Raw genomic sequence first — 57671 nt, forward strand, 5'->3', positions numbered from 1 at the left:
TTTTTCTAGCAGTTAATCTTTCTTGTATGTCGTGTAATGTTAATTGCTGTGCATTGGTATTGCTTTGCACTTGTGACAAGCCTTGCTCTTTGGCTTGTTGTGTTAGCTCGTTTGTATTTTTTATGCTAGAATTAGAGCTATCAATCTTGTTGGCTAAAGATTGCGAGGCTTGTAAAAGCTCTGGCGTGTAGAAAATTGACTCGGAGTTTGGAGATTGATAGATTATTTTTGCTCCCTTTTCTACTTTATTTTTTAATATGTTTTCTTTCTTTGGTGCATTTGAAATACTGATTAAAAAATCATCTGTTTCCAAATTAATGCTTGTAAAATACTGCTTGTCATCGATTTTCTTTGCTAAAATAATCATTTCATCTATATCTTTTAAAATATAATCTGGATTATCCAAAGTCTCCTTTACCTGCGGTATATATCGCTCTCTTTCTTTACTCACAAGCTTTAATAAACTCCCCTTTGTGAGTTTTATTTCTTTACCACCTAGAGCTTGTTGTATCTCTTGTGAGTGTTTTGGGATATAGCTTTGTTCTAGGTTTTCAAGCCCAAAGGTTTTTAGCCATTGTTCTTGTGTCTCTTTGCTTAGAATCTTTTCATTGCCTCTCTTATCTGTGAATGAAATGTCTTGTAGCTCTGTATTTGCATGATTAGCCCTATTTATATCATATACTTTTTGATAGGCTTTTAGTATGTCTTTATTAGTTGATTCTTTATAATGGCGTGTCTGATAGCTTGTTTTCATAACTTCTTCTAAATACTTCTCTTTAAGGTTATTGTTTTGTAGCATATCTGCCATACCCAAACATCTTTGTGCTATTCCACTATCCTTAAAGCCAAATTCCTCTGCAAAAAATTCAAGCACCTTTTTTTCATTAACCATGAATTCATCAAACTTATCTGTTTGTCCTGCGTTTATTTGCTCTATTAGCTCTATTTGCTTTGATTCTTGTTCCACTAGCCTTTTTCTTGTTTTTCCACTCTCGCTTAGTATAAAGTCTGGTATTTTTATGACTTCTTTGTTGTCTATCATTTTATAGCTATGATATTTAGGGTTAAAAACATTATAGCGTTCATCCTCATGCCATGTATTCTTTTTCATGTTTTCAACAAGTATGCTATCAGTCTGAAAAGGCTTTCCCATCACATTACCAAACTGATCTAGTGCTTTATTTTCAGTATGCTTATGATAAGGCAATAACTTTATCTCTTGTGTGCTCTTTTTAAACTCCTGCACTGAATCTAAGAAATCATTAGTCTTAGCATTAATGTCGTTTAAATGTGCTTTTAGATTGGCATTAGCCTTGTAGGGCAGTGCCTTTATCTCATGAGATAAAGGCTTAAAGTCTAGGGCTAATGTAGGCTTATCTAGGGCTTTTATTACACTCATATACTCTTTATAGAGATTATGAAATATAAAGTTTTTTATCGCTTGTGAAGTTAAAGGCAGTGCATTGCCCTTAGAATCTACAATAATACTAAAAGGCAAGGACATGAAATCTTTAAAGCTTTTTTCTAGCTTTTGCAAGGTATTTAGGGTTTGCTTATACTCAAGGAGTTTAGCTTCATTACGTGCTAATAGTTTGGGATCTTGTGCTCTGTTATAAGAGATTAAAGCATTATTTGCCTCTTTATTTGTGTTATAAGGGATTAGGACTTGTGTTGTGTTATTTTGTGGTTTTATGAGATTTGCAATAAAGCTTGGTTTAGATTGAGTAGAGACTATGTTAGTTTTTGTTGTAGCTTGTGTTAAAAGATTATTGCCTAAGCCTTGTATTTTTGGTCCTGCATGTTGTATAACATTATATGGCATTAAAGCCTTATTGCTATTTGCACCTAATTCATTCTCTATATCTTTTATAGCTTCTTTGGTAAAGCTAATATTATCTTGCACTGCATTTAAAGCTCTTTGTGTTTGGCTTATAATAGTGCTATTAGTTTTTAATATGCTTTCCTCATCAAGAACTTTAAGGCTCTTTAAACTCTCTTCTAGTTCTCTTGCTCTCTCTTGCAACATCTCATATTGTTTATATATATTGTCTAAATGTCTTTGTGTTGCTTTTTCTAATTGTATTTCTCCATTTTCTATCCTTCTTTGGAATTCAGCCATACCTTGTCTATCAAACTCTACTTGTGTATTATATGGGATTTCTCTTTCCATATCTTGCTTTGTTTGTTTTATTGTGGTAGCGTTAGGGTTAGGATTTTTGCCACTACTATGGTTAGCGGGGTATGTAATCTGCAAGTCAGAGGGCTTAGTAGTAGTTCCGCCCGATTCTAATATATCAGACGCACCAGCAACTTCTCCGCCTTTAAATCCGTTATTGTAAATCACCTTAGATTTTTGCAATTCATTGTTAATATTATTTAACTCTCTTCGTGTATGGCTTGAGAATATCCATTCATTATTAAAATCTTTTGCAACACTCATGAAATATCGATTTTTATCGCTATCCACAAATTCTTTAATGAATAATATGCCTTTCCCATTGTCTAAAATAAGATTAGGGTGTTCAATTGTTGGCTTAATATAGGGTAAAAATGCTTCTCTTTGCTTATTATCAAGCTTTACAAGACTTCCTAACTTTAAGTGAAAATCTTGCCTAATTCCCGCTTTATCTAGAGCCTGTCTTATTTCATCGTTAAACTGCGGTATAAAATCCTCTGTAATGCTTTTAAGGTTAAATTCTTTTAACCAAGCTTCTTGTAGGTTTTGTGGGATTTCTCTTTCCATATCTTGGTTTGTTTGTTTTTGTGTGGTAGTATCCTCTTTAGAGTTTGATAAGGGAGCCTTATCTGTAAAAGTGTCGTGGTAGGAAGTCTCGGCACTTCCTCGCTTTATTTGTGGATTGTATTCGTATGCAGTTATTACCCATTTATTTTCACCTTTACCATTAAAACCTTTTGACAAACCTACTCTATATTCTTTGTTGTTTTTACTTAAAATGATTGTATTAACTCCATTTTTGCTTAATACTTTTCCTTTTTCTATAATTTCATTAAGCCCATTAATCAGTTTAGTCTCTTTTGTATCTCCTATAAAATCCTTAAATTCATCAATATGTTTTTCTAATATCTTAACAAGTCCAAAGCCTTTGGCGTCTTTACCGCTCCCTTGCACTTCTCCCCATACCAAATCAATATCCCCTAAGCCATCTTTATGGAATGCACCTGCGACTTGTCCTTGTTTGACTTGTAATAAATGCTCTATTGCTAAAGCACCCTTGCCTTGAAACTCTGCGTAATTTTCTCCAAATTGTTGTAAAGGGATTATTTGTTGTTGAGCCACTCCCTTTATAGAATCTACAACCCCCTTATGTAAGCCCTGCATATCCTGTTCTGTTTTCTGCATAGCATGATTAATAACTGCTTTATACTCTATTAATTGTGCTTGGTGTGCATTGATGGCATATTGTGTTTGCTGTGCTTCTTTTATGGTATAAAAACTTGCAATGTGATCTTTTTCAAATTGATCTTTCCAATATGATAGTTCTCTTAATATCCTACCTGTTTCTTTATCTTCTTTTGGCATATTCTTAGAGATAGAATCTATACTAACATGTATAAAATCTTTTGTATCTCTTGCATATCTTAGTGCCAGAGCTAATTGATGTTCTAGACTTTGATGAGCAAGGTTTTCAGATAAAGCCCCTGCAAATCTTGACATACTCTTATGCACAAAATTATAAAAGAGTAACAATGTCCTCCCAAATAATCCACTCGCACTGCTTATAAGCACATTAGCAGGTTTGCTGCCTATACTTCTTTGCACCGCTTGTAAAAACTCATTGTCTGCATGATAAAGCTTTTGGGCTTGTTTGAAGTTAGCAATTAAGCTCTTTAAACCAGAATCTGTAATGCTGTGTTCAATCTTTTCTAAATCCTCTATGAGTTCTTGCCATTTTATTGCTTTTAGCTGTCCGTTTCCATTGGTGATATTCTTTTGTATAAGCTCCTTTATAACTTGGGCTTGCAGGTTTTTATCTGTATTGTTTGCAATTTTGTTAAAGACTTTATTGTTAAAGCCCTCACTTCTTTGTGCTTGTTTTAATATTGCTTTGTTAAAGTTTTCATTACTTAGATCTTTTTCTTTTTTTTTCGTTTTTACAACGTCTTTATAAAATTCGCTTTCTTTGAATCTCGCATAATCTGCATACTCTTTATTGATGTCTTTGTAATTGTTTAAAAGCTTAGTTGTATTTATTCCGCTTTTGTTCTCTAAATCTTTAAGACTAGATTCTATAGCAGAATCTATTTCTTTATTGATAGCTTGCAAATGCTTGTAGCTTGCGTTTTTAAAATCCTTAGAACGCAATATATCATTATAATATTTACGAATATCAAGCAAATCATCTATCTTTAGAGCTATATCCCCTTGTGTATTGCTTCGTGCTTGAAGCTTTTCTAGCATAGCACTGATAGTTTGTCCTGCATTTGTTACATGCGGTATAGATTGTTTTAAATTGATTAAAGTATCTTGTATGTTCTTTGCAGTATCGCTAAAATCTAGATGATCTAGCGAACGCACAATATCAAATTCTACCCTGCCATATCTTTCTTTTAACCCTTTTGCATAGTCGCTATCCATATCTTTAAACATTCTTTGCGTTAGAGCTTCACTCTCTATACTTTTTGCGACATTATTTGCCCTTTTATCTATGAATTTTCCAAAGTTTTGGGCAAGTGTTGGATTTTTAGAGATAACACTACTTAAAGCAGAATGCAAGGCTTCATTTTGAGCTACAAAGCGTAAGAACTTTTCTCTTTCAATGCGTGTAGCCTTACCTTCAAACATATCTTGCAGTATATCCATTATAGGACGATTAGATTCCATACTTGTAGTTTGAAAGCTTTCAAAATCTTTGCTTAAAGCTTCTAGCTTTTCTTTCCCTTTTGCCATACTCTCTTTATTGATATATTTTTCATACTGCCATGCAGCTTTTAATCGCTCTAGCTTTGGGATACTTGTATCGCTCTTATACTCTGCAAGGCTTCTGCCATTTAAGAATTGTTTTTGTGCGGTCTGCATTATAGCTTCTCTTTCGTTGCTATCTAGTGCATTTTTAGCTAAGAAGTTTGTCACTGAATTGACATTGCCATGAAGGAATAATGCAGATTTATTGCCAATGTTTTTTGCTGCTTGTTGTATATCAAACTTGGAAAATACATCTTGTGCTTTAGCTACGCCTTTAGCCATACCCATTATAGCCGCATTTCCAATTAGATCAAGGCTTGCAGCCTCTAGTGCCTTTTTTACACCCAAATCACTATTGGCATAACCAGTCACAATTTTATTGATAGCAGAATCTGTTAATGCTCCAATGCTTGTCCCAATCATAGAACCAAGAATACCACCTGTTAAAGCTCCAGTAGCTTTCCCTGCAGCACCTCCAATTTTTACTTTACTTGCCCCCTGCATTGCCCCATATGCAGCACCAGCAATACCGCCTATTACCTCGCCCTTAGCCGCATAAAGACTATAGAGTATGCTAGACATTAAAGTAGGGTTGATCGCATAAGCTTTTTGCCCCTCTTTTTCATTCATGATAGCAATGAGTGTATTATCTTTAGTGAAGGCAAGAGAATCTAAATCTTTGTATTTTTCATCTTTTTTCAAGATAGTTGCAAAATCACTTAGAAAAGCTTGTTTTACCTCTTTTTGTATGTTTTTATCTCGCAAGAAATTAAATATTCTGCCATAATCGTGCTCATGCTTTATTGTTTCAGCAATTCTATCAAGGTTAGAGTCTGCATAGACTTTAGCAGGGCTGCTCTCATATTTTTCTTTTGCTTCTTTGAGTTTCTTGTATGCTTTTTCTTTTAGTTGTGCTTGTTTTGAAGGTGAATCTTCATTGAGCATATCTGCATAGATATCTCTAAATTCATTGAAAGCCTTAGAAGCTCCCTCGCTCACACTTATTGCCATATCCATATACTTAAAGAACTCTTCTACATGTTGGTATTGCCCTTCTGGTAGCAAGGAGGTTAGCCCAAAAGTAAGGGTATCTAGTGCCCCTTTTGCTATATCTCTCTGACCATTAATATAACTTGCGAAGTGGCTATGAGCATTAAGTGGTCTTCCATCTATTGTTGTTATGCCTTCAAGATTTTTTTTATATTCTCCTAAAACCTTTTCTAATCCACCTGCTTCTAGTATATTAAAGCCTTCAATCGGACTAAATCCATTTTTTATTTGTTCCTCTAAGTTATTTTTATTATCAAATTTATATGTATTGTTAAACCAATCTGAAACTTGTTCTAAGTATCCCTTGTCTTTTTGCTCTCTTTCTTGTTTTTTTGTGCTAAAATCCTTAAGTGCTGTAACAAATTCTTTTATGTCACGTTGTTTGTTTGTTGTATCTGCTTCCTCATTTTTTGCCTCTTCTTTTGTCTCTGTTTTTTGAGGCTTACTCTCTTTAAACTTTATCTTAAATCCTACATTCCCTCCACGTTCATAAAATCTTGCCAAACTTTCATAATCTGTAATATCATTGTCTTTTAATATGCCATATTGCATGTATTGTTCTAAAACATTTTTATATTCCTTTGAATCTTTGCCATAAGTCTTTTTGGCAGTCTCAAGAGCTGCTACTGCCCTATCTATTAATCTAAATCTTTTAAAGACTTCATCATCCACATTTGCATCATCATCGATATTGTGTAATAGATTTGATTTTGCTGCCATAGCAAGTTTATAGTTTTTAAATTCATGCGGTTCGCCTAAGAATGCAGTTGTGTTTCTTGTGTATGCAGATTGATTAAAGTGTGTATCATATTTTGTTGCTTCTCTTTCTCTTTGCAATGTGCTTTTCTTGGATTTAAATGGTGTTTGTGGAATCTGTGCTTGTTGTGTAGTCTGGCTTTGTGGTTTAAAATCTTTGTTACTGCTTAGAGCTATTTCTTTATCAAAGGCATTTGCATGTGTGTTATTTTGCGTAGTGGTGTATGCTTGTGTAGGCGTGGTATTTGTTTGTGGTTTTGTAATGCTTTCTTGTGGTAGCATGTTTTGACTTTGCGTGGATGAGACATTGCTACCTATATTGATATTACCGATATTTTGTTGTGTTTGTTTATCTTGTGGAATTTGTGCGTTATTTGCAGTATGTTGTGAGATTGTGTTTTGAGGTATGTTTGTGTTCTGTGCGTTTAAATTAGCATTATTTACGCTTTCTTGTGCTTGTTTTAATAGATTTGTAGTTTTTAGTTCTTCAAGTGTAGAAGAAATAAAATCTTTATCTTTTTCTTGTTGTTGTGGTGTAAATAAATAACCCATGCAAACCCCTTGAGAATCTTTTTGCATGAGTTTAATATAAGTAAAAGCATAAGTATATATCGGTTATTTGCTACCTATCATCCATTATATTTAGCCCTTATTTATCGCATATACCCTTTGACATGCCTTTGTGAAAAGTTCTATTAATTCTTTATTACTCAATGTGTAGATACTCTCCTTTAACCTCATTTTATACAGATCTTCTTCATAAGTTTCAAATAATTCATCTTTCATATCAGTTTCATAAGCTTTTATAAATATCTCTCCTATTACATTAGGTTTGATATTAATAAAATCTTGCCTTTTTTCTGGTGTATTTGATACATTATTGTCTCCTGCTGTGTTTTTTTGCAATGCCCATGTTTCTTTTACTTGCTGCATTGTATAATTTACTCCTGCTTGTGCATATATGATAAAGAAGTAAAGTTCATGGATATAATCAGTGTCTATTGGATCATTCCAAGTTTGATTAAAGCTTTCTACCTTTAGCTCTTCTTTTGTTTCATTCCTAGTAATATAACTATTTGGCTCTTTAGAAAAGATCACATCAAGAGAATTAAGCTCTACATTGCTTGTATTCTCTTCTTCTGTAATAAGATTTCGGGTAATAAGTTTATCAAGCTCTTTTACCCATATTGTAATATTTGTAACCAAGCTTTCATGGTCCATGTTCTTAACAAAGTCTTTGAGCTCATAGTTATATTCAATCCCTTCTATGACTTGTATTTTCTCTTGTATAAGGTTTTTTAATGATTCCAAATGTGCTTCATCTCTATTTGCAACAAACTGATACAAGTTAATATAACTTCCAATATTAGCAAGCAAGACAAGCCCATATTGCTCTAGTGTTGTTCGCATGGTAGGATCACTCACCCTATACGTATCATATATTGTTTGCAACTCTGCTTTTTTCTCTTGACTAAAAGGTTTAAATATAACATTTGGTAAATTCTCATTTGTTGCAATTGCAATAAACTCTGAAAAAGCAAGAGATAACACATATAAATAGCTTAGCTCCTCTATATTAAACATACTCATATCAAAACGATATGGAGCTACATTGATCATTTCTGTTTGTTCCTCTGGCTCTGGCTGTGTAGGGGGTGTAATGATTTCTTTTTCAATGACTTTTATAGCTACTGCTCTGCGTATAGTTTCATTATCTCTCACTGCTTCAATAATTAGCATGGTATCACCTTTTAGATTTGCAGTGATTTCTTTTGTGGTCTCATCAAAACTTGCAATAGTATCATCTTGCATATTGCTTGTGAAACTTGGAGCATTTGTGATAATCTCTATTGTTTCTTTAGTCCCTCTTTCTAATTCTAGCCTATCAGGTTTTATGGCAAGTGTTAAAGGCAATATAACAGGCGGTGTTTGCGTGTCTTCTTTTGGTGGCGTTGTAGGTATATTTTGTGTTACATCATTTGGATTACTTGGTTTTGATATAGCCTCATTATTGCCATTTCTTAATTCAAAATAGACTATATCTATATGCCCATTTACAAAACCTTTGCCTACAGAAATAGGCACTACTTCATTTGGTGCAAGGCGAAATACTCCAAATCTTACTTGAGCATCACTTCCAAGCAAATCTCCATCAAATGCTCCGCTAGAAAGCTTTATGTTTTGGGTTTCGCTTCTATATCTATACTGCCCATTGCCCCAATCCCAACCACTCTCCCAACCTCTAATCGTCCAAGTCCTATAATTTTGGTACTGCGTGATTGTATTTTCTGCTATGTTTAAACCTGCATTGGCACTCAAATAGCTCCCAAAGCTTGAGGGAGTAGCAAGGCTTTGTGGTGGATTATGCACATAATCTGTTCTTCTTAATACCTTATCATAGATTTGAGTTCTATCATCTGTTTTATCATCAATTTGCCACCCTCCTACAGGATCACTCCAAGTGCTAGGATATTGTGTTCCATATCCCTTAGTCTGTGTGCCATATCCACTTGCCCCAACACATAATACAAATATAACACATCCTTCTCTTCCAGCAATAAAGATGTCATTTTCTCTATAAGTCTTAGAGATGGGAGCATAATAATCACTTGGATTTATTGTTTGATTTTGGAATCTTAAAATATTAAAAATACTTGGCTTTTTAGCAATCCATTCCTTTTTTGTCTGCGTGTTGAGATTAAATTTACTTGTATATTCATCTCTTGGCTTCGCGATAGTTGAGACTTGAATTTTATTCATAATAATCCTCTCTTTAAGTGTTTTTAGACATTATGCAAAATAGTGTATTAACAGATGTGTTTCTCATAAAAGAACATAGCTGCTTGTCAAAAACCTACTCTCATGCATTCTGTAAGTATCTCTTTGTAATTCTTTGATCTCATTTTCATATAATCCCTTATAAAAGCTAACTTCTTGCAGTGCATTTGCACTAGGCTTTTTTTGCAATAACAAATACAAGGCATGAAACAACAACGCATTGTGAGCAATATATGTGATATTGAGTTTATCTTCTTTACCCACAATGATGTAGTAACAATAATATGTCATGATATAATTTCCAGTCTTGTTAAATATAATCTTATCATTATTAATACTCACATATTCATAAGGTTTTTGCCCTGTTTGATATGCTCTTAATATAGGGATTTCTTTATTATCCCTTTGTATATTCTTTATATCTAAAAAGTTTGTGGGTAAATCTTGCACTAAATCTTTTTGTATCTTATATTCTCGTTGTTGCAAAAAAAGTCTTAAGATTCTTGCTAAATTAATATAAGCTAGATTAATGCAATCAAGTATTTCAGTATCATTCCATTTTTCCGACTTTTCATCATGCAATCTTGATCTCACCTCTAATAGTAGTCTAGATACTTCCATAAAGCCCCTTTATACGCTTTGTGTCTCATCCTCTTGTTCTGTGCCATCTTCTGCTTGTTGTGCTTGTGAGATACCTTCTAAAGTATAGCTAATACTTACAAAACCAGATGTCCTACCCTCACCAATAGTTATATTTATACTTACTCCGCCCTCTAAGAGTGCAGTAAAAAAGCTACATTCTCCACTGCTCCCACGTCCTGCACTCGATCCAAGTCCTCCATTAACACTCTTTAAATCCCCAAAGCTAGTAATCCCACCATTCTTGCTAGAATTATCATACCCGCTACCGCCTTGCAAAAATATAAGATAATTTCTCTTAGCTCCTAGTGGTGTGGTCCAAGTTTGAGTTTGTGTGATATGCTCTGTTTTAAAATCATGTCCAAATGCGATCAATTCGCCCTTAATGCCAAGTATTTCAGCATTAAGCCTTGCAATCTCTGCCATAAACGCAGCTCCAGCTCCAGCAAAAGCCTCATTGATACTATTTATAGAATCTGTTTTGGTGTCTTGAAGCTCTACTAAATAGTCTGCTTTATGCTGCGTAAGTTCTTCGATTGCCTCATCTGTTTGCACATTAATTAAATCAAGAATTACTTGTTTTGTCTTTTGCAAACTATCAAGACTTGAGAGCGTAGTAATATTGATTTGATCAAGTGCTTCTAACTTTTTATCATCAATAAGTTCTATAATCTCTCTTGATAAAGAATCCAAAGCATTTGAATACTCCTTAAAATCCCCTAGAAGCAATGCTTTATAATCAAGCAATATTTCTTTTAGTTCTGCTTTATATTGATCTCCTAAAATGCTAATAGCCTCTAGCATTTCTTGCTTCTTTTGTTCTCCCATAGTATTAATCAAAGCTTCTAATTGATTGATTTTTGCTACAAGCTTATCATAGCCCATATTTACTAAGCTTGTATGCCAGAACTCTACCTGATCTCTATAGCTTCTTGTCTCCTCTTTGATTGCTTCTATATCAATTTGGAGTGCTTTCATATCATCACGCAAAGTAATACAATCATTTTTTATATTCACACAAAAACTTGCATAATCATCACATAAAACATATAATGCAAAGCTCTCATCATGGTAATACTTTGTTTCATGTTTTAAAAGCTCATAATACTCCCTCTCCTTTGTGAGTGTTTGCATAATCACCTTAATATCTTTTACTTCTGTCTCTAGGGCTTGTATTATGGTTTCAAACTGCGTTAAAGCCTCATCCCTTTTATCTAATATATCTTGCAAGGCTTGTTTTAACTCTTCTTTCAATTGAGTTACATCTCCTTGAAAATCATTATTTACATAATCAAGTGTGCTTAAAAGTCTTAAAAGCTCTCTTGAAGTGTTAAGCGTCTCTCGCACTTGTGCAAATATATCACTATTTGCATCAACCAAAGGATTGAGATTAAAGGGTGGGAAATTATGTGGATTCTTTAAAATCTCTTGAATGATTTCTTGTGCTTTCTTTGGATCCTTTAAAATATCATTTAAGATAAAATCAGGACTTAAACCATTTTCTATATTATTTAATTGCTCCTTGATTGCTTCTAGCTCTTTTTTAGTCGCCATGTCATCATTTGCATTTGCTTCTAGATCAGCTTTTATCTTGTCTTGCTCTAGTGCTTCAGCTGCTGCTTCTTGCCTTAGGGCTTCTAATTGTTTTTTTAGCTCAACTAAAGTGTTCCCAATATTTGGATCATTAGGATCTACTGGCTGATTAAGCAATAAATCATTGATTTGCTTTTCTAGCTCTGCAATCTTATCGTTTTTCTCTTTTAATTGTTCTGCAAACTCTTTATTAAGTTGCTCTAGGGCTTGTTTTTGTTGCTCAATAACCTCTTTTAATGCTTCATCGCCTAAGGACGCATTAAGCTTTTTTAGAATCTCTTCTAGATTTTTTTCAGTTACATAAATATCGCCTGTTGTTTTATCGATTGGTTGTACTTGATTCTGTGTTTGGTCTTGTGTCTGATTTAATTGTGTAGGCATTATAACTCCCATCCGTAATAAAATGCCATATTGTAGAGAAAAACATACAAAAAGCAAATATCGGTTAAGATTTTAATATTTATCTTTGATTATAGATAATTAAGCGAATAGTGGATATAATTCTATTTGAGGTTGCTAACCGAAAGGGTCGCGACCTTTCGGTTAAATCTAAACAACCTTGTAGAAAGGAAGTTTATATGAACGCCGAATTGCTACTAACAATTCTTGGGTTTATTATATCTTTTTTGAGCTTAATTTTAGCTTTGCTAAAATAGGTTTTAAAGGATAAACTAAGAATGCCTGTGATAAGCAGGGGCAAAGCTTTTTAGCTTTGCTGTAGTCGCAATAAAAAGTTTTTATTTTGATTTCTAAGACTTTAAGATTTTTGCAAACATAATCGCATAAAGCAGATTCTGCGTGCAGCAATATCTTTGATTGATTTTAAGTGCTGTTGAAATTTTTATGAGAGTGTATATATAATACATGACCGAAACAAAATTTATAACTCACTTAAAAGCAACAAAGAGATAACGCACTACTAATCTATTTATCTCCCTTTGGCAGCTTTATATCCCCTGCATTTGCTTGTGCTTCATATTTCATAGCCTTAGCTTCTTTCTCTTTAGCAGTAGCTTGTAAGACTTGAAGTTGGAGTTGTTGCATCTGCATTTGCAATTGTTGCATTTGTTGTGCTAAAGGATTGTTTTTGGCTTCTTCTGCCTTTTGTGCTAAGACTTTTCTCACCTTAGCACTTACACTAGAATCTGAATCATCTAATACCAAAGGAAGTATATCATTCATAGCCTCTTGTGGCACAAATCCGCTTTTAATGAGCTCTACCCATTGGCTAAACCTCTCTTCTCTTGTAGAATTATTCTTAGCCTTAGTCTCTATTACAATATCATAGCTTCCTATCTCTATTTTATTTGTGTCATTGGTATTAATCTCAAAATAGTTTTCAAAAGTGTCTTCTTCTACAATTCTAAAGATCTGTGCTTTATCGAAATATTTGGTAATATATTCCAAACATACAGAAAACACGCTTTTATCAAATAAATCACTAGAGGTTAAAAATCTTTGTATGCCCATAAGCCCCGCATTTGTCCTTTGTTGCACAACTACGCCACTAGCTCTGCTTGTAACCTGTCCTAATGCTTCATCATTAAAACCTGCTTGCATACGTGCTATCTGTCTGTGTTCATTACTTTTTGCACTTAAACTTGCAACATCGTTAGAATGGTTTTGAAATTGTATTTTTGAGTTACTTAATGCCCCATCTCTCACCCCTACAACTGCATTATCTAAGCTTACATGTTTGCTAAAATCCTCTGCATTATCTACCGCACTCATTTCATAGAGGATTTTTTGACTTCCTAGCATATTTGCCATTCTATTTTCAGCAAAATTTACATAATCTTGATGAGGCTTTACATTCCTAAATATTCCATAAAAAGCATTAGAAGAATCTGTATAAAGCTTTCGTATCACAATCGGACAAGATTTTAAATCAAATATACTCTTATCAGTATGCAATATTTGTGTTTTATCCCATATAAATCTATCATATTTGCGTGTTTGCGAGTTTAATACAAAGCTTTCAAAATACCTCACTCTCCTTCTATATGTATTCTGCCCTGCATTATGAATAATATCATAATTATGTTTCCCATAAAGCTTAATCATATCTTCTTCATCACTATAAAGCACTTTATGAAAATATTTACAATCACTCCCATCTTCTTTTTGTGAATACGGATCAATATAGAGTGCATTAATTGGTATATGCTTAATTGTGATCTTTAAATCAGAGTCTATATCGCTTTCTTCTAGCCATACTTCAGCCGCACAGATTCCACACATTAAATCAAGATCGCATTTTTGTTTATTGATTTGATAGTCTTTTGTTTGTGTTATGCTTTTTATAATGTTGGTTAGAATTTGTGCTTTTTCTCTATCATTTTTTTGAAAGCCTATTGCATTCATTTCTGTAGAAGCATTCAGTTTATAGCCTAAAAGCTTTTCACCTATTAAAGCATACATATTTTCAAAGAGTATAGGCTGACCCCTGCTTGCTAATATCGTTTTAATTCCATCTGGAAGTTGATTGCCCTCATAGTATTCTTTTGTTTCTAAAAACTCCTCATAACTATCCCTTAAGAGATTTATACTCTCTCTTAAGCTTTCAAGTAATTTTGTATGTGTCTCATTTTGCATATATTACCTTTTTGTTATGAGTTCTTAGGATATGAAGCCTCATAAGAATTTTTAAAAAAGCTAATCATCCAGAAAAAATAAAGCTCTAAAATAGGATTGAAGCCTTATTTATAGAATTATGGTTATCTTTTATAAGTGTATTGTTCATACATCTCATTTCCATTGTATTACCCTTAATTGCATTTTAAGAAGTTTCATTTTGTTGCGTTGCTTCATTATTATTACTTGTCAAACTCTCGCTATACCCTACAGGCGTGATCGTTCCTGCACTCATTATAGGCGTATTCCCACTACCGCTTAATTCATTGGAGCTTACAGCCTGTGTTGAAGTGCTGCTAGGTCCCATAACCTCTCCAGCTCCAGCTCCGCTATTCACTAAACTAGCTCCACCTTTATCATTATCTACTTTATATTGACTATAATCAATCGTATTTTCGACTTTACCATCTCCACCCCAAGCCCTATCAATACTTGCAGCTAATTGATTATAAGCCAACTCCTGTTTTTGATCTTTTTCTAGCTCAAGATTAAAGTTCTTTTTTGCTAAATCCAATTGTTCTTGTGCTTTCTTTTGAGATTCAATAGTATTGTATATATCAAATCCCAAACCTACTGCACTGCCTGCAGCTTGAATTGGTGCTATAAATTGATTTGCTGCATCTAATCCTTTAGTGAATTTAGACATGGCTCCAGTTGTTTTATTGATAGGATTAGCAACATTACCAGCTTTACTAGCCATACCAGTAAAAGGAGTCGTTCCACCAACAGCCATAGCAGGATTTATTAGTGCATTAATTCCCAAATCATATTTCATAATAATACTCCTTTAAATAAATATAAAATCATATACAATTTTATAGCCTGCAAAAAACTAACTTAAGAACTCTTTTGATACGATGTGTTCAAGCATAAAAGCTAAATTGCTCTCTTGTGCTACAAATAGTTGTGCTGTGCTTTTCATTAAATAGCTTGTTAATTCATAATTTTTCATAAACTCTTTAAATAGCACCTCTAATCTTGGCAGCACTTGCAGTGAAAAATCATAGTTATCAAGTATGCTTTTACTCTCTATTCGAATACGCCTTATCATAGCTTCTCTAATTTCACCAGTGTAATTTTGCATAATATATTCAGTTATGCCTTTTGTATCTAAATTCTTTGTTAGATACTCTTTTACCGCCTTATTGACTTGATTTCTATCTAAGTTTATAAGATTGCCTAAGCCGTATTTATCAATGAGTGCTTTTCCGATATCTTGATAGAATGTGTCGCTTGTGAAATATTCATCTTGAAGAAACTGCTCATGCATAATTTCTAAGATATTAGAATCACTTGTTTGTGTTTCTACATATGCTTTTAAGTGCGTGAATTCTTCTCTTGTGCTTTGTAGTTCTTCTTTTGCTGCCTCATTTGAGGCTATCATATCTTGTATAAGAGTGGTTAGAGACATGATATTCCTTTTTTATATAACTATTTTCATTGTTCAATACAAGCCCATCCAGCAATAGCTCTTAAGACATCGTTTTGGTTATTATTCCACATCTCTTCTAGCTCCTTAGCATTATCACATTCATAATATGCCTCTTCAAATACTTCTTTTGGACTCCAAGATTCATAACCATCTTTATAAATCACTTTATATCCCTCTTTACCATTTTTTTCCATAGGTTCTGCCTGAATAGCTTTAATGCCAATATATGTTTTCATGTGTATCCTTTCTCATTTTATTAATTACGCCAAATTTAACTCTTTTTTTAACTCTGCTACATATGCTTCACCATCTTTATTGTAGCTCCACCTTGCCTTGTAACCCCTTGTATCTAAATGCACAAAACCGCCAAATTCATTATATTGATTAATGCTTAAAGCGATTCCATAAGATTTGTCATTGTAGGTTTGTAATACATGTTTAAAGACTTCTTTTGTAGGCACATCTTTGATTATGAAATCTACTGCATCACCTACTAGATGTCTTGATCTACTTGCACCATTATTCCTTTTGTTGTTTTCAGGACATCTATAAGGGCTATTAATTATCAAAGGCTTACCAAAGTGCTCTCTAATTTCTACCAACACATCTACAAGCTCATCAGGCGGCATACCTTTAGGCAATTTGCCACAACATTTACATCTAAATTCTTTTTCTTGAAAATATGGATTTTCTTTCATGTTGTTCCTTTCATCTCATTAATATCTTTGAAGTATGTGTTAAGTATATAAAAAACCCTTTATAAAATCTATGTCGGCTTAAAATGCGGTGATACTCCTTTGTGCACTTAAAAATGGGCTTATCCCAAAATATGTTGTCCCATCTATAAAATCAGCTCCTAGCATAGTTATCTCATCATTGTTCTTATGATAGATTGTTACTTCTACAAAACCATTAGAAGCTATCTCTGATAGGGCATAATCCAAAATACTTAGCTCTGCAAACTTTGTATTCCTATCAAAATATCTATATACGTGCATATTCATTTCCTCTGTAACAATGTAGGGCTTACATTCTGTTTGCAACTCTTCTCTTCTAAAGTCTTTATTAGCGTAATTTATAGAGCAAGTTCTAGCCTTAAAGCGTATTCTAGCCTTTGCCTCTTCTCTTATAAAGTATTTATAACATTTAAGGGCTTCTATCTCTATTGACGTAATAGGAAGTATGTATTGCTTGTCTCTCTCTTTTATGCTTGTATAATATCTTACTTCCTTGCCCCCATAGTTATACAGCTCATATTCACATTCATAGAAGAGATTCTCATCTACTATTCTATTGCCATGCTCTAAGACGTCTTTTATAGGTTTCATGATGTGATAATACTTAGTGCCACTATTTTGTTTTGGAAAACTTGCTTCACTGCGAATTGGAATCTTATTTGTCGAGTCTATAAACACAAATATGTCTATATCCTTTCCTTGCAAAACCTCTTTTTTTATCCCAAGTGAGATAATGTTTGCGTGTTCTGTAATGTTATGGTTTTTTGTTTGTGTTTTCTCATCTTCTTGTTTATCCCATGAAGTTGATACATCATGGATATAACCTACTATTGCCATAGTGCCAAAATCATCAACATATTTATATTTTGCAATAATATCAGTAAAACCCATAACATCATTTACATGCTCAAACTCTATGGCATGGTATCTATCAATATTCTTTTTGCTGTCTTCTGGATTGTCTTCATAAAGGTAATATGTGCCTAAGTCATTTTGGGTAAGCCACTTAAAACATGTTTCTACAACTTTGTTTCGCATAGAAAGATATATAGGTATTTCCCCATTTAATAGAGTTTTAAAACTGCTTGGATTGCTCCATTTTCCATCTCTATAAAGATTGCTTAAGTATTGTTCCCCTCCTGCCTTTTTCTCTCCACTATTTTTATAATTGAGTGCATCATACATAGAAGAATCGCCAAATGTATCATCTAGGGCATTATATGGTTCATGCACTTTTATAGCATCATATCTTTCTTTACCTGCTCCACCTTGCTCCCATAATCTCCCATTGGCATACATCGCATAGGGATCAGTTATGGTAGTGTCTATGAAGTTAGCAGTATGAGGCATATTCTTTAGCATTAAATCATTTGTTTGCTGTGTGATTTCTTTTAGCTCTGTTGCGTTTATAGAATCTAATATCATATTCACACCCCCTACAATAGAGCTAGACACTCCCGCAACTGCACTCACAATAGCGGGGATAAAAATCCAAAGGCTTTGACCAAAGCTAAATGGAAGTGATACAACAGATACAATAGCACCAACAATAATCATAAAGATTTGCCAAAATTTCTTGTCATCTGCGACTTTTTCAAAATGACTTTTTCTTTCTTGCATTTCAAGTAATGCAAGCAATATTGCCTCATCAATCATAATATCGTTACGCAAGATATGACGCACTCTGCATACATTGAGATTGTTTTCTAGCTCTTGTATTTGAGTTAATCTTTTTAGTGGAAATCCATACTCCTTAAAATACAGCAACACATCATTATAAGTCCATGTGCTCTGATATTTTAAGTGAGTGTCAAATACATTTTTTTCACCGATATAAATCCAATCATTTACAATTTTATTTTTTTTGAGTTTTTTTACGTTATTTTGCTTGATATTGTCTTTATTGTCTTGTATTGCTTGTATTTTTTTAGCTTTTTCTGTGTTTAAAACTCTCAATGCATCAGTAATGCTCCCACTATAAGAATCTTCTCCAACTCCAATCGCAGGATACCATTCATCTTTTGGGCGTCTAGTCTTGCTTTCAGAATCAATTATAAATTGATTGTTATACCAGACTTCAATCTCTATGAGTTGTATTTGTATCTCTTTTTCTGTGAGAAATTGTGCTTCTTCTTCTATGAGTGCTAAATCATTGCTATTTAAAATAAAACTTGAGAGGAATAAATAATACGCCTCTTCATTATAGACTTCATTGAGTTCGCATGCAGCCATAAACATACTTGCGATTATGTCTTTATCTATTGCTTCAAGTTTTGTTCTGTAAGTGCTTTGAGTTTGCATACCCTATAGCTTTTCATTTCCCAGATATTCTCGTATCTGATCATCTGTAAGGCTTGCTATCTGTTCGTTAGAAATGACGCCATTATTTAAAATCGCTTTAATATTGACTTGCGTATTATCTTGGTTAGGATATAAGCATTTTTTCATATCAGTAAAGATACCTACCACATCTTTTGCTGCTTGTATAACTCTAGGATTAGGCGTGCTAGAATTTACACTAAGACTAGCAAGGCGATTAAACTCGCTTTGTGCTATTAGTGCAGTCTTTGTGATTTGGGTATGTATAAAAGTCTCACTCATAGCTTTTAGTAAAAGCTCATCAGCAGTATTATCAAGTATCCTCTCCTCATATATACTATAAAGGCTATTCATGTTTTCTTTCATGTTGTTTTTTATAGCATTTTTTGCTACGCCTATATTATCCAATATATCTTTATCACTTAAGAGCTTTCTTGCGATCGCTTTTAATTCTGTGTGTTTGATAAGTTTGCCTTTTTCCCAATTCTCTGTTTGTATCCAATTATAAAGCGTTCTTTCACTAACTTTAAAAAGCTTTGCGACAGCCTTTGTATCTTCATAATGTGTTTCATAATAGGTTCTAATCTCTTTTTTTAATAACTCTTTTTCGCTTTTAGTCATACAATACCCTATTTTAAAGTTATACTAAATTATGATATAAATTTTTTTCAAAGCAAATATCGGAAAAGGGTTAAAATAGATCGACATAGACTATGATATACTTTTTAATGCTCGTTTGTAGCTTTAAATAATACATAAAAAAGGGGTGTAACTTCCCTTTTAGCTTGTTGTAGGATATAATGATGTTTTTTAGGATATTTTTTCTTTGCGGTATGCAAGTGGGTATGCTTTATAGTGCTTGTGAATGTATGTGTGTGAATGGACATGTTGAGGCAGTTTGTCAGAAGAGTTATGAGGTGCGTCCCGTATGCACACCCAGAGTATGCCCTATTACTCCCCCAAGCATAGCACCTATTGAAAGCCCACAACTTCCCCCTTTAGGCACAACTTCATGTCATCAAGCACAAGTTTATAATGAATATACAAGGCAATATGAATGGCAAAGGATTTGTCAATAGCTCTATAACATATACTCTTTGATTCTATCTAGGAACAATGAAAAATAATTTTATATTTTCTATACTGAATATATAAGTCAAGCAATTTATAGATATGACTACTAGAATAATCCAATTAATATAGAGATACTTTAGATTTCTATAACTTAAAATACAAAATAACTCCAATAACTAGAATATATAAGGTACATAAAAGAGCAAATATTCACCGATATTTTTTTTATTTTATTTTTTTGCTAGACTTTGGTCAAAAAGCTAGAAAGGATATTGAAGTGGATATGCGTGAATTAGACTTTAATGTAACAAAAGCAGTATTAAAAAATGCTTATGGAACGCAAATTAATGTCTATGAAAACACTAACAAGCTTCCTATCAATACTTGTAGAGACCATTATGATAGTAATTTAGGTATTTTATATATACATGAGGGTAAGGGCAAGTTAAGCCTTGATCTAGCTTTAAAACCTTTATTACATCTTAAAGCAGCTTTACTACATGAGAGCTTTATAAATGAGCTTGATAAGGCTTTAGTAGGCGAGAAATATAATACAAAGCTTTTTAAAAATGCAGTAGATGAGTTTAAACTCATTAATAACTTTGAAAAAGAAATAAAGCATGATGATTTCATAGAGACGCTAAACAAACTTATAGCAAATATAGCCTAAGGAGTGCAATATGGCAATGCAGACACAAACACTTTTAGAAGCAGCAACTGAAAACAAAGAGGAAGCAAAGAAAGCCACAAAGAAAGAACAAGCAATAATGCAGACACAAACACTTTTAGAAGCAGCAACTGAAAACAAAGAGGAAGCAAAGAAAGCCACAAAGAAAGAACAAGCAATAATGCAAGATGCAAGCATGTCCCATACACATACAAATCTTGAAAGCTTTAAGAACTCTCTTAGCTCTCAAGAAAAAAAGACATTAAATCAATTCATGCAAAGTAGCGTATTTGATAGCTTTATGACGTATTTAGAAGGTTTCTTTAGAGACAAAGACACCATAATCCATCGCATTAATTGCTTTTGTTTTAAGGCAAAAGAAGATGTAAGTATTCGCATACACGGAAGAATCTATACGATTAAACAAGGTGAGATTGTTTATGTGCAAAAAGATAGCTTTGGGAATGCGATGTTAAGAAATAATAAGCTAGAAAGGATTATATAATGGAAAACAATATGCTACAACAACAAGAACAAGAGCCATTACTTCCCCCACAAGGAGCAGGAGAAGCAGCCCCAGCTTTAAAGCCTAGCAATCCTTTTGACACTAAAGGACAAGAACAGGAGTTAAGCGTATTAGAACAAGAGCTCAATGAGAGCTTAAGTGCTCTAGATAGCGATTTTGCAAATTTTTATGCAGAAAATATGCCAGAAGATGTTGAAGAGCTATTTTTTGAAGATAGGGTATCTTTTCTTATTGAAGTAGAAAAAGCAAAGGTTGAATATGTGCAAGAAAAAATAGGACCTATGCAGCAAAGAAAGCAAGAGCTTACGCAAACAATAGAGCAAAACAAACAAGGTTCAGCTATTTGGGAAGCACAAACTGCATTTTCTGCAGCACACCCAGAAGCTGATTTAGACGAACTATTGAAATTTTATAATGAGAATTTAAGCCCTAAACAAAAGCAAGAGCTAGAAAGAGAGGGAGATTTATTAAAAACTTATGAAAAAGTATATGAGTATATGCAAGGTGGAGCACAAAAAGAGGAAGGGAAGTCAAAAAGAGACCTCCCAAAACAAACAAATGCACAATTTGGAAATGCAAAAGGGCTAGATCTTGATTTAAACGATAGCGATCTCCCAATAAACAGGAGATAAAAAGATATTGGAGTGTCCTTGCGGTCATAAACTAGAAGTTATAAGTTTATCTTCTTCCTTCTTATAACTCTTTTTTATGACTACAAGGGCACTCATTCATTTTCACATCAACATAAAGGAGAAAAAATGCCTATTCAAAGCTATAACCCAAGTGTTTTCATACAACGAATAGAATCTGTTGGAGAAAATGCCACAAAACAAATCGTAGTCAATACGACAGACCCCTTGCAAGTTGCACATAGTATTAATATCTTAGGCATTGATTATTTAATAGTAAATATAGACGCAGAGACAAAGATTGTAACACTAGATAAGGATAGAAATGCAAACATTGACTTAGCACAAACGCCAACCATTGAGGTAAGACAAAATGTTCCCGATCAAAATATAGAAATTAATACACCCATCCCAATTACTGATACAGAGAGAAAAGAAAAGCTTTTTGCTTTACAAGCAGATCTGTATCAAAGAAAGCTAAACAAAGCACAAGAGTTGCTAGGAACAAACTATTATGGTATGAGACATGCACTAGATTCTGAAATTAGGAGTTATCTTGGCACATTTAATGATATTCATACACCTATATTAAAAGTGCTATCAAGATCTAGTGGCGAGAGTGTAGAAGTTGTATCAACAAAGCTGAAAAAAAGTATTGTGGAGTTTGAAAAGGCTAAGCAAATCTTAGAGACAAACTTTATTAATCTAGCTATTAAGGTAACACAAGCTCAAAGCAAGCAAGAATTAGACGCAATTAGCTTGGCTTAAAGTAACTGCAAATGCAAGCAAAATTTAAAGAAAGGAAATACAAATGGCAACAACATATATAGAGCAATTTGTAAGATGTAATGCTTTTTTAGAAGAAAAAGAAATCAACCTAGCAGATTTAAAGCAAGGCATAAATACCATTAGTGCATTGCCTGAAAATCATATTTGTATGGGTATTGATATTGAAGTAGTAGAGGCAGGGACTGGCACCCTTGATATTGGTGTAAAAGATGATCCTAATTACTTTATTAGCAACATAGATTTAAGTGTGGTAAAAAACAATGCTTCATCTGTTCGTTTAAGCACTAAGGGCAGATTATATCCTATTGTTATCGACCTTAAGGCAGCACAAACAGGTGGCAAAATCATCTTTAGATTACACATGTTTGGCAATGAAGTCAGAATGAAAGATTACACATTAAGCGTCTAAATTAAAATCTAGGAAAAGGAAATACAATGGCTAATGAGCATATAAAATATGATAGTTTAGGACAACATCCCTATGTCAATGAAGAGATAGCAAGTGATATAGAAAAAGGATATTGGTCTGATAGTCTTTTTGACTTTTACACAGGAAGTGGTGCTGATAGAATAATAAGACAATATAAAATCACAGATTTAAGCCCTTTTACTGCAAGATTAAAAGGCAAGAGTTATGGTGATGGTGTTATAGGGAATGCAAATATTGCTGATAACCTTGATGAAATGGATTGGTATGCAAGGACACTAAGTCCAGAAGTCATTGCAAATGGATTCCAAAGTGAGATTGATATTTATTCAAACACAAAGAATATAGACTTTATAAAAGAGTGTAAAGAAAATCTTATTCAATGGTTTAGTGAAAGAAGTGATAGATTTATCATCGCAAATCTCACAAACAATCTTACCAATGTTGTATGTGCTTCAGCCGCTGCTGCAAATGGTATTCATGCTTATAATAATGGTGATAGTGTTAGAAGTATGTGTGCAAAAGTATCAGCTGGTGATGTATGCAGTGTGCAATCTATCCGTAGGCTTATATTCTGTGCTAAAAATGGCATTGGATTAGATGGTAAAGAAAGCTTTGTGATAAAACCCACAAGAGTGCAAGTAAAAACTATGGGTGAAGCACAATTTATCAGTAAAGTATATCTCCTCTTTATTGATAGTTATCAAGCAGAACAGCTAAAAAGTGATCCAGAATGGCGAGAAATGCAAGCAGTCAATCATAATCAGGGTTTAGAGCATTCATTCTTTACAGGTTTTTTAGGTAAGATTGATAATTGTTGGATTATAGAACTTCCCACTTGGAGCAAAGAACAAGCAGGATTACTTCATAGCGAGGTAGACAATAATCAGTTTGCAAAATATGTAAATAAAGACGCTGAACTCATGAGCGTAAATGATTATCATGGAAATAATCAAGCCACTTCAATTGGCTTTTTACTTGGTGCTAGTGCATGTATATATGCAAATAATGGCAATATTCGTCTTTTAACACAAAAAGCAGACATGAACAGGAAAACGCTTGTTGCAGCTGATAAGATCATAGGGGTAAGAAAAGCAGTATTTGATGCTATTAAAAGTGGTGGTAATCATAACTCGATTTATCATGGGAAAGACTTTGGCGTAATTGGTTATATCACTTCTAAGGAATAAGAATGAAAGCAGTTGCAGGGATTTTTTATGCCAATATTATTGCTAATAAAGTTTCATGGATTTTTACTCAAGAAGACATGCCAGAATGGAATGAAAATGATCTTTTGGTTGTTCCCATTCCACATGAGCTTGTTGGCAAAGTAAAAGTTGGCACAGAATATAGAGAGAATAACTTTATATTCAATGAGGATATTTTTACGGAGCAAGATGTAGTCTATGGTGTGCTTGGGATACAAAATGAGCTTTTATATGTTTTTACAAAAGAAGAGAGAGAAAGCTATGGAAAAAATGAGAAAGTTGTCATCATTCCAGAGAATCAAAGACAAGAGGTTATATTTGGTAACATCTATGACGAATCTACACAAAGCTTTATACTTGATGTAGAGCATGTTAGAGGGCTTTATATACAAAAAGCAAATAATGAATATAATAATATTATCAATGCTGTTATGGGCGAAGTTACTCCAATATCTGAAATGATTTCTTGGGAAACTCAAGAAAGAGAAGCAAAAATCTATCTTGAAACAAAAGATGCCTCACAAGCAACAAGCATTGCATTAATGGCAAATGCACAAGAAAGAGGTTTAGACGAGTTTGCAAATAAAGTATTAGAAAAAGCACAAAAATACAGAATTGCAAGTAGCTTTTTGATTGGATATAGGCAAAAGGTTATACGTGCTTTAGAAAACGCTCTTGATATTGCAGGTCTTTCTAATGCAAGGTTTGATTCAAACTTTGCATTAGAGCAATTGCAAGTCATGATGAATAGTTTGCAAACTGCAGAATCTGGCAATACAACAGAGCAGCAAACTAGCCAAGATGCTTCTAACAACACACAACAAGCCACTACGCAAAATACACAGCCTAAAACTGCAGCAACAGCAAAAAAAAACTACTAGTAAAAGTAAGGTATAGATATGTCTAAGTTCAGAGATCCATTGCATGTTAAGGTTTTAGATGATGGTAAGAGTTATCAGGTTATAGAATCTTTTACGTATTATTTAGAAGATGATAATGAATGTTTGCTTGTAGTAGAAAATGGCTTTATTACAGACTTTGCAAGTGTGCCTAGAATATTTTGGAGTATCTTTCCTCCTTTTGGTAGATACACAAAACCAGCAGTATTGCATGACAGATTATGCGTAGCTTTTTTGAATAAGGAATTATGGAATAACGTGGCAATAAATGAGGCTAAATTGCCTGTTAAGCTACATAATCGTTTTGTACGAAGAAGTGAAGCTGATAAAATGTTTTTAGAGTCTATGAAATCTATTAAGGTGAATGTCTTTACACGTTATATATTGTATTTTAGCGTCCGTTTGTATGCTATATTACAATATGGTAGGAAAGCCTAAGCCCCTTAGGCTTAGGTTTCTAAGATCCTTTTGATTGACACAAAAGAAGCAAAGGGGATTATTACTCCAAATATTTATAACATATAACTAATCCTTAAAAAGCTAAAAAATAGTGCATGATGCTGCATGTGTTCTTTTGTATAAAAATAAAACATATCTTTACTTTTCCCCTACCTTTTCTAAGGTCTCTTTGCTATTTTGTGTCATTCAAAAGGATTAAAGGAGTGATTGTGAAACCAATCTATGATTTTATAGCAAACTATTTTTATGTATTCATCGTGCCTTTTCTTAGTATTGCAGTGTATCTTTCTTTGCAGTATCTAACACGTGGCATGTCTTTTTTTATAGATGAAAGAGGTAATATTAAATGGAAGTTTTTAGTGTTTAGTGCTACCTTGCAATTCTTTGTAAGCATAATAATCACTTGGAGCGTTTTAAGTGCTTTTTCAAGTGATTTTTTAAGTGAATATGAAACAATCAAAATCACATCTGTTATTATTATAGGAGCAGCCCCTTTTAATATCACTATTCTTGTGTGGGTAGCCCTAAAGCTTGAAACCTACAAGATGATGAGAAGCAGATATGGTGATGAGTTTATCCAAGATGACTTCTTTATAAAAGCTAGTGAAGTGCAAAAGATAGAAGATACAAGGACACATACAACAAAGCCTGATATAAAAGATAGCTCCTATTCTATAAACACTCAAACAAAGGAGACAAAATGAAAAAATCTGATTATTTTATACTCATTTTCATATTTTGTCTAGCTTTTGCCTATCTAGCTTATGAGCTATATATGATATATAGCATACAAACAGCATTGCAAAACCTTACTCTCATTCTACATAAAAAAGGACTTATCCTATGACTAAAATCTTAATGATTATTATTTCTCTAATTTTTATCCTATTTTACATGCAAATAAAAGATTTAAGGAGTGATTCTACAGCTATGAAAAAGGATATAAATCATATTGTAAGTATGATCTCCTTATTAAAAGATAGATTAGACATAAAAGATAGGGAAATAGAGGAAAGGAATATGCAAATAGCCAAATACAATGCAAACTATGATGCCTTTAATGGCACAGCTTGTATGCAATGTCATTTAGATAGTAATCATTTGCTACCTTATTCAGGTAAAGAGCTAATGGGTTTGGATGACTATATACGAGTTGTTAGAAATGGTATAGGAAATGTCATGCCAAGCTATATTAATAGTCCTAACAAAACGAGTAAAGATATTACAGATAGTGAGCTAAGAAGACAATATAAGATATTAAAAAACTTTACTGATAAAGTTAAAATACAATAAAAACGACTAGATGAGCTTTATGTATGCTTTACTAGGTTTAATTTAATTATAAGGAGATCAATATGTTTAGAGACGGAAATAATAAGGCGATGGGATTTGTTATACAAGGCTATAGTGATACCATAAACACACAGCAAAATAATGGAATTGGCAATGCTCTTAGGAATTTTAATCAAAGCTTAGATAATAGCATTGCAAACTATCATAATGCAGAACAAGCAAAGCTTAATCGTGCTTCAACAAAAGAGCAAATACAAACCCAAAAGCATAATAATGCTTTCTTACAAGCTACTCATAATGATAGAGTAAAACAAGTTGGACAGCAAACAGCTCTCAATGATCTTGATATTGCATATCAAGGCAGAACGCTTGATGATAGAGTAGGACAACAAAAAGAGCAAAGAAGAGCAATGCAACTAGGCAATAACTATCAAGAAAGACTAAATTTAGAACAACAACAAACTTCTAATTCCAGAGTGAGATCCCAAAATGCAGCTAATAATGCAAATGCCCAACATCATGAAAACGATTACGCTCAATATCAAACGCAACCAGTATACGGAGAGGAAAACGCATATTATATATTAGAAGGCGAGAAACGAATACCAATAACAAACCAACAAGCACAACAAAGAATGCGACATAACCAACAAGTCGCTCACAACAAACATGTAGATGGATTTCAACATGTTGTGCAAAATGAAGTAAATATAGCAGTTAATACAAATGAGAGGGATAGACAACACAAAATAAACTCAATAAATGATGAGAACGCAGATTATCTTACATCACAAGGTGAAACATCAGCAAGTATGCAACGCAAAATACTGGAAGCTCAACACAATAAAGAAGATACAGTTACAACCAAAAACGGCGAAATAATTCCGATTGGATACGCAAATATATTGGCTAATGGTTATTACCCTATGAGTCCTGTTGGGTATAGTGCTGGTATTTCTATAAACAATGAAGATAGAAAAACAGATACACAATACTCACAAGAGATGATGGGAATATTACGGGATGAAAATGCAACCCCAGAAAAAAAAGAAGCCGCACGAGCCTATTTTCTTTCAAAACATAAAGAAGAAGCTAAAAATATGAGTAAAGATTTTGGCAGTGCTGCACATATAAGTAACACACTACAGAAACTTGCAGGAGAAAATGCCCCCGATAGAACAGATAAAGCCTTAGGTTTTCTTACACAATATTTTGACACAGATTTTTCGCGGATATATGGAAATCTTTCATCAGCACAAAAAGACGCCCTAGTAACTTTAGCAACACAATCAATGAGCGGTGCTCTAAGCAATAAGGATATGGTTATTGCAAAGGGTTTAATCCCTTCAATGTGGAAAAGCAACGCCTATAATATGGGAATTGCACTACAAGCAGTAGAGAAGACAATATCCAAACTAAATCGATACCCAGATACTTATGGTAGTAATGTATTAACCCCTGAACATACAAAAATATTGAAAGGGTTATATGATTTTAGAGACATATTAATGGGGAAACAAATAGGACTTAACCTATAGTTTAGTTTCTCAAATCTTAAAAATTAACTTAAGGACTATTATTACCATTAGGTGCATATTTATCGTATATCTATGCAGATTCTAAGCAAGATTTTTAAAAATGTATAGAATTCTTTGATCTACAATAAAATATCCTAAAAGCATGTTATAATTACTCCATTCTAAATAAGGGGTATGTATGAAAAAATTTGTCTATCTGTGTCTAAGCTCTTTTATGATTATGCAGGCAAATCCACTCAAAGAATGTCAAAATGATCAAGATAAAATAAGTGGGTGCATTGAAAAAACTTATCATGAAAATGGTAATTTACAACAAGAAACTCCATATCAAAATGGTAAGAGACAAGGTATTGGAAAAGCTTATTATAAAAATGGTAATTTAAACTTTGAAACTCCATATCAAAATGACAAGATACAAGGTATTGGAAAAGCTTATTATGCAAATGGTAATTTGATGGGAGAAACTCCATTTCAAAATGACAAGATACAAGGTATTTCAAAAGCTTATGATGAAAATGGTAATTTACAACAAGAAACTCCATATCAAAATGATAAGAGACAAGGTATTTCAAAAGTTTATTATGAAAATGGTAATTTACAACAAGAAACTCCATATCAAAATGACAAGATACATGGTATTGTAAAATATTATTATGAAAATGGTAATTTAGGTCTAGAAATTGTATATAAAGATGGCGTAGCAATCTCTGGGAAGTGTGCAAATGGTAAAAAGCTCACAAATGCACACCTGCATAATTTTACCAATGGAGATGGAGTAAATTGTAATTAGTCAAAAAAGCTTGTATCATCTTTATAAAGAAGTCCTGATATAGGCTATCTTATCCTGCACACTCGCAGGACTTCTTAAAAATCTCTTTTTCTCCCTCTCTTTTGCATGTTTTATAATATCATTTAAATCTGATATAAACTCATTTAAATTATGATAGGGCATAACACACTCATCATGAAATACAATATGTGCTAATGTGTGATTTAACTTATCTTGCATACAAGCTTCATAGCACTCCTCTAAAGGGTGAAAATAGCTAGGATTTGCATTTTGCCTTAGTATCTCTTTGTATTCTTTATTGTTGTAGGCTTCTTTTAGCACTCTTGCGATTGTGAGGTTGTAGTATGGAATGTTTGTGTGTGGATTTTGTGCGTGCTTATGCGTATGTATTGAAGAGATTTCAAAGCCAAAGAGATTAGAGGCAAATTTGGCATATTCTCTTGCTAAAAATTTGTCCTTAATGCTATTTAAGAGTGTGGATACCTCCTTTATTACCCTAGCTTTCATCTCTATGCTATCACCTTGTTGCACTCTATTATAGATCTCTTGCACACTATAGGCTATTATAGGCACTTTTTTTACTCTTTTACCCCCTTGTTTTAGATCAGAGAATATAGCCTTATCGTATAAGAGCATATCATTAAAATCTTTTTGTTTTGTATCTATACATACAACAAAACTATTATAAAGCTCATATTGTATTAAAAGAGAAATTGCTTTAAGTGTTGCAGCTTTCCCTGCATTATCATTATCTAGGGCTAGATTGATACTTACATCATCATATTTTGTAAGTAATGCAATATGCTCTTTGCTCAAAGCTGTCCCACAGATTCCAACAGAGTTTTTTACATCCATAGTATGCAAAGCCATGACATCAAAGTAACCCTCTACAATATAGACGCTTTTTTCTTTTGCTATATGTTTCTTAGCCTTATCATAGCCAAATAGAATCTTACTTTTATTATAGAGTTTTGTTTGTTTAGAGTTTATATATTTTGGATTATGTTTGGAATCTAGATTCTATGCTGCCTTTTGTTGAGTGTTACTTGGTATGGAAAGAAAAATTTCATGGATAATACGGGCGAAAGGATTTACAAAATTGTCTATGACCACATATTTTATGATATACACTTATCAAAAATACGCTAATTTCATACTGATTTTAATACAACACTAGAATACAAAATCTATATTGATACTGGTTTGCCATGGAGTGCTAGTGGTTATAGATCCATTATACATAATATTGCCAAATGAGAAATTACCATTCAAATCATGGTATTTAGAGAATAGGTATCTACTTGCTAGCTCTATGCGAATTCTTTCTTGAATTGTCCATGAAAGCCCAAAATTAATATATGCTGCACCAGGCTGCGGATTTTTACCAGATTCAATAAATTCTCCAAAAGCATAATTATATCCAGCTCCAACAAAAAGCCCAAACACATTCCCAAAATTATATAAAAAGTCAAGTCCTCCACCCGCTGTCATATGATGGAAATCATCATTATCAACCGAAAAAACACCTGAATTAAAATCAGCATATACTCTAAATGCGTTTTGTGGATTTAATGCGGCTATATACCCAAGCCTAACACCATACATATAATTACCACGAGATGATACAGACATAGATGTTGCAGTGAGACCAGCATTGGCTATGGTTAAATCTTTTTTGACCGTATTAAAATTAAGGCCACCTGTAAGCCCAGCAAAAATACCACCCTTTTGTCCAGCATGAGCAAAATTAAATCCCAAAGCTGATATCAAAACAACAGACATAGTATATTTTTTCATTATACATCCTTTATAAAATAAAATTAGTACTTGCCAAAACTAGTGCGTTAATAATAACTAAATAAGAAAGCAATGTCCAAAAAGGACTTAATAAAAATAAAGATATAAAGAATAAATTACATAATGTTACGAATTCTTAGAACAATAGGGAACAATATTGTTTAAAATGTAGAATTTTAAAATGGATATTTCTTTGCAGTAAGGTTAAGTTATTGTATTTGATGATATATTTAGTTATTTTATTATGTAACTATGAGTCATGGTGTATATTTGTGGTATAACTTCATGATTATAAAATACACAAGAAATAAAAAGGAGATTCTATGCAAGATATGCAACAATTAAGACTTCTAGCTGTTATTGGCAATCCGATAAAACACTCACTCTCACCACTTATACATAATTATGCCTTGCAAAAGCTAGGATTTAACTCATTTTATACGCGTTTTTGTCTTCCACAAGATATAACTCCTAGCGATTTAGCCTCTTTTATCCTATCAAGTGATTTATCAGGCATAAATGTTACCCTACCCTTCAAAGAAACATGCTTTAAAATGCTTGATAATATTCAGGGTATTGCAAATGATATTGGAGCAATTAATACAATTGTGCATAAAAACGGCAAACTTATAGGATACAACACAGATGCTGAAGGTTTTTATTGTGCGATAAAAAATCACAATCCAAAACATGTTTTGCTACTTGGTGCAGGAGGAAGTGCAAGAAGTATTGCAACCATCTTAAATAAAAACAATATTAATCTTACAATTGCCAATCGCAGTACAGAAAAATTAGCATATTTTAGTCAATTTGGTGAGACTTTAGGTTTTATGGATTTAAAGGATAGAGTGCAAAATTATGATATTATAGTCAATGCAACAAGTGCTAGCGTCAATGGTATGCTACCTATGCAAAAAGAGCTTTTAATCCCATTATTACAGCAAAGTAAACTTGCTTATGATCTAATGTATCAAGATGGCAATACACCATTTTGTGCCCTTGCAAGACACTACACACAAGCCCTAGATGGCAAAGCAATGCTTATCTATCAAGGCGCTCTTGCTTTAATGTATTTTCATGATATGGAAATACAGGATACACAATTTACACATATCGCAAAACTCATGGCAGAAGCTTTGAATATAAATTTATAATAATTAATTTGATGAGAATTTTGAAAGCTAGATTCTTTAAGACTAAATATAATAAAACAATAGTATAAAGGCGCAACATTACCTAACAAGATGATAATGTTGCAGAAATTTTAGATTCTATATAGATAATTATAGAATTACAATAATTACCTGCTAAAACATGTAATGTTTATATTAAGACGCTACAATGCAGTACCGCTTTGTAATTAACCCATTAATAATTAATAACAAAGTGGTTACAATATTTATAGTATTTGAGGAGCATATTATGGGACAATATATTGAGTTAAATCAAAGTAATTTTGCGGAAGTAACACAAAATGGCATTTCTCTTGTGGATTTTTGGGCACCTTGGTGTGGACCATGTCGTATGTTAGCACCAGTTATTGATGAGCTTGCAAATGAGTTTGCAGGTCGTGCGAACATTTGTAAAGTAAATACTGATGAGGAGGAAGCATTGAGTGCACAATTTGGAATCCGCAGTATCCCAACTATTCTGTTTATGAAGAATGGTGAGGTAGTAGATCAGATTATTGGTGCTACTACAAAAGCAGTCCTTGCAGAAAAAATTAACGCATTGTTGTAACATATATTTAGGAGTAAGCCATGATAGATTTAGCAATCATTGGTGGTGGTCCCGCAGGTTTATCTGCAGGATTATATGCTACACGAGGCGGCATAAAAGATGTAATTTTGTATGAAAAAGGTATGCCAGGTGGGCAAATTACAGGTAGTAGTGAAATTGAAAACTATCCTGGAATTAAAGAGATAAAATCTGGTATTGACTTTATGGAGCCATGGCAGGAGCAATGTTTTCGTTTTGGCTTGAAACATACAATGTCAGAAGTTATACGTGTTGAAAAACATGGTGACATTTTTCATATCATACACAATCCTGGAAAAGGTGAAGAGATTCAGGAAGCAAGAAGTGTCATTATCACAACGGGTGGTCGCCCTAAAAAGTCAAATATTAAGGGTGAACAAGAATTTTGGGGTAAAGGTGTTAGCACATGTGCAACTTGTGATGCATTCTTTTATAAAAAACGCGAAGTCGCTGTGCTTGGTGGTGGAGATACTGCATTAGAAGAAGCAATCTATCTTACAAAGTTTGCTTCAAAAGTGCATCTTATCCACAGAAGAGATGGTTTTAGAGCAGCACCAGTAACTGTCCAGCACGCAAAAAGTAATGAGCAAATCAATTTCCTCACCCCTTATGTTGTTACAGAAATTTGTGGTGATGAAAATGGTGTAAATGCGTTAATGATTAAAAACCTCAGCACAAATAAAGAAGAAAAATTGGAAGTACCAGTTATTTTCGAATTTGTTGGATATGAAGTTAATAATCAAATTCTACAGCAAAAAGATGGTTCATTTCTTTGCGATGTAGATTCTTATGGTTCAGTAATTGTGGATCTAAAAATGCATACAAATGTGCCTGGGTTATTTGCCGCAGGAGATATACGCATAGATGCACCAAAACAGGTTGTATGTGCTGCTGGAGATGGCGCACAAGCAGCGCTTGAGGCTATTGCATATTTAGAACAAAAACATTAAGGGTGGATAATGGTAGAAGTTGGTATTTTTGGAGCAACTGGCAGAGTAGGTAAATTATTAATTGATGAAATACTAGAATGTAAACAAGCTAGTCTAGCAAGCGTGTACGTGCGTAATGAACTGCATTACAACATTCCCGCCAATACACTTGTTACAAGCAACATGACTGATTTCTTAGAATCAAGTCAGGTAATCATTGATTTTTCAAGTGCAGAAGCAACTAAGAATTTACTAGAACATGCAAGGATGCATCCCACGCCACTTGTAATTGGCACAACAGGGCTACAGACATCACATATGCAGCTTTTAGAGCAATGTGCAAAGTCTATGCCAATTTTATATGCGACAAATATGAGTGAGGGTGTGGCTATGTTAAACAAGCTTGTTGCACTACTTAGTACGCAACTTCGCAACTATGACATTGAGATTACAGAGATTCATCATCGGCATAAAAAAGATGCACCATCTGGCACAGCCCTCACTCTTGCAAAAACTGCCGCAACTGCACGAAATTTAGATGAAAACGTCTTAAAATTTGGCAGAGAAGGACTAGCATTGCGTAATAAAGATGAAATAGGTGTGTTAAGTCTTCGTGGTGGTGATGTTGTTGGACGACACACTGTTGGTTTCTATGCAGATGGCGAGTATATCGAGCTAACACATAATGCAACCTCAAGGGCTACTTTTGCTAAAGGTGCTTTACATGCAGCACTTTGGCTTATAAATCAGCCAAGTGGGCTTTATAGTATGCAAGATATATTTGAATTTTAATATGAGGTTACTATGCAAATAAAAAAATCTCATATCATCAATGGCATTACATACTTCACCCCCCCCCCCCCATATTAGACACCTTTGCTAAAAAATCTCATGATACTTCTTTATCTAACCCATCTTCCAAGCACCCTGCATCACAAGCATTAGAAACTAATGCTGATTTTCATTTCCCTAGTGAAGGCATGGATATGCTATATCTAGCTGAAAATAAACATTTTTGGCATATTGCAAGACGAGAGTTTATTTATCAAGAAATAAGTCGCATTCTCACATGTCTGTATCCACAAGATAGTGGCAAAAATGTAAAAATTCTAGATGTAGGTGCTGGCACAGGAAGTATTACAAGACATTTTTTATCACAGGGATTTAGCAATATCGCTTTAGGTGAAATCCATCCACAAGGTTTAGAATATGCTAAAACCTATGGTATAAAGGATCTGTATTGTATGGATTTGCTTGACGTACCTTTTCAAGATGAGTTTGACTGCATCTTTGCTTTTGATGTATTAGAGCATATTGATAATGACGCTGAAGCATTAAAAAATATGAAAAGTATGCTAAAAAATAACACAAAAAGTCTTTTGGCACTTAGTGTTCCTGCTCACAAATGGTTATGGAATATGCATGATGTTCATGTACATCATAAACGAAGATACACTAAGATTGAACTTGTAAATCTCATGAAACAGAATGGATTTGAAATTGTATGTGCAAAATATTTTTTTATCTCTATCACTCCATTGTTGTGGATTAGAGCATTACTGCATTCTGCACCATATCCAAATAAACAATTAGATTCTATAAACAATCTTAATATAACATCAATATCTAGTAATACTGCAAAATCAAACCCAAATCAGCAGATAAACACACATATGATGCAAAACAAGAAAACAAGTTGCTATGTAGAATCTTGTGAAAAAACTAGCAAAGAAGAACTACGTGATACGCCACCGCCTTCACTTATTAACAGCTCGTTACTTGGACTTTGTCGACTAGAAAATAAAATTCAGTATTATCTTCCACAAAACCTTAGTGCACCATTTGGTGGTTCACTGCTTATAATTGGACGAAGTGTATCCTAATATGTTGTATAAATTATCATTCACATATATTAACCATCCACAAAACCACATAAATCACGTGGATACATTAAAAAAGATCTAAAAATAATTTATATATAGTTTTTGCAAGGTATCAAAGAAACTTCAACGTATTTACAAACCAAACATAAAAACATTTGATGAAGCATGATTTAGGTTTTCTTGACTTTTTGGAATCTTCTAAGTGTTTTTTACGCAATGAGTATATAAGACTTATTTACTAAGTTATTTCATATTTGTATCAAACGCTTAAGCCTAGATGTTTCATGTAGTTATCTTTGCTACTATTATGTATATAAAGATTTTTGATTTGTAATCATCTAGCAATAGCTGCCAAATGATTTTTAAGATTCTATAATGTGAGGTAATGAAAAACACTTTTAAAAAGTTACTCTTTGGAGGATAACACGATTAAAGCCAACAAAAAGAGAAAAAGAGCAATAAGAGCTTATAAAAGGAAACTTTGCCTAGTGCATTCTCAAAATCTTGCAACGCCTAAAGAGGGTCGCAAGTCTTTCAATCAAGCCTTTAGCCTTTTCTTTTATTGAGCCATTCACCAAATCTTGCTACATAACTCCAAAAAAGCGGGATAAAAAATATTGCAATAAAAGTTGCCGCCATCATACCGCCAATCACACCCGTTCCAATAGCATGTCTACTTGCACTTCCTGCACCACTACTTAATGCTAAAGGTAATACACCTATACTAAATGCCAAAGAAGTCATAATAATAGGGCGGAATCTAAGTTTTGCTGCACCTATAGCGGCTTCCACAATGCTTTTTCCCTCTCTCTCATGTAAATGCTGTGCAAACTCTACAATTAAGATTGCATTTTTGGCTGATAAGGCAATAAGCATAACAAGACCAATTTGAAAATATATGTCGTTATCAAGACCACGCAACATTGTCGCAATAACTGCACCAAAAACTGCAAATGGCACAGCGGTAAGTACAGATAAAGGCATAAGCCATCGTTCATATTGAGCACATAAAATAAGAAATACAAACACAATTCCAAAAACAAAGGCTATAACCCCTGCACCATCTGTATTCTTTTCTTGATAGCTAGAACCAGAATAGGCTATAGTATAACCTTGAGGTAACACCTCTTTTGCTATTTCCTCAATCGCCCTTAGTGCATCTCCACTTGAATAATCACCTTGTGGTTGTCCTGTTATTTTTGCACTCATAAAGAGGTTGAACCTATCAACAATGTCTGCACCAGTAACACGTTTGAAATCCACCAAAGAACTTACGGGAACCAAATCGCCCTTATTTGACTTCACAAACACTCTACTTAAATCCTCTGGAGATTTTCTAAATTCACTTTGTGCTTGTATATTCACTTGGTAGGTTTTTCCATATAAATTAAAGTCATTGACATAATATTGTCCAAAAACACTCTGCATCGTAGTGAAAACATCATCTATATTTACACCCATAGATTTTGCTTTTTCTCTATCAAGTGTAATAAAGTACTGCGGAACATTTGGATTAAACATGTTATTTACACGTGTTAATTCTGGTCTCTGTTTTGCCTTTTCAACAATCAAATTTGCATATTTTTCAAGATCTTGTATTGTACCATTACTTCTATCTTGGACATATATCTCAAATCCACCAGCAAGAGATAAACCATTAATAGGGGGTGCGCCAAACACAATAGCATTTGCTTCCAATTGCTTATTTAATAAACCATAGAATTTACCCACAACACTTGCTGAATCTTGTTCTCTTTCATTCCATTTTTTAAGTGTTGTAAAGATTGTGGCACTACTTGTTCTAGCAGATCCAGCAAGCATATCATAACCTGCAATCAAAAAGCTATAATCCACATTTGGATCCTGCTCAAATAAAGCCAATGCTTTTTTACCTTCTGTGATAGTACGTGAAAGTGATGAAGCGGGTGGCAATTGCAATGAAGTTATAACAAGACCTTTATCTTCATTTGGCACAAGCCCTGTTGGTAATTTCATAAAAAGTCCCCATGTGACACCAATGATAGCAACAAAACAGAGTATTAAGAGAATACCATGTCGCAATGCTTTTGCAATTTGTTTGCCAAATTTAAATGTAAGCCAATCAAATACATCATTAAATCGTTTTACAAGATAAAAAGGTTTGTGTGCTTTTGCTTTTAGGATGGACACACAAAGTGCGGGTGTAAGTGTCAATGCAACAAAACCAGAAATAACTACAGAAATAACAATAGTGATTGCAAATTGTTTATAAATCGCACCAGTAAAACCTCCAATAAATGCCACTGGAATAAATACCGAACAAAGCACAAGCACAATTGCTACAACTGGTCCTTGAATCTCACTCATAGCTTTTAATGTGGCTTCTTTTACAGAATATTTCTCACCATTTTCTTTTGTCTCTGTATGCAATATCCTCTCCACATTCTCGATAACAATAATAGCATCATCCACAACAATACCAATTGCTAAAATAAGTCCAAAAAGCGTCAATAGGTTGATTGAAAATCCAAGCATATACATCCCTGCAAATGCACCCACAATGGATACAGGGATAGCAATCACAGGAATGATGGTAGCACGGAAGTTTTGCAAGAAAAAATACATAATGATAATAACAAGCACAATAGCTTCAATAAATGTTTTTACAACTTCCTTGATAGAGATTCTAACAAATGTAGTGGTATCATATACATTTTCATATTGTATCCCATTTGGAAAATTCTCCGATAATTCCTGCAATTTCTTTGCAACACCATTAGCCACATCAAGTGCATTTGCCCCAGGTTGTGCTGCAATACCAAAGCCAACAGAATCTTTTCCTTTGAAAAGTGGGCTTACGCTATAATCTTTTGCACCAAGCTCTATTCTTGCTACATCTTTCAATCTTAGTGAACTTCCATCTGCATTAGAACGAATAATAATATTACCAAATTCTTCAGGATCAATAAATCTTCCTTGCGTTGTCACAGAATATGTAAAAGCAACTTGTCCTTTCAATGGTTCTGCACCAAATGAACCAGCTGCAAACTGCGCATTTTGCTCTGAAATAACCTGTGCAACTTCACTTGGTGAAAGATGATTTTGTGATAATTTATTAATATCAAGCCAAATTCTCATTGAATAATCACGACTGCTAAAAACAACTACATCCCCTACCCCTCGCACTCTTTTAAGCTCATCAACAACATTAATCAAAGCATAGTTTGCCACATAAGTTGAATCATAAATAGTGTTATCAGAATACATCGCATAAATGGCAAGTAAAGTCGAAGACTTTTTAAACACATTAACACCCACTCTTTGGACATCTGCAGGTAATCTCGACAAAGCAGCTTGCACCCTATTGTTAACATTTACCATTGCCATATCTGCATTTGTGTCATTACTAAAATATACGCTGATATTTACCATTCCACTTGATGATGATGAGGACTTCATGTATAGCATACCTTCAACACCATTAATGCTATCTTCTAGTATGCTTGCAACAGTATTGGCAACGACTTCAGCACTCGCTCCAGTGTATGTCGCCCTTACAACAATTTCATTTGGAACAACTTGGGGATACTCTTCTACGGGTAAAATTAATATAGAAATCGCACCAACAAGAGTTATTACTATGGATAAGACCATAGCAAAAATAGGACGATTGATACAGAATTTTGACATCAAATCTCCTTTTTATGTGTAGCATCTGCTTGATTAGATTCCATGCTATGTTTCATAAGATCTGCACTCTTTGAGTTTCCAGAGTTTTGCAAGATCGGAGTTACAGGTGTATTTGCATGAATTTTTGGCAATTGATTTGTAATCAAAATATCACCATTACTAAGCCCATCAAGAATTAACACTTCATTATTTGGAAGATTTTGCCCTAGTGTTACCCTTGCAACCTGTGCTTTATTATCCTTGGCTACAAACACATAACTCCCCTCTTTGTCTTGTAAAAGTGAAGTTTGAGGAATTGCGATTGCATTTTGCACCTCAAAACCCTTTAATCTTACGCGTACAAATTCATTCGGTACAAGCTTATATTCATTGTTATCAATAATCGCTCTTGCTTTAACTGTAGCAGTTTGTGAGTCCAATACACTATCGATAAAATCCAATTTACCCATCTTGTTATATGTCTTACCATTTCCCAATACAAATTCAACCTGTATACTACTATCCTCTAAACCTCTCATAAAATAATAATCTCTATTAGGGATAGAAAATTCCGCATATATAGGACTTAACTGCGTAATGGTTGTCAAAACATCTTGACCGCTTTGACCCACTAGATTTCCAACATCATGTTTCCGCATACCTATACGCCCATTGATACCTGCCATAACTTTTGTGTAACCTAAATCAATTTGAGCATCCTCTAATGCAGCCTTTGTGCTTGCAAGATTTGCTTGTGCTTGCAGGTAATTTGCTCTTGAAGTATCGTATTGATCTATGGTATATACACCCTGCTTATACAAACTCTCTACCCTTTTCCAATCGCGATTCGCCCTTACAAAATTTGCCTCTGCAGAATGATATTGTGCCTTTGCCTGATTTACTTTTGCTTGGTAGCGTACAGGATCAATTTTGAAGAGCAATTGTCCTTCTTTTACAATATCCCCCTCATTGAAATTCTGGGTTAAAAGTATACCTTGCACTCTCGCATACACATCAACACTTTGTATACTTTTCAGTCTCGCTGGATACTCAAAATTAAGTGCCACATTTTGCGATACGATACTTTTTGCTTGAACTTCTAAAGTAGCTTCTTCCTGCGTCTGCTGTGTGGAATCTTTGCAACCTATAATCATAAGAGCAAACATAATCATACATATCGCTACAAACAAAAACGAATGATGTATTTTGATTATGTTAGCTTTTATGATTTTATTCCATGTTTGCATATAAAAAGCATAGAATAACCCTATATATAATTGCATACTTTTTTGCATAATCTGCTCCTTTCATAAATGCTTGATTACAGCTCTAATGAAAGGGATAATTCTAGCACGATTTTATAAATATTTGCGTATGCAACTAATATTTTCTTAAATATCATTGAACATTTTATTCACTAAAAAATAATTTTTTTATATAAATATTACAAAATATAGAATATTTTATTAATTAAAAATATATTAAACATATTCCTATGTTGCTTTATAAATAAGAATATCAATAAACATATAACTGTTTTATAAACCCTAAAGCTTATATAGTAGGAAAGCAATAAACTCTTATCAAGATTATGATGTAAATTGATTCTATATACCCTAATAGAATAAGCAGTATAAATAAATTACAGATGAACTTTAGTTATTTATATTATTTTTTTGTATAACTGAATTGCAAAAAAAGTATTTATAATTTTAGATGTAGTGTATTTAACTTTGATTTTTATGTAAGGATAAATAATAAGTCTTATTTGTGGTTTCTTGATGTAGTCAGAAGCTTTGATTCTATCAAAATTATGCTATTAGAATCATAGGTGTAAAACCACACATTAAAGCCTGTTTTAGCTTCTATATCTAAATTCTGCTAAAAGCTAAACCTTAAGCTTTAATATTTCTAAGATAAAAATTCCACGTTTATAAACCCAAAAAATGGTTATAAAACATGCTAAATATACATTCTTCTTACGACTGGTCGCCTAAAATGCACTTCACTTTATAAATCTTAAAAATCAGTGCAAATTATATGCATTTTCACCATGTAATGCCCGATCCAATCCTTCTTGCTCTACCTTTTCATCAACACGTAAGTCTGTGAAAAATCCTAGAATCCTAAAAATCACAAAGCTTGCCGCGGCAGAAAGCGTGATACACACAACAATACCAAATAATTGCTCTACAAATAAATGGTAACTTCCGCTAATAAGCAATCCTTCACCCAAAGTGCCCTCACCCGTAGCCGCAGGATTAACTTTCGCACTTGCAAAAAGCCCAGTCGCAATACCACCCCATACGCCACCAATCCCATGCAATGAAAACGCATCCAATGAATCATCCCATTTGAGCTTTTCTTTAATATAGCTTAATCCCATATAGCACACGATTGCTGAAATACCACCCACGATAATCGCACTAAAGATGCCTACATATCCACTTCCAGGCGTTATACCCACAAGTCCAGCCACAAGACCGCTCAAACTACCTAAAATCGTAGGGCGTTTATGAATGATCCACTCCATGAGTACCCATACAAGATAGCCGCTTGCTGCTGCAACAATACTCACAATAAAAGCATTAACCGCTATTTCATCTAGTGCACCAGCGCTTCCAGCATTAAATCCAAGCCAACCAATGAATAAAGGCACTGCACCCAAAAATGCGTAAGGCACAGAATGTGCACCAGTGCTAATATGCACACGCTCTTTTCTTGGTCCTACCATAAGAGCCCCCACAAGTCCAGCCACACCCGCACTAATATGTACAACGCCACCGCCAGCAAAATCTAAACCTCCACGTGAAAGTAAAAAGCCATTTTCACTCCAAATCATATGTGCAAGCACATCATACACAAGTGTACTCCAAATGAGTAGAAAAATTACCAATACGCCAAGTTTTACACGCCCCACAAGTGAACCAGTTATAATTGCACTTGCAATAAGTGCAAATACCATTTGAAACACTACATAGAGGATATTTGGCACACCATTATCATTATACCCACTGATGCCCTCCAATGCAAAATGCTCCAATGAGCCAATTACACCCATTGAACTATCCGACCCAAATGCAAGCGAATAGCCAACGATAATCCATTGCAAAGTAATGACACCAAAGACAATAAAGCAATTCATAATTGTATTGAGCGTATTTTCTCGTTTCACCATACCAGAGTAGAACATCGCAAGTGATGGTGTCATAAGAAGCACGAGTAATGCGCACATCATTATAAAAAGCGTATTTACTTCATTCATAACTTCTCTCCACAATAAAATTATTAGTCCATAGACTAACATATATCATTATAATATAATGTATTTATAAAATCATATAAAACATATGTTTTGATGTATAAAAGTCCATATATTTGAATTATAGTAACAAAATAATTATTCTATTACTAATAATAATAAAAAACATAATCTTTTTTATAGCTACTTATTTAACTCAAAATTTACTTGCAAAATACATATTTTAAGTTTTCTTTAACATCTAAAGATGCCTCACAAGATGAAGACTATTACACTAAGATGCATTGCAAGGCTTAATTTTTAAATAACCTTATTTTATAGCTAGTCTTTGCAGCATAATACCTCACATTCCAAATATTACACAGGAACCACAAAACACAAGAGAAGTAAAAATAGAAAGGAAAATCTAATATTTGATAAAAAATATTCTAAGTTTTACTTGAGACTTAATAAAAGAAACTACATCATGTCAGAATGGGAGTAAAGATATATTATTGCATAACAAACCACATAAATGTTTCATATGGATAAATTCTTATTTTTTCTAGTATAATTCAAACTTTTTAAATCCCTATTAATCTGGTTATTGTATGTTTAGAATTCAAAGTGCTATTTATGAGTTTTTTACACAAAAAGATTCCGAGTGTGTGCAATGTAATTTGCAGGATTTATCAAATTGTGATGTTTTACATATGCAAATGCAATCACTTAGCAATACAAAAGAAACACAATCAAATAGTAGTTACACACAATTGCTTTTCAATCTTGCAAAAGATTCTAAGATTATAAAATCCACACATTTAATAACAGAAGATGAGGCAAGAAAATATTTAAAACAAGATTTAGAGCCTAGCAACAATATAACAAGCAACCTAAAATCTAGCAAAGCACCAAAAAATCTAGTAGAAATCATCAATCATTCAAAAACCTCACCACTATGCAGCCATCTCAAAAATCATACAAAAAATAGCAATACACCTCAAATTCTTATTTGCTCAAGCGAAGAGATTCTATTAGCAAGTGAGGCTCTATGTGCTATCACTGCCCTAACCCACATGCAAAATGTAAAAAAAGAAATCTCAAAAGATCTCCTTCCTATTGTTCTGCCAGATATTAGACTTAGCCCATTTGATAGCACACAAAGCTTTTATGAAGAATTTCACGAACTTTTTGCAAAACTTTCTTTATGGTATGAAAATGATTGCAAACAGATTCTAATAAGCCCACCTCATACGCTCATGATGATTATGCCAACAAGGGAGTTATTGCATAGTTTTTGTGTGCATAAAGGCGAAAATCTTGTTGTTAAAGACTTTATAGCAACACTTATTCATTATGGTTATGAACATGTAGAAATTGTTGAAATGCAAGGAGAGTTTTCGCATCGTGGAGACATCATTGACATTTTTATCCCAAGCCTTGAATTTCCAGTAAGAATAAGCCTTTTTGATACAGAAATTGAAGAGATTATTTTTTTTAATCATGAAACTCAGTTAAGCCAAAACGAAGTATTAGAAAGTATAAAAATCTATCCTGCCATGTTTAGCCTCAATGAGACACAACACACACTTTTGGAATCTTATATTAAAGAGTTAGATAATACGCTAGAACATAACATAAACTCTCTTGGTTTTTGGTTTTTAAAGGATATTGGTGGGATAAATTTTTTAACAACTTATAGTCATGTTTTCACACCAAAAGCCCTAGGAGAATATCTCTTAAATCTTGAATTTGTAATGCCAGAAGTATTACCACAAACAACAACAGATTTTTTTGTGCTAAAAGATTCTGTAATTTTTAAAGATATAGAACCATTAAAACCTTCACAACTCTATGATACCTTAAAACTAAATCATAATAAAGACATAACAATTCTTAGCCCCACAAACGCTATGCTAAAAAACTACAATTTTGAATCTTTATCAATAAAAACAACACATATCATCACGCCTTTCTATCTTAATATAACCTCTGATACAAAACTATTTATAAGTCTGCAAAAACCCCAAATTACACGTAAAAGAAAAGTCAAGCTCGAACTTGATACATTAAAAGTTGGGACATATGTTGTGCATAGTGAATATGGGATTGGAATTTTTGAAGCTATAAAACAAGTAAGTATTATGGGTGGATTAAAAGATTTTATCAGTATTATATATGCCAATGATGATAGATTGCTTTTACCAGTTGAAAATCTTAACATGATAGAGCAATATAGTGCCTATGATTCTGTTGTGAGGATAGATAAGCTTGGGAAGTCAAGCTTTTTAAAACTCAAAGATTCTATTAAAGAAAAGCTCTTTGCCATTGCCAATGAAATCATTAGACTACAAGCACAAAGAACATTAACTAAAGGCGTTAAAATAGAGCTTGAGACACCAGAGCAAATCACTGCATTTAGTGCTTTTGAGTCCAAACGGGGCTTTATGCTTACACAAGATCAAAATCACGCAATACAAGAGAGTCTGAAGAATTTAAAAAGTGGCATAATCATGGATAGATTGCTAAATGGTGATGTAGGTTTTGGTAAAACAGAGGTTGCCATGACACTTTGTTTTGTAAGTGCATTAAATGACTATAATAGTATTATGCTTGTGCCAACCACACTGCTTTGTAATCAGCATTTTGAAAGCTTTAAAGAACGATTGCATAATACAAAATTACCTAATGGTAAAACTTTATATGTTGCAAAAATAGATAGATTTACAACTGCAGCACAAAAAAAGGCAATACAAGAAAATTTCAAAGACAACATACAAATTATAATTGGCACACATTCACTCTTTAACCTCGAGATAGAGAGGCTTGGGCTAATTGTCATTGACGAAGAACATAAGTTTGGCGTCAAACAAAAAGAGATTTTGAAACAAAAAAGTTTAACAACTCATATCTTATCAATGTCAGCTACACCAATCCCTCGCACATTAAATATGGCATATTCTAAACTAAAATCAATTAGCGAGCTTAAAACCCCACCATTTTTTAAACAAGAAAGTAAAACTTTTGTGAAAGTAAAACAAGACTCTCTTATTAAAGAGGTGATCTTGAGAGAATTAAGAAGAGGTGGACAAGTCTTTTATATCTTTAACAATATAGCAAAAATAGGCACAATAAAAAGTTATTTACTTGATTTATTACCACAGCTTAGAATCTTAATACTACATTCCCAAATTAATCCAAAAGATACAGAAATAGGTATGCTTGCATTCTTAAAAAAGGAATATGATTTATTGCTTTGCACCTCCATTGTAGAATCAGGCATTCATCTTCCAAATGCAAACACAATTATAATTGATGATGCACATAATTTTGGAATCGCAGACCTACATCAATTAAGAGGCAGGGTTGGTAGAGGTAAGCATGTTGGATTTTGCTATCTTCTAACACATGACAATATCACACAAGATGCAGCAAAAAGGTTGTTGTCTTTAGAGAAAAATTCATATCTTGGCAGTGGTGCAGCACTTGCTTATCATGACTTAGAAATTAGGGGTGGTGGTAATCTGCTTGGTGAGGCACAAAGTGGGCATATTAAACAGGTGGGCTTTGGTATGTATGTGCGTATGTTAGAGGATACTTTGCAAAGCCTTTTACAAAATGAACAACATGAACAAAAAGTAGATATCAAACTTTCAGTTTCAGCATTCCTAAATGAAAGTTTGGTGGCAAGTGAGCGTATGCGAATTGATCTATATCGCCGCCTATCACAAGTTAAAAGCGAAGCTGAAGTACGTGAAATCGAGGGCGAAATAGAGCAAAGATTCGGTAAGCTTGATATATATAGTTTGCAATTTTTAGAGATCATTATCATTAAAACTCTTGCTTTAGAGCTTGGCATTAAAGCTATTAGTAATGCGGGTTATAATATCAGTCTTATAGGGTGTGATGATACAAGAATCACATTGCAGTCCCCAACAAAAGATGATGATGATATTTTGAACACTATTAAAACAAAATTAAAAGAACTTTTACAAACACTAAAGAAGTAATAAGAAGTATAGTAACATAATAAATAAATAAGAAATTGCACAGGGTATAAAATAGCAAAAGATAGAAGGAATAAATTACTTAATACTTAAAGATTTCATAATCAATCCCTCTCAAACAAACCTATCTATACAATAAATAATCTTCATTAGGCAGTCATTACAATGCAAACAATCACATGATATATGCTTACTGCAAAGCAAATACAAACATTATTTATATAATATTCAATTGCTTACAAAGAAATCAAGAATAAAACGTAATTAATAAACAGAGCTATTCATCTGCCTAAAATGTAACACATGATAAAAGTTTTCCGCTCTTTCTTATAATGCACACTCACAAAACAAGATCCGCACACAATCCAATAAAAACCACATAAAACTATCGTACTCTATGGTTAATTTTTGCTGGAGCGAGACATGACACTATCAATCAAACCATATTTTTGTGCTTCACTAGCACTCATATAAAAATCTCTTTCGCAATCTTGTGTAATTTTTTTAACACTCTGTCCAGTGTTTGCAGCTAAGATATCATTGATGATAACCTTTAATCTTAGAATCTCTTTTGCTTGTATCTCAATATCTGTTGCCTGTCCTCTAGCTCCTCCTAAAGGCTGATGTATCATAATCCTTGCATGTGGTAAAGCATAGCGTTTGCCTTTTGTACCACAGCTTAAAAGAAATGCACCCATGGACGCTGCCTGTCCAACACATATAGTACAGATATCAGGCTTAATGTAATTCATTGTGTCATAAATGCTAAACCCACTCGTGACACTGCCACCAGGAGAGTTAATATATAAAAACACATCTTTTTGTGGATCTTCGGCTTCCAAAAAAAGTAATTGGGCTACAATTGAACTTGATACAGAATCATCGATTTCGCCGCTTAACATAATAATCCTATCTTTTAGCAATCGAGAATAAATATCATAACTTCTCTCTCCTCTACCTGTCTTTTCAATAACATAAGGGATATAATTCATAACTTACCTTTCACTAGATTCTATACAATAATGGCATTATTATAGCCAAAAACACAATAAAAAAACAAAACTAGCAATGAGCGCAAAATTGCATCTGATATTATGCTTTTAATTCCTTGAAACTCGCTCTTGCTTTTTCAATAACCTCATCAATGATTGTTTCATTAAAAGGCTTACACATAAAACTCGTTTCAAATTGAGATGGTGCAAAATTTACACCTTTTTCAAGCATTTTTGCATGGAATTTTGCATAAAATTCTGTATCAGATTTTGCTGCACTATTCCAATCTATTACCTCTTCTTGTGCAAAAAAGAAGCCCATCATGCTACCTCTCACACAAGTTTGCAATGGAATATTATATGTTTTTGCTGCACTCATTAAACCTTCTGCTAATCTATTTGCCAAAGATTCTAGTCGCTCATAAAGACCTACATCTTGCTTAATGAGTGCAAGTGTCGCAAGCCCTGCACTTACAGCAACTGGATTTCCACTTAATGTACCCGCCTGATAAACGCCGCCAATAGGGGATAACATATCCATAATATCTGCTCTACCGCCAAATGCAGCAAGCGGCATACCACCACCTATAACTTTACCATAGGTACTTAAATCACCTTTTACACCATAAAATGCGTAAGAACCCTGTAGACTTGCCCTAAACCCACTCATCACTTCATCAATAATAAGCACAATATTTTCCTTATCGCAAAGTTCTCGCAAACCTTGTAAAAAGTCTTTTTTCGATGGTACAAGCCCCATATTTCCAGCAATAGGTTCTATAATAATACATCCCACGTTACCGCTTAACCTTATACACTCTTTCACAGAATCTAAGTCATTATATCGTGCCACAAGTGTATGTTTTGCAATATCTTGTATAACACCTTTAGAGCTTGTCTCACCAAAGGTTGCAAGCCCACTACCACTTTTTACCAAAAGACTATCGCTGTGTCCATGATAACAGCCCTCAAACTTAATAATATCATCTTTTCCACTAAATGCACGAGCAAGTCGTATGGCACTCATAGTCGCCTCTGTCCCACTATTTACAAAGCGAATTTTTTCCACACCCTCACACACACTAATAATTTCTTTAGCAAGATTTGTCTCTAACTCTGTTGGTGCACCATAACTTAAGCCTTTTGCCACAGAATCTTGCACAGCCTGCACTACAAGACTATCACTATGTCCTAGTATAAGCGGTCCATAACTCTGCACAAAGTCAATATAGGAGTTATTATCTTCATCAACAATATATGCTCCTCTACCTTCTTTGATAAACCGAGGTGTGCCACCAACACTACCAAATGCACGCACAGGAGAATTCACTCCGCCAGGTATGACTTGCTTTGCTTCATTGAAAGCATTAATGCTATGTAAAATCGTTTGCATATTGTTCCTTTTTTGTTATTCTATAAAGATGATTTGCTAGGCTATCTATATAATATAACATGTATAAAACTTTAAATAATTGAGCAATAAACCCCTATTGACATGTTTATAATCATATAAGAGATGTGATTATAACAAAAAACTAATATTTTGAAGCCTAATATACTGCAACATAACCCTTAAAAGCAATAAAGATTCACCACAACCATCTAAAAGACTTCCGCAATAAAACACCACGAAGACACGAAATCCATATTAAAGCTAACATAAGTCTTACTTATAAAAATAAGCTTCATTAACTATACAGCTAAAACCAAATAAACCATTAAGTATTTCATATACTTAATACATCAAGCTATATAAGAATCTAAAACTTTATACTGCCTGATATTGGTTTTACAAGATGAATACCATCATATATAAGGACACAAAATATAACTAGATACTTCATTGGTTCAACAAATTAAATCTAGCTAATAAATAAATATGGCGAGTAAATTTCTAAGTTTGATTTTATGTTATTTGAACGTTACAAGAAAATTAAGGCTAGAATCAATATTATAAAACATTTTTTATTTCTTGATAACAAGTATCATAGCGATAAATCCTACTTCATCTAAAAATAAAGTCATCGCATCTTTTATGTTTTTTGTTATAATTTTCTTTCATTTTAAATAAAGTTTGGCATTATGGAATTTGTATGTTTAGCTCTGCTTGGGATTCTTACTGGTAGTATTTCTGCTTTATTTGGTATTGGTGGTGGTATGATTATTGTCCCTTTCATGCTATATCTACATCATCTATTACCAGATTTTAACTTTTCAACACATGAAGCTGTTGGTATTTCTGTTATGCAAATGATTTTTTCCTCCGTATTTGGGACAGCTATAAACATTTTTCAAAAAAAGAATCTTTGTTTAGATTCTGCAATATTTTTAGGTATTGGTGGATTTATTGGAGCTGCATTTAGCGGCATTGTGCTTATGTATATAGCAGAAAAGCATTTGGCATTAACATTTCTTTGTGTTAGCCTCTTTACATTCTATAAATTTATTTTTAGCGTGAAAAAGAAACCAAATAATGTAGTTCTCACAAAATGGCAGCAAAGAGGCATTCTTGTTGTTATTGGCACTTTGACTGGTGTATTTGCAATTTCACTAGGTATTGGTGGTGGAGTTATGCTTGTACCTTTACTTATGCATTATCTAGGGTTTGATACAAAAAAGATTGTACCTCTTTCACTCTTTTTTATTATGTGTGCAGCCTTAAGCGGGACGCTTTCGTTTATAAGGCATGACGTTGTAACAAAGGATGTATTGTATGTAGGATTTTTACTTGGATCTTTTTCTCTTATTGGAGTGGTAATAGGCACAAGGCTAATTGATAACATAAAAGCACATATACACCATGGAATTTTAGTTGTCATTTATCTAGCCTCTATTCTTGCAACCTTAAACAAGGTGCTAGGATATTATGGTATCATATAGAGGGTAGTTGATGATACGATTGATTCTAGCAGGAATGAGCTGTATTTTTTTTATCTCCATGTTTCTTTTACTTCATACTGCAGGTTTTGAGCGAATCCCTCCTAATATAGAGCTTTATGTATCAAAGGAGAGTGATAAAGTATTGCATCATATCTATACTTCCTTTTTCAATCCCGAAAATACCATCTATCTAAGTGCATATGACGCAAGTGGACTTGCATCATATCATGTGAGCATTACAGATAAAAATGGCAAAGTGCTGGTTGAGGACAGTGAAGTATTACTTAAAAAGACCGAAGAACTCAATATTGCATTGCCAAAGATTCCCAATCTAGCTGATGGCGAGGAGGTTTTTTATCATGTAAGCGTGAGGGATTGGAGTAATTCCAATTTTTTTCGTGGAAATGAGACAACAATAACAAAACACTTCATCATCAATAAAAGCACACCGCAAGTCCAAGTCATCGCTGCTTCGGAGCAAATTATGTATGGTGGCAGTGCACTTATAGCCTTTAGTATTCAACAATTAGGGCTTTATGATAAAGTAAAAGATTCTGGAATTGATAAGGTAATAGTAAGTAATGGTCATGATGAGTTTGAAGCTTATCCTTTCATTAATAAGCAAGGAAAAGTGATTTATCTTTCACTCATTGCATGGCCTATTAAAAACACATTTTTTGATGGCACAATACAAGTTGTTGATAGTGCAATGAATGAAAAAAAGATACAAGTACCAATTGCTACAAATGTCAATTATCTACGCAGAAAGTTTAATATGATTATAAGCAATTCTCGCTTACAAACAATTATGAAAAGATTAGAACACAGCGTAGTAATGCCGCAAGATTTGGCAACAGATGTTGAAAAATTTCAATTCTTCAACGAAACGATAAAACACCAACATAATCAAAAAATTGCAAGCTTTTTTCACATATCAACACAAACGTATACTGAATCTAGCATACCAAGATTAAATGTATTTGCTCCTGTAAAGGATGCACAAATGTCTGGTCGTTTCGGTGATGAGTATATCTATAAATATCACAAAGAACATATAGGTGCATCTGTGCGATATGGCATAGAATTTATTGGTGAACACAATAAAGAAATAATAAATAGTAATAATGCTGCAGTAGCTTTCAAGGGTAATATTGGTTCATATGGGAATCTTGTGGTACTAAACCATATATTAGGATTGAGTTCTATTTATGGTTATTTGGATACAATTCCAACGCTACCAAATCATATACAATCTCTCATGCAGATAGGACAAATGGGTGCTAGTGGCTTTGCCACTACAAATAGTCTTTTTTTTGCAGTACTTGTACAAGGGCATTTTGTAAATCCAAATGAATGGCTACAACCAGAATGGATTAATACCAACATTAATCAAGTACTTGATCGAGCAGATAACTTTGGTGTAAAACGATAATAATAGTGGGAGATAAACTAATGAAAATATTCATTATTAATCTGGAGAGATCGCGGGAGCGAAAAACACATATGCAAGAAAAACTTGCATTATTGGAAAAAAATCCACTTTTTCAAGAACTTGGTTTAAGTTATCAGTTTTTCAATGCGGTAGATTCTAAAAGCGAGGGGTTTAAGGAATATGCAACCATGTTTAATCCTCTATATTGCTATCTTTGGCATGGTAGAATCCTAATTGACAACGAAATTGCATGCTATGCTTCTCATTATAATCTATGGGAAGAATGTGTTCGGCTTAATGAACCAATTATCGTGCTTGAAGATGATATATTTTTTGAAGAACATTTCCTTTCTGCCTTGCAAGATATTAAACGCACAACATTCTCTCTTGTTAGATTCTATACCATTACAAGATCTAGGGATAAATATATATATAAGCTAGATCAATCAAATTATCATTATTCACTAAAAAATACTAATGGCACACAAGGTTATTACATCACACCATTGGCAGCTAAGGTTTTTCTAGCACAAAAAATATGGGATAGTCCTGTTGATATTTATATGGAGCATGTTGCATTACATCATATTGATAATATTATTTATAAACCTTTTATAATAGGAGAAGATAATATTGCTGCAAATTCTACAATTACCAATACCGATAGAGGGTATACACCAAATGACAGGATGTGGGGGATGGTACCATTACATTATAAGATATTAAAGCCATTCTATCGTACATATATGCAAATAAGACGTGCTTTATTTAAACTTAGCTACAAGCCACCACATTTAACATATATAGATCAAGTACACAATGATATAAAACAGCAAAGCAGTTAAGCATACAAAACAACACAAAAGTAGTTTTTTTAATAAGTATGCTATACACAATTGAATTTGCTAGAATGGCAGCAATACAATTAATACTTAATTGCAATCAAACCTTTGCTTATGAGACTTCCTTATAAGAATGCAATTCATTATATAAACTATCGCGTTCCACTGGTATAAACCCTGCATCTTTGATTTGAAATATCATTTCTTCTTTACTTACACCATTGCGACTTTTAGCTCCCGCAGCTGATTGTATGCTCTCATATTCTATTGTTCCATCCATATCATCTGCACCAAACTCCTGTGCTACAATGGCAAGATTAAACGAGAGAGAAGCCCAGTATGCTTTTAAATGGGGAATATTTTGCAGTAAGATTCTAGCAATTGCCATAGTTTTTAGAATCTCTTGTGCAGTTGGAGCTTCTTTTGCTTTCAAAAAGTTATTATCTCGTTGATAAAGCAAAGGTATAAAAGCATTAAAACCGCCTGCTTTATTATTGGCTTGTTCTAATGAGGTTTGAATCGATCTTAAACGCAACATATGATCTATTCTGTGATGTCGCTCTTCAATATGCCCAAAAAGCATGGTAGCATTACTCATCTTACCAAGTTTATGCCACAATTTATGTATTGTAAGCCATCTATCTGCATTTGCTTTGCCATGACAAAGCGTTTTTCGCACTTTTTCATCAAAGATTTCTGCACCTCCACCAGGCAAAGAATCAACACCAGATTCTATTAAGTCGTTTACAACTTGCTCTAGAGGCAAACTAAATTTTCTTGTGAGGTAGTCAATCTCTGCTGCACCCATTGCTTTTATATGAATCTGTGGTACTGCATTTTTTACTGCACGAAACATATCAAGATAGTGTTGATACTCATGTGTTGGATGATGCGCTGCTACAATATGCACTTCCTTTGCTCCATTATTATAAGCATTCACGCAAAGCTTCACTACTTCATCAATGCTCATACTATATGGATTTGGATTCTTACGACTTGCTGAAAACGCACAAAACTTGCATACATCAGCACAAATATTTGTAGGATTTATATGACGATTTATATTAAAGAAGACTTTTCTATCAAAGTAAGATTCTCTTATCGAATAAGCTGCACTTCCAAGCTCATATATATCATAATCATAAAGTTTAGCAAGCTCAACTGGGCTAAATTCATCAATATCACCTTGCACTACTCTATCAAGTAACCCCATACTATTCCTTTTTATTTTATAATATGTAATTATACGATATTGTGGCTAAAATGTTGTCAATGACTAAAAATTTTAGCACTTTATGTTTAATTGCAATATTAATTAATGATTAACATGGGTCATACACGTATTTCTTCACATAAACATGATAATATGCAGTTTTTAGATTCTACAAATTAAGAATTATGCAGTAGAAGTACAAAGGAATAAAGTGCAAATTCAAAGTATTAAGGTTTTACTTGCAGGATATTTAGGTGTGATATTGCTTGGAACATCAATTTTAAGTCTACCGCCTATGTATCACACGAATGTAAGTTTTTTAGAAGCACTTTTTACAAGTGTCTCCGCAATGACATGCACAGGACTAATTATAAAAAATACAGGACTTGATTTCACCATTTATGGACAAATTGTCATCTGTGTTTTGATACAGCTTGGTGGTTTCGGTCATATGAGTATGGCTGGTATACTTTTTCTACTCATTGGCAAAAGATTGAGTGCAGCTGAAAAAGATTTAATCAATGTTGTTGATAATCTTAATAATAATTCTGTGCAGGGTATTGATAAGGCAATTTTAAAAGCAATTATATTTGTATTGATTGTTGAATTAATTGGGGCTTCATTGCTTTGTCCTTACTTCGTATGGCAACTTGGTGATATTAAAGAGGGTATGTGGGTTGGAATCTTTCATGCTGTTTCAGCATTTAATAATGCTGGTTTTACTATTCTAAAAGATGGCTTATTGCCATATCAAGCAGATGTTGTCGTAAATCTCGTTATACCTATGCTTATTATTATTGGTGGTTTTGGCTATCTTTCATCATTAGAATTTTCAAACTTTTGTTATGCAAAAATTCGTTATAGTCGCTTATTTGTCCGTAAAGCACCACAAATGCGATTAAGCCTCAACACACGTATTGTGCTGGTTATGAGTATATTATTGCTTATTTGTGGCATGATTAATGTGCTTATTTTTGAATGGTCAAACCCAAAAACTTTAGAGAATGTGCCATTTTGGGGCAAAATTATGAATTCCTTTTTTGTATCTACAAATTATAGAACCTCTGGTTTTAATACATTTGATATTAGTGGATTTGAAGAGCGGACAATGTTTTTTTCTGTCTTTTTTATGTTGATTGGTGGTGGACCTGGGGGAACTGCTGCTGGAATTAAGGTTACAACCTTTGCAGTACTTGTAGCCCTCTCTATCACCATTATTAAAAATCAAAAAAATACAACAATTTTTGGACGTACGATACCGCAGGATATCGTATCAAAGGCATTTTGCGTATTTATTATTGCTCTTGTGTATCTCTCAGTGGCAACCTTTTTTCTAGCCATATTTGAACCAAATCTTCCTTTTTTACCACTTTTATTTGAGGTCGTATCTGCATTTAGCACAGTAGGAATGTCGATGGGTGATGGAGATTCACTTAGTCTATGTGCAGATTTTAATACGATTGGGTTATTTATCATTATGGTTTTAATGATCTCTGGTAAAATTGGCATTCTAGCTTTTACACTCATATTTATGGGTGGGACAAAGACAAAACATGTGCAGTATGTGCAAGAAAAAGTTCTAATTTAAAGGATAAAGTATGGCAAAAAGTTACGCAGTGCTAGGGCTTGGTAAATTTGGATATCATGTAGCACTTGGACTTGTAGAGAATGGTGAGAATGTAATCTTATGTGATAATGCAGAATCTAGCTTTACTGACTTACGCGATAAAGCAGAGCAAATTTATATTATTGATTGCACAGATAAAATTGCCTTGAAAGAAGCTGGGGTTAGTGAGCTTGATATTGTTATTGTAAGCATTGGAGAAAATATTGAAGCAAGCATACTCACTGTTATGGCATTAAAAGAGTTAAATAATAAAAAGATTATCGCAAAAGCCATCTCAAGTACACATGGGGCGATTCTAGAAAAACTGGGTGTAGAAGAAGTAGTATATGCAGAAAGACAAGCAGCAAACAGATTGCTAAGTGAAATTACAGAAGCCAATGTTGAAGAAATCGAGCTAAGTGCAAATATGCGTGCATGCAAGACGATTGTAACAAATTATTTTGTAAAACGTAGCATTGGCACGATACGAGAAGAAGATAATGTAAAGATTGTAGCTGTGCGTAGAGGAGAGACTTGGAATATTGATGTGGATTCTGACTTTGTTCTACAAAGAGGTGATGTTGTGCTATTCTTAGGATATACAGAGCATATTGAGGCAATTATGCAAACCTTAGAAGATTAATTAAATATGTATAATATGTTGTTAATCTCTACTAGGATTCTATTTGTTAGAATATCTACATAGATAAGAATAATACTACAAGCAAAGACTAGACTAAAAAACCGACAATAGAAACTTTATTTTTTATAAAAAGCTATTTTTCTAGCGTTTTATTGTAATATTATACTTTTATTTTATTGCGACATGAAGGATAAATATGCGACATTTTCTAACCATCAATGATTTCACAAAGCATGAGATTCTAGAAATGCTTGCACTTGCGATAAAAATTAAAACAGAACATAAAAATGGGATTGCAACACCATATCTAAAGGGCAAAACCCTTGCAATGATTTTTGAAAAAAGCTCTACTAGAACTCGCGTTAGCTTTCAGGTTGGAATCTATCAATTAGGTGGCTTTGGAATCTCTTTGTCAAATAACGAACTGCAGCTTGGTAGGGGAGAGATTGTCCGTGATAGCTCGGCTGTAATTAGCTCGATGGTTGATATGATCATGGTGCGGACACATATGCATGAGAGATTAGAAGAATTTGCAAGGTTTTCAAGTGTGCCAGTGATCAATGGGCTTAGCGATGTTTTTCATCCTATGCAACTTTTAGCAGATTATCTTACTATGATTGAATGTGGTATATTTGTGCCAGATCCATTACTGCATAACGTGGGAATGAAAGAAAACATTGCAAAACCCATTGTCGCCTATATTGGTGATGGAAACAATATGGCAAATTCTTGGCTTATGCTTGCATCAAAGCTTGGCTTTGAAATACGACTTGCATGCCCTAACAAATACATGCCGCACAAAGATATTATAAAAATTGCAAATGAAAATGCAAAAAAGAGTGGTGCTACAATAGTTATCACTGATGATATTTTTAGCGTTGCAAAAGGTGCACATGTAATCACAACAGATACTTGGGTATCTATGGGACAAGAAGACGAAAAAGAAAAACGCATGTGGGATTTCAAGGATTATAAAGTAGATTCCAATATTATGTCTTTGGCGCACAAAGATGCTATTTTCCTACATTGCTTACCAGCATATCGTGGATTGGAAGTAAGTGAAGAAGTGATTGATGGGGAACAAAGCAAGATTATTGAAGAAGCACATAATCGACTACATGCTCAAAAAGGAGTAATGGTATGGCTAAACGAGCAAAATCAAACAAAGAAAAGTTAGTAGAAAGTCTGCAAAATGTGAGCAATGTAGCTTATATGGCAAAGCTTGATGAAGGTAGATGGTTACTTGAGTTTGTGGAAGGGGAGTTTAATGAAAATGAGGCATGGTTTTTAAAAACTACGGAAGGGAAAGAATTTGTTACCCTGCCACAATTTGCCTTGCAAAACCTTTTAGGACATATTCAGCAACATAATGAAGAGAAGTTCTTGATGCTACTACGCTATGAGATTAGAGAACTCATGCCAATTGATCTTGAAGATACAATGGCAGTAGCCCTACATGAATTTCAATCTTACAAACAATCAAATGGCAACATCCAGGATATTGATGTAAAAGTATTTGCAAAAAATATTAAACTAGCACACCCAAATCTTTTCTTACAATTAGATAATGTTTTCCAATTTTAAATAGCCATCTTTAAAGCACTAAGATTTCACAGAAACATCGCATAATTAAAATCAA

The 57671-nt window shown here is 33.6% G+C and carries 46 protein-coding genes and 1 pseudogene; 27 read left to right on the top strand and 20 right to left on the bottom strand.

The window, feature by feature from the left end; translation table 11 throughout:
- The 11 genes from LS81_RS11190 to LS81_RS01950 form a co-directional block, all read right to left on the bottom strand.
- On the bottom strand, nucleotides 1-7282 hold a 7282-nt coding region (locus tag LS81_RS11190), incomplete at its 3' end, for a putative barnase/colicin E5 family endoribonuclease (RefSeq protein WP_161976738.1).
- Nucleotides 7283-7372: 90 nt separating this feature from the next.
- Nucleotides 7373-9490 (bottom strand): hypothetical protein, encoded by a 2118-nt coding sequence (locus LS81_RS01905; RefSeq protein ID WP_034344170.1) that lies wholly within the window; start codon nucleotides 9488-9490, stop codon nucleotides 7373-7375.
- A gap of 63 nt (nucleotides 9491-9553) precedes the next feature.
- Nucleotides 9554-10129 carry a phage adaptor protein gene (locus tag LS81_RS01910; protein WP_034344168.1) on the bottom strand — a complete coding sequence of 192 codons (576 nt, stop codon included), beginning with the start codon at nucleotides 10127-10129 and terminating at the stop codon, nucleotides 9554-9556.
- 9 nt (nucleotides 10130-10138) lie between these two features.
- Nucleotides 10139-12121: a hypothetical protein gene (locus tag LS81_RS01915; protein WP_034344166.1), complete on the bottom strand. Its 1983-nt coding sequence runs from the start codon at nucleotides 12119-12121 to the stop codon at nucleotides 10139-10141.
- A 543-nt stretch (nucleotides 12122-12664) separates the two neighbouring features.
- The gene (locus tag LS81_RS01920) at nucleotides 12665-14335 is read right to left on the bottom strand and encodes a portal protein (protein WP_104696505.1); all 1671 of its coding nucleotides are present in this window, start codon (nucleotides 14333-14335) and stop codon (nucleotides 12665-12667) included.
- A 184-nt stretch (nucleotides 14336-14519) separates the two neighbouring features.
- Entirely contained in the window at nucleotides 14520-15149 is a 630-nt protein-coding gene (locus LS81_RS01925) for a hypothetical protein (protein WP_034345551.1), read from the bottom strand.
- Nucleotides 15150-15206: 57 nt separating this feature from the next.
- Nucleotides 15207-15785, bottom strand: a complete 579-nt coding sequence (locus LS81_RS01930) for a hypothetical protein (protein WP_233715920.1) — start codon at nucleotides 15783-15785, stop codon at nucleotides 15207-15209.
- Nucleotides 15786-15811: 26 nt separating this feature from the next.
- Nucleotides 15812-16042 carry a hypothetical protein gene (locus tag LS81_RS11490; protein WP_034345555.1) on the bottom strand — a complete coding sequence of 77 codons (231 nt, stop codon included), beginning with the start codon at nucleotides 16040-16042 and terminating at the stop codon, nucleotides 15812-15814.
- A gap of 24 nt (nucleotides 16043-16066) precedes the next feature.
- Nucleotides 16067-16504, bottom strand: coding sequence for a D-Ala-D-Ala carboxypeptidase family metallohydrolase (locus LS81_RS01940; protein WP_034345557.1), 438 nt, complete (start codon nucleotides 16502-16504; stop codon nucleotides 16067-16069).
- Between the two features lie 78 nt (nucleotides 16505-16582).
- Nucleotides 16583-18844 carry a DUF4231 domain-containing protein gene (locus tag LS81_RS01945; protein WP_034345559.1) on the bottom strand — a complete coding sequence of 754 codons (2262 nt, stop codon included), beginning with the start codon at nucleotides 18842-18844 and terminating at the stop codon, nucleotides 16583-16585.
- 3 nt (nucleotides 18845-18847) lie between these two features.
- Nucleotides 18848-19483, bottom strand: coding sequence for a hypothetical protein (locus tag LS81_RS01950; RefSeq protein WP_034345561.1), 636 nt, complete (start codon nucleotides 19481-19483; stop codon nucleotides 18848-18850).
- Nucleotides 19484-19665: 182 nt separating this feature from the next.
- Between LS81_RS01950 and LS81_RS01955 the strand changes: the two genes are divergently transcribed.
- The 14 genes from LS81_RS01955 (at nucleotide 19666) to LS81_RS02015 (ending at nucleotide 29161) form a co-directional block, all read left to right on the top strand.
- On the top strand, nucleotides 19666-19941 hold the full coding sequence (locus tag LS81_RS01955; RefSeq protein WP_233715919.1) for a hypothetical protein: 276 nt from the start codon (nucleotides 19666-19668) through the stop codon (nucleotides 19939-19941).
- A 278-nt stretch (nucleotides 19942-20219) separates the two neighbouring features.
- Nucleotides 20220-20606: a hypothetical protein gene (locus tag LS81_RS01960; RefSeq protein WP_138069867.1), complete on the top strand. Its 387-nt coding sequence runs from the start codon at nucleotides 20220-20222 to the stop codon at nucleotides 20604-20606.
- Between the two features lie 10 nt (nucleotides 20607-20616).
- Complete coding sequence (locus tag LS81_RS01965; protein WP_104696504.1) at nucleotides 20617-21108, top strand: hypothetical protein; 492 nt, start codon at nucleotides 20617-20619, stop codon at nucleotides 21106-21108.
- The gene (locus LS81_RS01970; RefSeq protein WP_034345517.1) at nucleotides 21108-21761 is read left to right on the top strand and encodes a hypothetical protein; all 654 of its coding nucleotides are present in this window, start codon (nucleotides 21108-21110) and stop codon (nucleotides 21759-21761) included. Before LS81_RS01965 ends, LS81_RS01970 begins: the two co-directional genes overlap by 1 nt.
- Before the next feature lie 126 nt (nucleotides 21762-21887).
- A complete protein-coding gene (locus LS81_RS01975) occupies nucleotides 21888-22526 on the top strand; it encodes a hypothetical protein (protein ID WP_034345520.1) in 639 nt (212 codons plus the stop codon).
- A gap of 43 nt (nucleotides 22527-22569) precedes the next feature.
- Nucleotides 22570-22956: a hypothetical protein gene (locus LS81_RS01980; RefSeq protein WP_034345523.1), complete on the top strand. Its 387-nt coding sequence runs from the start codon at nucleotides 22570-22572 to the stop codon at nucleotides 22954-22956.
- A gap of 26 nt (nucleotides 22957-22982) precedes the next feature.
- Nucleotides 22983-24164, top strand: coding sequence for a phage capsid family protein (locus LS81_RS01985; RefSeq protein WP_034345526.1), 1182 nt, complete (start codon nucleotides 22983-22985; stop codon nucleotides 24162-24164).
- Between the two features lie 2 nt (nucleotides 24165-24166).
- On the top strand, nucleotides 24167-25063 hold the full coding sequence (locus LS81_RS01990) for a hypothetical protein (RefSeq protein WP_034345529.1): 897 nt from the start codon (nucleotides 24167-24169) through the stop codon (nucleotides 25061-25063).
- 18 nt (nucleotides 25064-25081) lie between these two features.
- Nucleotides 25082-25519 carry a DUF1353 domain-containing protein gene (locus LS81_RS01995; protein ID WP_034345532.1) on the top strand — a complete coding sequence of 146 codons (438 nt, stop codon included), beginning with the start codon at nucleotides 25082-25084 and terminating at the stop codon, nucleotides 25517-25519.
- A gap of 230 nt (nucleotides 25520-25749) precedes the next feature.
- Entirely contained in the window at nucleotides 25750-26244 is a 495-nt protein-coding gene (locus LS81_RS02000) for a hypothetical protein (protein ID WP_034345535.1), read from the top strand.
- Nucleotides 26241-26387: a hypothetical protein gene (locus LS81_RS11195; RefSeq protein ID WP_158659411.1), complete on the top strand. Its 147-nt coding sequence runs from the start codon at nucleotides 26241-26243 to the stop codon at nucleotides 26385-26387. The genes LS81_RS02000 and LS81_RS11195 overlap by 4 nt, the downstream gene beginning before the upstream one ends.
- A complete protein-coding gene (locus LS81_RS02005; RefSeq protein WP_034345538.1) occupies nucleotides 26384-26833 on the top strand; it encodes a hypothetical protein in 450 nt (149 codons plus the stop codon). Before LS81_RS11195 ends, LS81_RS02005 begins: the two co-directional genes overlap by 4 nt.
- A 62-nt stretch (nucleotides 26834-26895) precedes the next feature.
- A complete protein-coding gene (locus LS81_RS02010; RefSeq protein ID WP_034345540.1) occupies nucleotides 26896-28371 on the top strand; it encodes a hypothetical protein in 1476 nt (491 codons plus the stop codon).
- 178 nt (nucleotides 28372-28549) lie between these two features.
- Complete coding sequence (locus LS81_RS02015) at nucleotides 28550-29161, top strand: toxin-antitoxin system YwqK family antitoxin (protein ID WP_034345542.1); 612 nt, start codon at nucleotides 28550-28552, stop codon at nucleotides 29159-29161.
- Between the two features lie 21 nt (nucleotides 29162-29182).
- Here the strand turns inward: LS81_RS02015 and LS81_RS02020 are convergent, their stop codons facing one another.
- The 3 genes and pseudogenes from LS81_RS02020 to LS81_RS02030 form a co-directional block, all read right to left on the bottom strand.
- Nucleotides 29183-30112, bottom strand: coding sequence for a toprim domain-containing protein (locus tag LS81_RS02020; protein ID WP_419664273.1), 930 nt, complete (start codon nucleotides 30110-30112; stop codon nucleotides 29183-29185).
- A pseudogene (locus tag LS81_RS12465) lies at nucleotides 30098-30166 on the bottom strand (hypothetical protein); the annotation flags it as partial. The gene LS81_RS02020 and the pseudogene LS81_RS12465, both read right to left, overlap by 15 nt.
- A gap of 168 nt (nucleotides 30167-30334) precedes the next feature.
- Entirely contained in the window at nucleotides 30335-30958 is a 624-nt protein-coding gene (locus LS81_RS02030) for a hypothetical protein (protein ID WP_034345546.1), read from the bottom strand.
- A gap of 323 nt (nucleotides 30959-31281) precedes the next feature.
- Between LS81_RS02030 and LS81_RS02035 the strand changes: the two genes are divergently transcribed.
- The 5 genes from LS81_RS02035 to LS81_RS02055 all read left to right on the top strand — a co-directional run bounded on the left by LS81_RS02035 (nucleotide 31282) and on the right by LS81_RS02055 (nucleotide 35528).
- Nucleotides 31282-32112, top strand: coding sequence for a shikimate dehydrogenase (locus LS81_RS02035; protein WP_034345547.1), 831 nt, complete (start codon nucleotides 31282-31284; stop codon nucleotides 32110-32112).
- A 268-nt stretch (nucleotides 32113-32380) separates the two neighbouring features.
- Nucleotides 32381-32698 carry a thioredoxin gene (gene trxA, locus LS81_RS02040; protein WP_034322312.1) on the top strand — a complete coding sequence of 106 codons (318 nt, stop codon included), beginning with the start codon at nucleotides 32381-32383 and terminating at the stop codon, nucleotides 32696-32698.
- Between the two features lie 20 nt (nucleotides 32699-32718).
- Complete coding sequence (gene trxB / locus LS81_RS02045) at nucleotides 32719-33666, top strand: thioredoxin-disulfide reductase (protein ID WP_034322315.1); 948 nt, start codon at nucleotides 32719-32721, stop codon at nucleotides 33664-33666.
- A 9-nt stretch (nucleotides 33667-33675) separates the two neighbouring features.
- Nucleotides 33676-34437: a 4-hydroxy-tetrahydrodipicolinate reductase gene (dapB, locus tag LS81_RS02050; RefSeq protein ID WP_034345549.1), complete on the top strand. Its 762-nt coding sequence runs from the start codon at nucleotides 33676-33678 to the stop codon at nucleotides 34435-34437.
- Nucleotides 34438-34631: 194 nt separating this feature from the next.
- Nucleotides 34632-35528, top strand: coding sequence for a class I SAM-dependent methyltransferase (locus tag LS81_RS02055; protein WP_233715918.1), 897 nt, complete (start codon nucleotides 34632-34634; stop codon nucleotides 35526-35528).
- A gap of 546 nt (nucleotides 35529-36074) precedes the next feature.
- On the opposite strand, the gene LS81_RS02060 is transcribed toward LS81_RS02055, so the two are convergent.
- The 3 genes from LS81_RS02060 to LS81_RS02070 form a co-directional block, all read right to left on the bottom strand.
- Complete coding sequence (locus LS81_RS02060; RefSeq protein ID WP_034344785.1) at nucleotides 36075-39197, bottom strand: efflux RND transporter permease subunit; 3123 nt, start codon at nucleotides 39195-39197, stop codon at nucleotides 36075-36077.
- On the bottom strand, nucleotides 39197-40471 hold the full coding sequence (locus LS81_RS02065) for an efflux RND transporter periplasmic adaptor subunit (RefSeq protein WP_199769757.1): 1275 nt from the start codon (nucleotides 40469-40471) through the stop codon (nucleotides 39197-39199). The genes LS81_RS02060 and LS81_RS02065 overlap by 1 nt, the downstream gene beginning before the upstream one ends.
- Nucleotides 40472-41202: 731 nt before the next feature.
- Entirely contained in the window at nucleotides 41203-42441 is a 1239-nt protein-coding gene (locus LS81_RS02070) for an ammonium transporter (RefSeq protein ID WP_034344782.1), read from the bottom strand.
- A 587-nt stretch (nucleotides 42442-43028) separates the two neighbouring features.
- Here LS81_RS02070 and LS81_RS02075 point away from each other — a divergent pair.
- Nucleotides 43029-46427 (top strand): transcription-repair coupling factor, encoded by a 3399-nt coding sequence (locus LS81_RS02075; protein WP_233715917.1) that lies wholly within the window; start codon nucleotides 43029-43031, stop codon nucleotides 46425-46427.
- Nucleotides 46428-46825: 398 nt separating this feature from the next.
- On the opposite strand, the gene clpP is transcribed toward LS81_RS02075, so the two are convergent.
- Both clpP and hemL read right to left on the bottom strand, forming a co-directional pair.
- Complete coding sequence (gene clpP / locus LS81_RS02080) at nucleotides 46826-47416, bottom strand: ATP-dependent Clp endopeptidase proteolytic subunit ClpP (protein ID WP_034344779.1); 591 nt, start codon at nucleotides 47414-47416, stop codon at nucleotides 46826-46828.
- A 100-nt stretch (nucleotides 47417-47516) separates the two neighbouring features.
- Nucleotides 47517-48809 (bottom strand): glutamate-1-semialdehyde 2,1-aminomutase, encoded by a 1293-nt coding sequence (gene hemL / locus LS81_RS02085; protein ID WP_034344776.1) that lies wholly within the window; start codon nucleotides 48807-48809, stop codon nucleotides 47517-47519.
- A 689-nt stretch (nucleotides 48810-49498) separates the two neighbouring features.
- On the opposite strand from hemL, the gene LS81_RS02090 reads away from it, so the two are divergent.
- The 3 genes from LS81_RS02090 to LS81_RS02100 are packed head-to-tail and all read left to right on the top strand — an operon-like array spanning nucleotide 49499 to nucleotide 52573.
- On the top strand, nucleotides 49499-50296 hold the full coding sequence (locus tag LS81_RS02090; RefSeq protein ID WP_034344773.1) for a sulfite exporter TauE/SafE family protein: 798 nt from the start codon (nucleotides 49499-49501) through the stop codon (nucleotides 50294-50296).
- 10 nt (nucleotides 50297-50306) lie between these two features.
- The gene (locus LS81_RS02095) at nucleotides 50307-51728 is read left to right on the top strand and encodes a M23 family metallopeptidase (RefSeq protein ID WP_034344770.1); all 1422 of its coding nucleotides are present in this window, start codon (nucleotides 50307-50309) and stop codon (nucleotides 51726-51728) included.
- Between the two features lie 20 nt (nucleotides 51729-51748).
- Complete coding sequence (locus LS81_RS02100) at nucleotides 51749-52573, top strand: glycosyltransferase family 25 protein (RefSeq protein ID WP_052096453.1); 825 nt, start codon at nucleotides 51749-51751, stop codon at nucleotides 52571-52573.
- A gap of 109 nt (nucleotides 52574-52682) precedes the next feature.
- Here the strand turns inward: LS81_RS02100 and mqnE are convergent, their stop codons facing one another.
- Nucleotides 52683-53783, bottom strand: a complete 1101-nt coding sequence (gene mqnE / locus LS81_RS02105; protein ID WP_034344767.1) for an aminofutalosine synthase MqnE — start codon at nucleotides 53781-53783, stop codon at nucleotides 52683-52685.
- A 211-nt stretch (nucleotides 53784-53994) separates the two neighbouring features.
- Here mqnE and LS81_RS02110 point away from each other — a divergent pair, with 211 nt between their 5' ends.
- From LS81_RS02110 to LS81_RS02125, 4 genes are all read left to right on the top strand, one after another.
- The gene (locus tag LS81_RS02110; protein WP_034344764.1) at nucleotides 53995-55371 is read left to right on the top strand and encodes a potassium transporter TrkG; all 1377 of its coding nucleotides are present in this window, start codon (nucleotides 53995-53997) and stop codon (nucleotides 55369-55371) included.
- A gap of 10 nt (nucleotides 55372-55381) precedes the next feature.
- A complete protein-coding gene (locus LS81_RS02115) occupies nucleotides 55382-56032 on the top strand; it encodes a potassium channel family protein (RefSeq protein ID WP_034317163.1) in 651 nt (216 codons plus the stop codon).
- 196 nt (nucleotides 56033-56228) lie between these two features.
- Nucleotides 56229-57209: an ornithine carbamoyltransferase gene (argF, locus tag LS81_RS02120; protein ID WP_034344761.1), complete on the top strand. Its 981-nt coding sequence runs from the start codon at nucleotides 56229-56231 to the stop codon at nucleotides 57207-57209.
- Nucleotides 57173-57616, top strand: coding sequence for a DUF2603 domain-containing protein (locus LS81_RS02125; protein ID WP_034344758.1), 444 nt, complete (start codon nucleotides 57173-57175; stop codon nucleotides 57614-57616). The genes argF and LS81_RS02125 overlap by 37 nt, the downstream gene beginning before the upstream one ends.
- Nucleotides 57617-57671: the final 55 nt, after the last annotated feature.

This window comes from Helicobacter trogontum (genome assembly GCF_000765905.2).
Classification (GTDB): domain Bacteria; phylum Campylobacterota; class Campylobacteria; order Campylobacterales; family Helicobacteraceae; genus Helicobacter_A; species Helicobacter_A trogontum.

Excerpts from the sequence above, each read along its gene's own strand:
- LS81_RS01905 (WP_034344170.1), bottom strand. The coding sequence starts at position 9,490 with ATGAATAAAATTCAAGTCTCAACTATCGCGAAGCCAAGAGATGAATAT.
- LS81_RS01910 (WP_034344168.1), bottom strand. The coding sequence starts at position 10,129 with ATGGAAGTATCTAGACTACTATTAGAGGTGAGATCAAGATTGCATGAT.
- LS81_RS01915 (WP_034344166.1), bottom strand. The coding sequence starts at position 12,121 with ATGCCTACACAATTAAATCAGACACAAGACCAAACACAGAATCAAGTA.
- LS81_RS01920 (WP_104696505.1), bottom strand. The coding sequence starts at position 14,335 with ATGCAAAATGAGACACATACAAAATTACTTGAAAGCTTAAGAGAGAGT.
- LS81_RS01925 (WP_034345551.1), bottom strand. The coding sequence starts at position 15,149 with ATGAAATATGATTTGGGAATTAATGCACTAATAAATCCTGCTATGGCT.
- LS81_RS01930 (WP_233715920.1), bottom strand. The coding sequence starts at position 15,785 with ATGTCTCTAACCACTCTTATACAAGATATGATAGCCTCAAATGAGGCA.
- LS81_RS11490 (WP_034345555.1), bottom strand. The coding sequence starts at position 16,042 with ATGAAAACATATATTGGCATTAAAGCTATTCAGGCAGAACCTATGGAA.
- LS81_RS01940 (WP_034345557.1), bottom strand. The coding sequence starts at position 16,504 with ATGAAAGAAAATCCATATTTTCAAGAAAAAGAATTTAGATGTAAATGT.
- LS81_RS01945 (WP_034345559.1), bottom strand. The coding sequence starts at position 18,844 with ATGCAAACTCAAAGCACTTACAGAACAAAACTTGAAGCAATAGATAAA.
- LS81_RS01950 (WP_034345561.1), bottom strand. The coding sequence starts at position 19,483 with ATGACTAAAAGCGAAAAAGAGTTATTAAAAAAAGAGATTAGAACCTAT.
- LS81_RS01955 (WP_233715919.1), top strand. The coding sequence starts at position 19,666 with ATGTTTTTTAGGATATTTTTTCTTTGCGGTATGCAAGTGGGTATGCTT.
- LS81_RS01960 (WP_138069867.1), top strand. The coding sequence starts at position 20,220 with ATGCGTGAATTAGACTTTAATGTAACAAAAGCAGTATTAAAAAATGCT.
- LS81_RS01965 (WP_104696504.1), top strand. The coding sequence starts at position 20,617 with ATGGCAATGCAGACACAAACACTTTTAGAAGCAGCAACTGAAAACAAA.
- LS81_RS01970 (WP_034345517.1), top strand. The coding sequence starts at position 21,108 with ATGGAAAACAATATGCTACAACAACAAGAACAAGAGCCATTACTTCCC.
- LS81_RS01975 (WP_034345520.1), top strand. The coding sequence starts at position 21,888 with ATGCCTATTCAAAGCTATAACCCAAGTGTTTTCATACAACGAATAGAA.
- LS81_RS01980 (WP_034345523.1), top strand. The coding sequence starts at position 22,570 with ATGGCAACAACATATATAGAGCAATTTGTAAGATGTAATGCTTTTTTA.
- LS81_RS01985 (WP_034345526.1), top strand. The coding sequence starts at position 22,983 with ATGGCTAATGAGCATATAAAATATGATAGTTTAGGACAACATCCCTAT.
- LS81_RS01990 (WP_034345529.1), top strand. The coding sequence starts at position 24,167 with ATGAAAGCAGTTGCAGGGATTTTTTATGCCAATATTATTGCTAATAAA.
- LS81_RS01995 (WP_034345532.1), top strand. The coding sequence starts at position 25,082 with ATGTCTAAGTTCAGAGATCCATTGCATGTTAAGGTTTTAGATGATGGT.
- LS81_RS11195 (WP_158659411.1), top strand. The coding sequence starts at position 26,241 with ATGAAAAAATCTGATTATTTTATACTCATTTTCATATTTTGTCTAGCT.
- LS81_RS02005 (WP_034345538.1), top strand. The coding sequence starts at position 26,384 with ATGACTAAAATCTTAATGATTATTATTTCTCTAATTTTTATCCTATTT.
- LS81_RS02010 (WP_034345540.1), top strand. The coding sequence starts at position 26,896 with ATGTTTAGAGACGGAAATAATAAGGCGATGGGATTTGTTATACAAGGC.
- LS81_RS02015 (WP_034345542.1), top strand. The coding sequence starts at position 28,550 with ATGAAAAAATTTGTCTATCTGTGTCTAAGCTCTTTTATGATTATGCAG.
- LS81_RS02030 (WP_034345546.1), bottom strand. The coding sequence starts at position 30,958 with ATGAAAAAATATACTATGTCTGTTGTTTTGATATCAGCTTTGGGATTT.
- LS81_RS02035 (WP_034345547.1), top strand. The coding sequence starts at position 31,282 with ATGCAAGATATGCAACAATTAAGACTTCTAGCTGTTATTGGCAATCCG.
- trxA (WP_034322312.1), top strand. The coding sequence starts at position 32,381 with ATGGGACAATATATTGAGTTAAATCAAAGTAATTTTGCGGAAGTAACA.
- trxB (WP_034322315.1), top strand. The coding sequence starts at position 32,719 with ATGATAGATTTAGCAATCATTGGTGGTGGTCCCGCAGGTTTATCTGCA.
- dapB (WP_034345549.1), top strand. The coding sequence starts at position 33,676 with ATGGTAGAAGTTGGTATTTTTGGAGCAACTGGCAGAGTAGGTAAATTA.
- LS81_RS02055 (WP_233715918.1), top strand. The coding sequence starts at position 34,632 with ATGCTATATCTAGCTGAAAATAAACATTTTTGGCATATTGCAAGACGA.
- LS81_RS02060 (WP_034344785.1), bottom strand. The coding sequence starts at position 39,197 with ATGTCAAAATTCTGTATCAATCGTCCTATTTTTGCTATGGTCTTATCC.
- LS81_RS02065 (WP_199769757.1), bottom strand. The coding sequence starts at position 40,471 with ATGCAAAAAAGTATGCAATTATATATAGGGTTATTCTATGCTTTTTAT.
- LS81_RS02070 (WP_034344782.1), bottom strand. The coding sequence starts at position 42,441 with ATGAATGAAGTAAATACGCTTTTTATAATGATGTGCGCATTACTCGTG.
- LS81_RS02075 (WP_233715917.1), top strand. The coding sequence starts at position 43,029 with ATGTTTAGAATTCAAAGTGCTATTTATGAGTTTTTTACACAAAAAGAT.
- clpP (WP_034344779.1), bottom strand. The coding sequence starts at position 47,416 with ATGAATTATATCCCTTATGTTATTGAAAAGACAGGTAGAGGAGAGAGA.
- hemL (WP_034344776.1), bottom strand. The coding sequence starts at position 48,809 with ATGCAAACGATTTTACATAGCATTAATGCTTTCAATGAAGCAAAGCAA.
- LS81_RS02090 (WP_034344773.1), top strand. The coding sequence starts at position 49,499 with ATGGAATTTGTATGTTTAGCTCTGCTTGGGATTCTTACTGGTAGTATT.
- LS81_RS02095 (WP_034344770.1), top strand. The coding sequence starts at position 50,307 with ATGATACGATTGATTCTAGCAGGAATGAGCTGTATTTTTTTTATCTCC.
- LS81_RS02100 (WP_052096453.1), top strand. The coding sequence starts at position 51,749 with ATGAAAATATTCATTATTAATCTGGAGAGATCGCGGGAGCGAAAAACA.
- mqnE (WP_034344767.1), bottom strand. The coding sequence starts at position 53,783 with ATGGGGTTACTTGATAGAGTAGTGCAAGGTGATATTGATGAATTTAGC.
- LS81_RS02115 (WP_034317163.1), top strand. The coding sequence starts at position 55,382 with ATGGCAAAAAGTTACGCAGTGCTAGGGCTTGGTAAATTTGGATATCAT.
- argF (WP_034344761.1), top strand. The coding sequence starts at position 56,229 with ATGCGACATTTTCTAACCATCAATGATTTCACAAAGCATGAGATTCTA.
- LS81_RS02125 (WP_034344758.1), top strand. The coding sequence starts at position 57,173 with ATGGCTAAACGAGCAAAATCAAACAAAGAAAAGTTAGTAGAAAGTCTG.